The 46,623-nt window shown below is 71.9% G+C and carries 39 protein-coding genes; 29 read left to right on the plus strand and 10 right to left on the minus strand.

Annotated elements, in window-relative coordinates:
• Positions 1-57: 57 nt before the first annotated feature.
• The gene (locus tag ACWCXX_RS32435) at positions 58-789 is read right to left on the minus strand and encodes a MerR family transcriptional regulator (protein WP_451133527.1); all 732 of its coding nucleotides are present in this window, start codon (positions 787-789) and stop codon (positions 58-60) included.
• A 180-nt stretch (positions 790-969) separates the two neighbouring features.
• Here ACWCXX_RS32435 and ACWCXX_RS32440 point away from each other — a divergent pair, with 180 nt between their 5' ends.
• The gene (locus ACWCXX_RS32440; protein WP_451133529.1) at positions 970-1,446 is read left to right on the plus strand and encodes a macro domain-containing protein; all 477 of its coding nucleotides are present in this window, start codon (positions 970-972) and stop codon (positions 1,444-1,446) included.
• Positions 1,447-1,631: 185 nt separating this feature from the next.
• On the opposite strand, the gene ACWCXX_RS32445 is transcribed toward ACWCXX_RS32440, so the two are convergent.
• Positions 1,632-2,921: a phosphatase PAP2 family protein gene (locus ACWCXX_RS32445; protein ID WP_451133531.1), complete on the minus strand. Its 1,290-nt coding sequence runs from the start codon at positions 2,919-2,921 to the stop codon at positions 1,632-1,634.
• A gap of 628 nt (positions 2,922-3,549) precedes the next feature.
• Between ACWCXX_RS32445 and ACWCXX_RS32450 the strand changes: the two genes are divergently transcribed.
• The 4 genes from ACWCXX_RS32450 (at position 3,550) to ACWCXX_RS32465 (ending at position 8,224) form a co-directional block, all read left to right on the plus strand.
• Complete coding sequence (locus ACWCXX_RS32450; protein WP_451133533.1) at positions 3,550-3,975, plus strand: hypothetical protein; 426 nt, start codon at positions 3,550-3,552, stop codon at positions 3,973-3,975.
• Positions 3,972-4,238 (plus strand): hypothetical protein, encoded by a 267-nt coding sequence (locus ACWCXX_RS32455; RefSeq protein ID WP_451133535.1) that lies wholly within the window; start codon positions 3,972-3,974, stop codon positions 4,236-4,238. Before ACWCXX_RS32450 ends, ACWCXX_RS32455 begins: the two co-directional genes overlap by 4 nt.
• A gap of 157 nt (positions 4,239-4,395) precedes the next feature.
• Positions 4,396-7,071, plus strand: a complete 2,676-nt coding sequence (locus tag ACWCXX_RS32460; protein ID WP_451133537.1) for a M4 family metallopeptidase — start codon at positions 4,396-4,398, stop codon at positions 7,069-7,071.
• Between the two features lie 184 nt (positions 7,072-7,255).
• Positions 7,256-8,224: an oxygenase MpaB family protein gene (locus tag ACWCXX_RS32465; RefSeq protein WP_451133538.1), complete on the plus strand. Its 969-nt coding sequence runs from the start codon at positions 7,256-7,258 to the stop codon at positions 8,222-8,224.
• Here ACWCXX_RS32465 and ACWCXX_RS32470 read toward each other — a convergent pair.
• Together ACWCXX_RS32470 and ACWCXX_RS32475 are read right to left on the minus strand one after the other, a co-directional pair.
• Entirely contained in the window at positions 8,187-9,242 is a 1,056-nt protein-coding gene (locus ACWCXX_RS32470; protein ID WP_451133540.1) for a LacI family DNA-binding transcriptional regulator, read from the minus strand. The two genes, ACWCXX_RS32465 and ACWCXX_RS32470, sit on opposite strands and share 38 nt — an antisense overlap.
• 161 nt (positions 9,243-9,403) lie before the next feature.
• Entirely contained in the window at positions 9,404-10,888 is a 1,485-nt protein-coding gene (locus ACWCXX_RS32475; RefSeq protein WP_451133542.1) for a M1 family metallopeptidase, read from the minus strand.
• 375 nt (positions 10,889-11,263) lie between these two features.
• Between ACWCXX_RS32475 and ACWCXX_RS32480 the strand changes: the two genes are divergently transcribed.
• The 5 genes from ACWCXX_RS32480 to ACWCXX_RS32500 all read left to right on the plus strand — a co-directional run bounded on the left by ACWCXX_RS32480 (position 11,264) and on the right by ACWCXX_RS32500 (position 19,135).
• Positions 11,264-12,559, plus strand: coding sequence for a M14 family metallopeptidase (locus tag ACWCXX_RS32480; protein ID WP_451133544.1), 1,296 nt, complete (start codon positions 11,264-11,266; stop codon positions 12,557-12,559).
• Positions 12,560-12,633: 74 nt separating this feature from the next.
• Positions 12,634-14,403 carry a BCCT family transporter gene (locus ACWCXX_RS32485; RefSeq protein ID WP_451133545.1) on the plus strand — a complete coding sequence of 590 codons (1,770 nt, stop codon included), beginning with the start codon at positions 12,634-12,636 and terminating at the stop codon, positions 14,401-14,403.
• A gap of 48 nt (positions 14,404-14,451) precedes the next feature.
• Complete coding sequence (locus ACWCXX_RS32490; protein ID WP_451133547.1) at positions 14,452-16,089, plus strand: ABC-F family ATP-binding cassette domain-containing protein; 1,638 nt, start codon at positions 14,452-14,454, stop codon at positions 16,087-16,089.
• 273 nt (positions 16,090-16,362) lie between these two features.
• Positions 16,363-17,838: a chlorohydrolase family protein gene (locus ACWCXX_RS32495; protein ID WP_451133549.1), complete on the plus strand. Its 1,476-nt coding sequence runs from the start codon at positions 16,363-16,365 to the stop codon at positions 17,836-17,838.
• An 88-nt stretch (positions 17,839-17,926) separates the two neighbouring features.
• Positions 17,927-19,135, plus strand: a complete 1,209-nt coding sequence (locus ACWCXX_RS32500; protein ID WP_451133551.1) for an amidohydrolase family protein — start codon at positions 17,927-17,929, stop codon at positions 19,133-19,135.
• 50 nt (positions 19,136-19,185) lie between these two features.
• Here the strand turns inward: ACWCXX_RS32500 and ACWCXX_RS32505 are convergent, their stop codons facing one another.
• Both ACWCXX_RS32505 and ACWCXX_RS32510 read right to left on the minus strand, forming a co-directional pair.
• Positions 19,186-21,576: a Tex family protein gene (locus tag ACWCXX_RS32505; protein WP_451133553.1), complete on the minus strand. Its 2,391-nt coding sequence runs from the start codon at positions 21,574-21,576 to the stop codon at positions 19,186-19,188.
• A 160-nt stretch (positions 21,577-21,736) separates the two neighbouring features.
• Positions 21,737-22,600: an SCO6745 family protein gene (locus ACWCXX_RS32510; RefSeq protein ID WP_451133555.1), complete on the minus strand. Its 864-nt coding sequence runs from the start codon at positions 22,598-22,600 to the stop codon at positions 21,737-21,739.
• 130 nt (positions 22,601-22,730) lie between these two features.
• Here ACWCXX_RS32510 and ACWCXX_RS32515 point away from each other — a divergent pair, with 130 nt between their 5' ends.
• Together ACWCXX_RS32515 and ACWCXX_RS32520 are read left to right on the plus strand one after the other, a co-directional pair.
• Entirely contained in the window at positions 22,731-23,693 is a 963-nt protein-coding gene (locus ACWCXX_RS32515; RefSeq protein ID WP_451133557.1) for a GlxA family transcriptional regulator, read from the plus strand.
• A gap of 92 nt (positions 23,694-23,785) precedes the next feature.
• On the plus strand, positions 23,786-24,421 hold the full coding sequence (locus ACWCXX_RS32520) for a DJ-1/PfpI family protein (protein WP_451133559.1): 636 nt from the start codon (positions 23,786-23,788) through the stop codon (positions 24,419-24,421).
• 10 nt (positions 24,422-24,431) lie between these two features.
• On the opposite strand, the gene ACWCXX_RS32525 is transcribed toward ACWCXX_RS32520, so the two are convergent.
• Positions 24,432-25,190 carry an enoyl-CoA hydratase/isomerase family protein gene (locus ACWCXX_RS32525; RefSeq protein ID WP_451133561.1) on the minus strand — a complete coding sequence of 253 codons (759 nt, stop codon included), beginning with the start codon at positions 25,188-25,190 and terminating at the stop codon, positions 24,432-24,434.
• Between the two features lie 80 nt (positions 25,191-25,270).
• Here ACWCXX_RS32525 and ACWCXX_RS32530 point away from each other — a divergent pair, with 80 nt between their 5' ends.
• Entirely contained in the window at positions 25,271-25,894 is a 624-nt protein-coding gene (locus ACWCXX_RS32530; protein WP_451133563.1) for an HdeD family acid-resistance protein, read from the plus strand.
• 134 nt (positions 25,895-26,028) lie between these two features.
• Positions 26,029-26,484: an ATP-binding protein gene (locus ACWCXX_RS32535; RefSeq protein ID WP_451133565.1), complete on the plus strand. Its 456-nt coding sequence runs from the start codon at positions 26,029-26,031 to the stop codon at positions 26,482-26,484.
• A gap of 27 nt (positions 26,485-26,511) precedes the next feature.
• On the opposite strand, the gene idi is transcribed toward ACWCXX_RS32535, so the two are convergent.
• The 3 genes from idi to ACWCXX_RS32550 all read right to left on the minus strand — a co-directional run bounded on the left by idi (position 26,512) and on the right by ACWCXX_RS32550 (position 29,719).
• On the minus strand, positions 26,512-27,105 hold the full coding sequence (idi, locus tag ACWCXX_RS32540) for an isopentenyl-diphosphate Delta-isomerase (protein ID WP_451133567.1): 594 nt from the start codon (positions 27,103-27,105) through the stop codon (positions 26,512-26,514).
• Between the two features lie 150 nt (positions 27,106-27,255).
• On the minus strand, positions 27,256-28,524 hold the full coding sequence (locus tag ACWCXX_RS32545) for a GNAT family N-acetyltransferase (RefSeq protein WP_451133569.1): 1,269 nt from the start codon (positions 28,522-28,524) through the stop codon (positions 27,256-27,258).
• A 256-nt stretch (positions 28,525-28,780) separates the two neighbouring features.
• On the minus strand, positions 28,781-29,719 hold the full coding sequence (locus tag ACWCXX_RS32550) for a cation diffusion facilitator family transporter (RefSeq protein ID WP_451133571.1): 939 nt from the start codon (positions 29,717-29,719) through the stop codon (positions 28,781-28,783).
• A gap of 530 nt (positions 29,720-30,249) precedes the next feature.
• Here ACWCXX_RS32550 and ACWCXX_RS32555 point away from each other — a divergent pair.
• The 15 genes from ACWCXX_RS32555 to ACWCXX_RS32625 form a co-directional block, all read left to right on the plus strand.
• Complete coding sequence (locus ACWCXX_RS32555; protein WP_451133598.1) at positions 30,250-32,019, plus strand: DUF5941 domain-containing protein; 1,770 nt, start codon at positions 30,250-30,252, stop codon at positions 32,017-32,019.
• Entirely contained in the window at positions 32,016-32,753 is a 738-nt protein-coding gene (locus ACWCXX_RS32560) for a phosphocholine cytidylyltransferase family protein (RefSeq protein ID WP_451133573.1), read from the plus strand. The genes ACWCXX_RS32555 and ACWCXX_RS32560 overlap by 4 nt, the downstream gene beginning before the upstream one ends.
• On the plus strand, positions 32,741-33,802 hold the full coding sequence (locus ACWCXX_RS32565; protein ID WP_451133575.1) for an iron-containing alcohol dehydrogenase family protein: 1,062 nt from the start codon (positions 32,741-32,743) through the stop codon (positions 33,800-33,802). Before ACWCXX_RS32560 ends, ACWCXX_RS32565 begins: the two co-directional genes overlap by 13 nt.
• Positions 33,780-34,559, plus strand: coding sequence for a CDP-alcohol phosphatidyltransferase family protein (locus ACWCXX_RS32570; protein ID WP_451133577.1), 780 nt, complete (start codon positions 33,780-33,782; stop codon positions 34,557-34,559). Before ACWCXX_RS32565 ends, ACWCXX_RS32570 begins: the two co-directional genes overlap by 23 nt.
• 8 nt (positions 34,560-34,567) lie before the next feature.
• Positions 34,568-35,440 carry a glycosyltransferase family 2 protein gene (locus ACWCXX_RS32575; RefSeq protein ID WP_451133600.1) on the plus strand — a complete coding sequence of 291 codons (873 nt, stop codon included), beginning with the start codon at positions 34,568-34,570 and terminating at the stop codon, positions 35,438-35,440.
• A gap of 108 nt (positions 35,441-35,548) precedes the next feature.
• Entirely contained in the window at positions 35,549-36,478 is a 930-nt protein-coding gene (locus ACWCXX_RS32580; protein WP_451133579.1) for an ABC transporter permease, read from the plus strand.
• On the plus strand, positions 36,471-37,256 hold the full coding sequence (locus tag ACWCXX_RS32585) for an ABC transporter ATP-binding protein (RefSeq protein ID WP_148840905.1): 786 nt from the start codon (positions 36,471-36,473) through the stop codon (positions 37,254-37,256). The genes ACWCXX_RS32580 and ACWCXX_RS32585 overlap by 8 nt, the downstream gene beginning before the upstream one ends.
• A gap of 447 nt (positions 37,257-37,703) precedes the next feature.
• Positions 37,704-38,624 carry a squalene synthase HpnC gene (gene hpnC / locus ACWCXX_RS32590; RefSeq protein WP_451133582.1) on the plus strand — a complete coding sequence of 307 codons (921 nt, stop codon included), beginning with the start codon at positions 37,704-37,706 and terminating at the stop codon, positions 38,622-38,624.
• Positions 38,621-39,574 (plus strand): presqualene diphosphate synthase HpnD, encoded by a 954-nt coding sequence (gene hpnD, locus ACWCXX_RS32595; protein WP_451133584.1) that lies wholly within the window; start codon positions 38,621-38,623, stop codon positions 39,572-39,574. The genes hpnC and hpnD overlap by 4 nt, the downstream gene beginning before the upstream one ends.
• 115 nt (positions 39,575-39,689) lie before the next feature.
• Positions 39,690-41,078, plus strand: a complete 1,389-nt coding sequence (gene hpnE / locus ACWCXX_RS32600) for a hydroxysqualene dehydroxylase HpnE (RefSeq protein ID WP_451133586.1) — start codon at positions 39,690-39,692, stop codon at positions 41,076-41,078.
• A complete protein-coding gene (locus ACWCXX_RS32605; protein WP_451133588.1) occupies positions 41,075-42,178 on the plus strand; it encodes a polyprenyl synthetase family protein in 1,104 nt (367 codons plus the stop codon). The genes hpnE and ACWCXX_RS32605 overlap by 4 nt, the downstream gene beginning before the upstream one ends.
• Positions 42,179-42,283: 105 nt before the next feature.
• Positions 42,284-44,284 (plus strand): squalene--hopene cyclase, encoded by a 2,001-nt coding sequence (gene shc / locus ACWCXX_RS32610; RefSeq protein ID WP_451133590.1) that lies wholly within the window; start codon positions 42,284-42,286, stop codon positions 44,282-44,284.
• Positions 44,284-44,937: a phosphorylase family protein gene (locus ACWCXX_RS32615; protein WP_451133592.1), complete on the plus strand. Its 654-nt coding sequence runs from the start codon at positions 44,284-44,286 to the stop codon at positions 44,935-44,937. The genes shc and ACWCXX_RS32615 overlap by 1 nt, the downstream gene beginning before the upstream one ends.
• 5 nt (positions 44,938-44,942) lie before the next feature.
• Positions 44,943-45,962, plus strand: coding sequence for an adenosyl-hopene transferase HpnH (hpnH, locus tag ACWCXX_RS32620; RefSeq protein ID WP_451133594.1), 1,020 nt, complete (start codon positions 44,943-44,945; stop codon positions 45,960-45,962).
• Positions 45,963-45,966: 4 nt separating this feature from the next.
• A partial coding sequence (locus ACWCXX_RS32625; RefSeq protein ID WP_451133596.1) for a flavodoxin-dependent (E)-4-hydroxy-3-methylbut-2-enyl-diphosphate synthase occupies positions 45,967-46,623 on the plus strand: 657 nt, incomplete at its 3' end.

A 46,623-nucleotide genomic window follows, 5' to 3' on the forward strand; every position in this document is an offset into this window, starting at 1 on the left:
CGGGGGGCCGGGGGGGGGGCCCCCCCCCCCCGGGGGCCCCCCCCCCCCCGCCGCGGTTCACTCCGCGGTGAAAGCGGCCCGCAACTCCTCCTTCAGCGACCGCTGGAACGCGGTCACCAGCGCCTGGAGCACCATCGGCTGCATATGGGCCGACAGCGACTTCATCGCCGCCACGTGCTCCGGATCCGACTCCCGCTCCCGGTACGGATCCCACACCTCGTCCCGGAACAGCCGGGTCAGCTCCTGGGCGGCGGACCGGGAGTGCTCCAGCAGGACCGTGCGGGCGGCCAGGATCGTCTCGTGGGCGATCGGCACGCCGAGCAGCTCGACCCCGAGCCGCAGCAGCCCCGGGTCCACCCGGTAGCTGCCGTCGGTCGGCTCCGCCCGCTCCAGCACCCCCATCGCGGCCAGCCGCGCGATGTCCTGCCCGGTCAGCGCCCGGCCCGCGCGCCGCTCCAGCTCCGTCCGCGTCACGTCCTCCGCAGTGTCCGGCGCCCAGGACGCCACCAGCGCGCGATGGATCGCCAGATCGTGCGCGCTCAGGTCCGGCGGCAGCTGCTCCAGGTAGCGCTCGATCGCCGCCAGCGTCATGCCCTGGTGCTGGAGTTCCTCGATGAGCGCGAGCCGGGACAGGTGCTCGTGCCCGTAGTGCCCGACCCGCCGCGGCCCGATCACCGGGGGCGGCAGCAGCCCCCGGGTGCTGTAGAAGCGCACGGTGCGTACGGTGACACCGGCACGCGCCGCAAGCTCGTCGACGGTGAGCGTCGGCTCCTCGGTCCCGGTCGCCATGTCTGCTCCTCGCGTCCCGACCCGGCGGCGGACTGCCGCATCTGCGTCCATCAGGTGCAACAGTATTGCTGTCTCACCACTGTTGTGAAAGTGCCTTGTCCGCAGTGGTGGCCGCGTCGGCGTGCGGAGCGGCCACGGCCGTGATCTCCGGCTGTCAGTGGGGGCACCTACCCTGAAGTCATGCGGGAGATCACATACGTGCAAGGGGACGCCACCGCCCCGCAGGGCGGGGGCGTCAAGATCATCGTGCATGTCTGCAACGACCTGGGCGGCTGGGGGAAGGGCTTCGTCCTGGCCCTCTCGCGCCGCTGGCCCGGACCGGAGGCGGCCTACCGTCGGTGGCACCGGGAGCGCGCGGACAACGACTTCGGCCTCGGCGCGGTGCAGTTCGTCCAGGTGGGACCGTACGTGTGGGTGGCCAACATGGTGGGCCAGCACGGGATGCGCACCGGCAGCAAGGGGGCTCCGGTCCGCTACGGGGCGATCGACACGGCGCTGGGCGCGGTGGCCGACCGGGCGGTCGAGCTGGGCGCCTCGGTCCACATGCCGCGGATCGGATGCGGTCTGGCCGGTGGGAAGTGGTCCCGGATCGAGCCGCTGATAACGGACCGGCTGCTGAGCCGGGACATACCGGTCACGGTGTACGACTTCGAGTGAGGCGTGCCGACGGGCCGCCGTCGTGCGGGAGCGGTGTCGTGCCCGGGGCGATGCCGCGGCCGGGGATGTCGCGCTGCGGGTGGTGCTGCGCAACGGGTGAGGCTGCGTACGGAGCGGTCGGGGCCGGTCGCAGTGCGCGACCGGCCCCGACGGAGGGAATTCCGGCTGCCCCGAGGTGCCGTGGCTCAGACCGGCTCGGGCTGCGGTTCCGGTTGCCGTACCGGTACGGCCTTCGGGTCCCACTGCCTGGTGGTCCGTACGTAGCCGTAGATCACCGAGCACATCGCCAGAACGAGAAGCGGCCCGAACAGCCACGGAGCCCCGGCCATTTCCACCGACAGATAGCGGTACGACGTCAGCAGCGCGGTGAAGACCACCACACCGTAGGCGACCAGCTGGATTCCCGACCGGTCCCAGCCGCGGGCGTGCGAGCGCAGCGCCGCCTCGATGGTGAGGGTGAACACCACGCCGGCGATGAGGTCCGCGCCGTAGTGGTACCCGAATCCCAGCGTCGCGCCGAGCGTGGCGATCAGCCAGAACGTGCCCGCGATGCGCAGGACCCGTGGGCCCCTGCGGGTGTGGATGAAGATCGCGGTGGCCCACGCCGTGTGCAGACTGGGCATGCAGTTGCGAGGGGTGAAGTTGTTGAACGGCATGTGCTGCGGGGTGCCGACCGTCGTCAGCGTGTCCGGCCACAGGTCGGCCGTCGCCCAGTGCCCGCCGTCGACGCCGTAGGCGAAGATCGGCCCGACCACCGGGAAGATCATGTAGATGCCCGGTCCGAGGAGCCCGATCACCAGGAAGGTGCGCACCAGGTGGTGGTTCGGGAAGCGGCGCTCGGCCGCCACGTTGCGCAGCTGGTACAGCGAGGCGATGACCGCGGCCACCGCGAGCTGGACGTAGACGTAGTCGAGGACATGGGTGCTGATCGGGGCGGTGGCCTCGACGATCCGGCCCACCACCCACGACGGGTTGCCCAGCGCGTGATCGGCGGTCGCCACGTACTGGTCGAGCACCATCGGGCGGGTCTTCGACGTGATGAGCAGCCAGGTGTCGCCGGTCTTGCGGCCGGTCACCAGCAGCAGGCCCAGCCCCACGCCCTTCAGCAGCAGGACGCGTTCACGGCCCGTGCGGCGTGTGACGGCGATGACCGCACAGCCCAGGATCACCCACAGCGCGCCGCTGCCGAAGGGATGGCCTTCGTCGGCGGTCACCCTGGCGTCGATCGCCCACCGCACCAGGAAGATCGTGAGGTCGATGCCGAGCGCGACGCCGAGCGCGATGAACCGCTGCCGCCAGGGGAGCACCACCAGCATCAACGCCATGCTGGCGTACAGCAGGAAGCCTGATTTGGGGGCGAATATCACCTCCCGCGCCTGGTTGACGATCGGTCCCGGCAAGCCGTATTGACGCGCGGCTATCTCCAGCGCGATCAGGAATCCGAGGGCCGTCACACCCGCCGCGGCCCACAACATCACCCGTGGTCGACGCAACTCGGCGAACGGAATTGTGCGGTTTATTCGCGAAAACACCCGCGATGCTATAGGTATCAATTGTTTGGCCGATTTGTTAGATGGTGGTGGACTCGGTCACTTTTCGTGGCGGATGGCATGGTTTTCCGGCGAAGGGCGGGGGACGGGGGACGATCATCGTGAGTTCGAACATGCTAACGGAGGGGTAGGGGTGGGCTTCGCTGGTCACGGGTGGTGCGAGGACCGGCCGATGACGGCACGACCGGAATCCCGCAGCCGGCGGACGGAATCCCCCCTGGGCGCCTCGCCCCGGCAGGCACCAACACCCGCCGGATAATCTGACCGCCGTCGGTGGACGGCAGGCAGAAAAGGGGTGGGCCGGGTGCTGGGTGGCGAGACCGTGTGCGAAATCACCGACCGCCGTGGCGCGGTCGGCGGACGGGGCGTTCGCGGGGCCGTCGGCGACGCAGGAGCGGGCAGCGGTCCGTCGGAGTCGTACGACGTGTTCCGGGCCCGCCGGAACGGAGCCTGAACACTGCACCCCGCCCACCGGCCGCCGGACCCGATCGACGCGTCGCTGCTGACCCTGCTCGGCCTCGACGCGGAGGAGGACACGGTCTACCGCCTGTTCGTGGACCGTCCCGACAGCGAAGCGGGCGCGCTCGCAGGCCCGTTGGGCGGCCCCGCGGTCGCGCGCGCCCCCGACTCGCTCGTCGAGCGCGGACTCGCCGGCGCCGCACGGCCGGACGCCGACGGCACCGTCCGTTACCGGGCCGCCTCGCCCGTCCTCGCGCTCGGCCCCCTCCCGGAGTCCCGGCGGGCCGCGCTGCACCGGGTCGAGTCGCTCGTCGGCGACCTCACCGAACGTCACCGCTCCGCGCAGAGCCACGCGTCGGGCGCCCCGGTGGAGGTGCTGTCCGGTCCGGCGGCGATCCGGCGCCGCCTGCTGACGATGCAGCGGCAGGCCAGGGACGAGGTGTGCACCATGGTGCCGACCAGACGCGTGCCCCGGTGCTCTCCTTCGCGGACAACCACGCGGAGGTGGACTCCGAGATGACGCGCCGCGGAGTGACCGTGCGCAGCGTCGTCGAACGCGAATGGCTGGAACGGCCAAAGACCGCCGCCCTGCTGCACGTCGGTCTGACGGACGCCGCCATCGCCCGCCAACTGGGCCTGGGTCACCGCACCGTGCAGCGACGGCTGCACGCCCTGACGGACGAAGTGGGCGCCGTGACCCGCTTCCAGCTCGGCTGGTACGCGGCCCGCGCGGAATGGCTGGACGAGGAGAACGGCAACACGGTTCCCCCGCGGCGCCCCTGAGGCGTATTTACGCCACGGCATGTTCGCGCCAGCGCCATCCCTTGTTGGCGGAACCCGCGTACCGAAACATCGACCCCGTCAACCGAAAGGGACGCACGCGTTCCACGGGCAGCTGTGTGATGGGGAGGGCTCTGTGAGGAGAACGAGTATCCGGCGGATGCTGGCGACGAGTGTGGTCGCCGCCGCCACGGGATCGGCACTGCTGACCGCGCCGGCCCGGGCGGACGACGAACCCGCACCCGCCGCCACCGCGCCGGCGAGCACGGTGCCGGTGGCCCCCGCGATGACCCGCGGCCTGGACGACTCGGCCCGCGAAGGCACCCCCGCCCAGGCCGCCCGCGCCCACCTCAAGGCCCATCAGGACACGTACAAGGTCCCCGTCTCCGACCTGAGCACGGTGCGGACCACCGAGGACGGCAAGCAGTCCTCGGTGCGCTTCCGGCAGAAGCACGACGGCGTCCCGGTCTTCGGCGCCGAGTACGCGGTCCAGACCGAGGCCGTCGACGGCGGCCAGCGGATCACCTCCGCGACCGGCACGCTCTACACGGCCCTCACGGTCTCCACCACGCCGAAGGTGAGCGAAGCCACCGCGAAGCGGCGGATGTTCACGCTCGACCGCGGCCTGTCCGGGGTGCGCGGCGCGAAGACCGAGGCGCACGGCCTGTCCGTGCTGCCCGACGCCCGGGGCGGCAGGCTGGCCTGGCACTTCACCGTCACCGGCGGCAGGGCGAACGGCAGCCCGGTGCGCCAGGAGGTGTACGTCGACGCACGGGTGGGCGGCATCGCGCTCTCGTACAACAACATCGACGCGGCCGACGCGTCGCCCGCACAGGGGACGGGCGTACGCGTCGACGGCACCGAGGCGAAGCTGGACGTCAACAAGGAGGCGGACGGCTCGTACACGCTCGTCGACTCCACGCGCGCCATGTACCCGGCCACCGGCGGCCAGATCCGTACGTACGACGCCCAGCGCAAGCAGTACACGCTCGTCGCGGGCGGCCCGGTCACCGACGACATCCCGCTGAGCACCTCGGCGAGCGACCGCTTCGACGGCGCCAACACCTCCTCGGGCGCGGTCGACGCCCACCTGAACGCGGCGAAGGTCTACGAGTACTACAAGGAGCAGATCGGCCGGGACGGGATCGACGGCAAGGGCGGCACGGTCCACTCCGTCGTCAACGTCGCCTCCAACGGCAAGGACTACGCCAACGCGTTCTGGGACGGCTCCAAGATGGTCTACGGCCACATGGGCGGCGTACCGCTGTCCGTCGGCCTGGACGTCGTCGGCCACGAGATGACGCACGGGGTCACCGAGCACTCCGCCGGCCTCGTCTACCTCAACCAGTCGGGCGCGCTCAACGAGGCGATATCCGACTACTTCGGCAACGCCATGGAGACCGCCGACAAGGGCATCGCGATGAGCGACCCCACGTCCGGCCTCGTCGGGGAGTACCTCTGCAACGGCACCAAGCCGCTGGAGGAGTGCGCCCTGCGCGACCTGAACGACGGACGCAACGCGCAGAAGGACTACCAGCCCATCACGCTCGACATCGACAACGGCGGGGTGCACTACAACTCCACCATCGTCGGCGGCGCGCTGTGGGACATGCGCAAGAACCTCGACAGCAAGCTCGCCGACCGGATCGTCTACCGGTCCGCGCAGAACTACCTCACCCCGCTGTCCGGCTTCACCGACATGCGCAACGCGGTCACCCTCGCCGCCAAGTCCCTGCACGTCTCGGACGCCGACCTCGCCGTCATCGCCAAGGCCTTCGACGACCACGGCATCGAGACCGGCTGGGAGCAGAAGGGCGGCACGCACGACGGCACCACCATCGGCGCCGACGTCCTGCCCGCGTACGAGGTCTACAGCGGGACCGACGAGCAGGCCGCCCAGATCAACGGCGACGTCTACGCGATCAGCCACGGCGACGCCATCGCCTGGGACCGGGGCAGCGCCGCCTTCGGCATCACCGTGGGCCGCTTCGGCAACGAGTCGAAGCACGAGCTCGCCCAGAACGACGCCCACCTGCTCGACCCGTCCCTGGACGACGACCGCATCGTCTTCACCCGGATCACCGCCGACGGCATCGGCATCTACCGGACCGGCGCGAAGGGCCAGGGCGCGATCAAGAAGCTGGTCGACCGCCCGGACGCGGACGAGACCGAGCCGGTGACCGACAATGGCGCGCTCGCCTACATCAGCACCACCGCCGACGGCGAGCAGGACGTCATGCTCCGCAAGGCCGACGGCACCACGGTCGACGTGACCCCGGAGGAGGGCACCAGGGCCGCCCGCCTCGCGATGAAGAACGGCCGGATCGCCTGGGTGGGCGGCGACGGCACGTACGTACACGTCCACGACATCGCGACGGGCACCACACAGGTCAAGCGGATCACGGGCTTCCTCTTCGACTACGTCTCGGACATCCAGCTCACCTCGGACCGCGTCTTCTGGCGTGAGACGGGCGGCTTCCTGCTCCCGAGCTCGAAGCTCATGTCGGCCCCGCTCGACGACCTGTCCAAGGCCGCCAAGCTGCGCTACCCGTCGAGCGTGTACGGTGCCCAGTTCTCGGTCAACGACGAGTACTTCGCCTACTCCACGTACGACCTCTGGGGCGCCCTCGGCTCCTGGACCGGGCCGGGCAAGGTGAAGGTCTCCAGGACCGCCGACGTGCTCGCGGGCCTGAACGACTACACCCGCGTCTCCTGCTCCTCCGGCGCCCAGCTGGCCCCCTCGCTCGGTGACGGGCAGCGCATCGCCTGGCTGGACACCACCGCGGCGGCCACCGACGTGGTGACCCGCGCGACGTTCGCCGGAACCTGCGAGTAGTCCCGCACCGCACCGGCAGGAAAGGGCGCGCACCGGACTCCGGTGCGCGCCCCGCCGCCGTTTTTCCCCGCCCCCCTCCCCGGAGCACGACGCCCCCGTGCACACCCGGCCGGGACCCGATCGCATACTGGATCACAGGGGGCGAGGCGAAGCGCCACGCCCCGCCGTCCCTCGGGAGCACCGCATGAGCAGCGAAGCAGCACGGGGCACGCAGGGCACGCAGAGTCCGTGGGGCGTACGGGGTACGCGGGGCGGGCGGGGCGAAAACCCCGTCCCGCCCCCGCCCGGCGGCGTCCTGTGGAGCCTGTCCGGTGACGTCCGGGCGCTGCTGATGCTGCCCGCGGCACTCACCCTCCAGGTCGCCCACCCGGCGGTCGGCGCGGGTGTCGACGAGCACTCCGTCTTCCGCACCGACCCCTGGGGCCGCGGCGAGCGCTCCCTGCGTTCGCTCCAGCTCTGGGTGTACGGGGGCGAGGCGGCGGCCGAGGAGGGACGCAGGCTGCGCGCCCTGCACCGCACCATCCAGGGCACCGACGCCCGGGGCCGCCGCTACCACGCGCTGTCGCCCGCGAACTACGCGTGGGTGCACGCCACGGGCTTCCCCGTCTACCGGCACGGCGCCCGCTACCTGCTCCGCCCGCTCACCGACGCACAGGAACGGGCCCTCTACCGGGAGTGGCTCCAGGTCGGCAGGATCCTCGGCATCCACGACCGGGACATGCCGCAGACGATCGAGGAGTTCTGGCCCTACTACCGCACGATGCTCGCCGACGAGATCGGGACGAACGCCGTCGTCGAGGAACTGGTCGCCACCGACCGGCCGGTACCGCCGCCGGACCGCGGACCACTGCCGCTCAGGCTGCTGCTGAGGGCGCTGTGGCCGGTGTTGCTGCCACCGCTGGCCCGGTTCCGCCGCTTCGTCACCATCGGGCTGATGCCGCCGGACGCCCGGGAGGCGATCGGACTGGAGTGGACGGACGCGCAGGAACGGAGACTGCGCCGGTGGTGCGCGGTGGTGCGGCACATGGTGCCGGTGCTCCCCGAGCGGCTGCGCTATCTGCCGTACGCGCGCAGGGCACGGGCGGCGCACCGCGAGGCCGTCGGGCGCGGCGGACTCAGGCGGAACCCCGGCGCACCAGCTCGGTCGGCGTGATCACCGGCTCCTGCTCCCCGTCTCCTGCCCCGGCCCCCTCGTCGAGTCGCCGCATCAGCATCCGCACCATCAACCGCCCCATTTCCTCCACGTCCTGACGGACCGTCGTCAGCGGCGGATCGGTGGTCGTGGCTATCGGCGCCATGTCGTCGAAGCCGACCAGGGCCACGTCCTCGGGCACCTCGATCCCGCGCTCGCGCAGTACCCGCAGGGCGCCCGAGGCCATCAGGTCGTTGGCGGCGAAGACCGCGTCCGGAGCGGGGTGGCGGTCCAGCAGTTCCGCCATCGCCCGTGCGCCGCCCTCGACGGTGAAGTCGCCGTCCACGAGCAGTTCCGGTGCGCCGTCGGGCAGCGCGTCGCGGTAGCCGTCGATCCGGTCGAGGGCCGAGGTCTGGTCGCGCGGGCCGGCGATGTGCGCGATCCGCCGTCGGCCCAGGGAGACGAGATGGCGTACCGCCTCGGCGCCGCCGCCCCGGTTGTCGCAGTCGACGTACGGGACGGCCGCTTCACCGGGGGCGCCCGGCGGGCCGGGGCGGCCCCCGTAGACCGTGGGCACCCGGAACCGGCGGATGACCGCGGGGAGTTCGTCGTCCGTGTGCAGCGAGAAGGCCAGTACGCCGTCCACGTGACCTCCCGCCAGATAACGGGCGACCCGCTCGAAGTCCCCGCTGCCCTCCACCAGGAGCAGCACCAACTGGGAGTCGTGCAGGATCAGTTCACGGCTTATGCCACGGATCTGCCGGGAGAAGAACGGATCGGAGAAGATCCGGGACTCCGGCTCGTCGATGATCACGGCGACCGCCCCGTTGCGCCGGGTGACCAGGGTCCGGGCGGCGTGGTTCGGGACGTAGCCCAGCTCCTCGACCGCCTTGCGGACCCGCGCCACGAGCGGTTCGCGCACCCCCGCGCCGCCGTTCACCACCCGGGAGACCGTCGCCCGGGAGACCCCGGCACGGGCCGCCACGGCTTCCAGGGTGGGGCGGGCATCGCGAGGGGAATCGTGGGACGGGCCGGGCAAGGGACGCTCCTCGTACACGCGGGATCGGGCCGGGGACGGCCGCGGCCGGCTGGGCCGCACCGGCGCCGCCAGCCTATCCGGCGCCTCCGGCCCGCCACCGGGCGCCGTCGCCCCGCTCCGGAGAACGGGGCGACGGCGCCGGGACCCGGCCCGCGCGGCGGTCAGCGGTGGTCGTGGACCGTGTTCGTCGCCGCGATCTTCTTCCACGAGGCGGGCCGTTCCGGGGCGTTCAGCGCGTGCACGCCGGCCGCCGCCGGGGCCTGCGGGCGCGTCGGCTGGAACAGCCAGGTGTCGAACAAACCGGCGAGCGGCTTGCCCGAGACCCGCTCCGCGTACTTCACGAAGTCGTTCACGCTCGCGTTCCCGTACGCGTGCTCGGTCGGCCAGCCCTTCAGCAGCTCGAAGAACGTGTCGTCGCCCACCTCGTTGCGCAGCGCCTGGAGCGCCAGCGCACCCCGGTCGTAGACGGCCGCGTCGAACTGGTTGTCCGGGCCCGGATCGCCCGGCTTCACCGTCCAGAACGGGTCGTCGGCCGGGTGCTGGGCGTAGGTGTAGTCCGCGAGTTCCTGCGCGGTTCCCTCACCCTCCTTCTCCGACCACAGCCACTGGCTGTAGCGGGCGAAGCCCTCGTTGACCCAGATGTCCTTCCAGCCCTTGAGCGAGACGCTGTCGCCGTACCACTGGTGCGCCAGCTCATGGACGACGACCGAGACGTTCGACCCGTTCGCGAACTGCCTCGGGCTGTAGAACGGCCTGGTCTGCGTCTCCAGCGCGAACCCGCTCCTCACGTTCGGCACATAACCGCCGAGCGCGTCGAAGGGGTACGGCCCGAAGACCTCCGTCAGCCACTCGGCGACCTCGGCGGTCCGCTCGACGCTGGCGCGGGCCGCCCCGTCGTTGGCGCCGAGGTCCTTGCTGTACGCGTTGACGACCGGCAGCCCGTCCGCCGTGGTGTCCGTGGTGATGTCGAACTTCCCGACCGCCAGCGTCGTCAGATACGTGGCCTGCGGCTTGCTGGAGCGCCAGTTGAAACGGGTCCAGCCGAGCTTCGAACTCTGCGACTGGAGGGTGCCGTTGCTGATCGCCTGGACGCCGTCCGGCACCGACACCGAGATGTCGTACGTCGCCTTGTCCAGCGGATGGTCGTTGCCGGGGAACCACCACGCGGCCGACTCCGGCTCCTGGGCGGCCACCGCGCCGTCCGGGGTGCGCACCCAGGACGTCCAGCCGTTGATCTTCACCTCGGAGGGCTTCCCGGCGTACCGCACGACCACCGAGACGGCCCTGCCCTTCGCCAGCGGGGCCGCCGGGGTGATCTCCAGCTCCTGCTCGCCGTTCTTCACGTGGCCGGCCTTCTTCCCGTTCACCCGCACCTCGGAGACGTCCAGTCCGAAGTCCAGGTTGAAACGGGAGAGTTCCTGGGTGGTCGTGGCGAGGATCGTCGCCGTGCCCTCCAGCAGGTCGGTCGCGGGCTGGTACTTCAGCCGCAGGTCGTAGTGCGACACGTCGTAGCCGCCGTTGCCGCTCGCCGGATAGTAGGGGTCGCCGATGCCCGGGGCACCCACGGTGCCCTCGGCGGCCGAGGCCGGGATCGCCAGCAGGAGGGAGACCGCGAGGGCGCTCGGGACGATGAATCTGCGGTGCACGAATGCTCCAAGTCGTCGGGGCGAATGATCTTTCGAACCGTCATGCCGACACTATGCAGCGACTGCCGCGCCGGTCGTGTCCGCGGCGGTCGCTGTCACACGATCGCCATTTCGCCGACACGACGGCAAGGGACTTTCGCATCATGATCACGTCAGATTCATCGACGATCGCCTCGCCGGGGCCGGGGCAGAACGCACTCTGTCGCGCGGGGGCCGACCGGGGTACCTTCCGCCCATGCCGATGAGCGCGGGACGCCCGCTCCGGGTGCGTGGCGGCGGACACCGTCGCGCCGGCCCGGGGAGAGCCCCGCGCCGCAGCTCCCGGGACGCGGCGTCGCCGCGTCCCGCCCACCGCATCCCGGGAGGCAGCCGCTCGTGAACACCCCTACCCCCTCCGCCCGCCGCCGCGCGCTGTTGGCGTTCGCGGCCGCCGTGCTGGCCGTGCCCCTGTGCGCCGCACCGGCCGGGGCGGCGCACACCCCGCCCCGCACCGGCTTCGAGACCAGCGCCGGGGCCCGCTGGACCGGGCAGCCGGAGGAGCAGTCCTTCCTGGCCGCCGTCGACCGGGGCAGCGACCGGGTCCGCGTCGACCGGATCGGCACGACGGAACAGGGCCGCCCGCTCCAGTTGGTCCGGATCGGCAACCAGCGGACCGCCACCGGCACGGTGCTGCTGATCTGCAGTCAGCACGGCGACGAACCGGCCGGCCGCGAGGCGTGCCTGACGACCGTCCGCGACCTGGCGTACGCCAGGGACGCGGCGACCCGCGCGTTCCTCTCCCGCACGAACGTCCTCGTCGTCCCCACCGCCAACCCCGACGGACGCGCCGCCGACACCCGCGGCAACTCCGACGGGGTCGACATCAACCGCGACCACATCGCGCTGCGGACCGCCGAGGCCCGTGCCGTCGCTGCGGTGGTCCGGGACCGGAAACCCGATGTGATCTACGACCTGCACGAGTACGGCGCCACCCCGCCGTACTACGACAAGGACCTGTTCGTCCTGTGGCCCCGCAACCTCAACGTCTCCACCGGGGTGCACGGCGAATCGCAGACCCTGGCCGACCGCTACGTACGGCCCGCCGCCGCGGAGGCCGGATACGGCAGCGGCGTCTACGGCATCTGGACCGACCCGGTCACCGGGGACCCGATCAAGCAGACCGCGGGCGACGGACAGGAGCGCATCCTGCGCAACACCTCCGGCATCAAGCACGCCGTCGGCCTCCTCGTCGAATCCCGCGTCGACGCGCTGAGCGAGGCCGAGAAGGCCGACCCCGCGCTCAACGGCCGACGCCGCGTCGACTCCCAACTCGCCGCACTCGACGGGCTTTTCGCGTTCACCGACGAACACCGCGGAAGGATCGGGGCCGCCACCGCCGCGTCCCGGGCGGAGGGATTCCGGGACCGCGGACCGGTGTACCTCGGCGGCGCCGACAACCAGGCGCCCGAAGCGGACCGCGTCCTCCAGGACCCGCCGTGCGGATACCGGCTCACCCGGGAGCAGTTCGACGAGGTCGGGGACGAACTCGCGCTGCACGGCGTGGTCTCCCGGCACGACGGTGACGGAGCGTACGTACCGATGCGGCAGGCGGCCCGCGAGCTGATCCCCCTCCTCCTGGACAGGAGGGCGACATATCACCTCACAAACGGTCAAGCCGATACCGCTTGTTGATCCCATGAGATGAGCGCCGCGTGTGGTACTGCCTACGGAGAGCGAAAAAAGAGCTTCCGTGAAAGGTGCCATGCGTGTCGCAGGACGAACAGAGAACGGGCGGCCGGGGGGATCTGCCGGTGACGGCGGACCTCCTCGGTGACCCGGCCCAGGAACGGCACCCCATGACGGACCGGGCGGTGTTCGGCGTCACCGCCGGCCTCACCCTCGCCTTCGTGGTGTGGGGAGCCACCGCCACCGACTCGCTGGAGGACATCTCCAGCTCCATGCTCAACAGCCTGATCCACAACGGTGGCTGGGCCTTCATGCTGGCCGCGTCCGGCTTCGTCGTCTTCGCCCTCTGGCTCGCAGTCAGCCGCTACGGCAACATCTCCCTCGGCCAGGAGGGGGAGGAGCCCGAGTTCCGGACCGTGTCCTGGGTCGCCATGATGTTCAGCGCCGGCATGGGCATCGGCCTGATGTTCTACGGAGTCAGCGAGCCGCTCGCCCACTTCACCGCCCCGCCGCCCGGCACCCGTCCCGCCGACGCCGCCGAGGCGATGCAGACGGCGATGGCCACCACCCTCTTCCACTGGACGCTCCACCCCTGGGCGATCTACGCCGTCGTCGGCCTGGCCATCGCGTACAGCACCTTCCGGCGCCGCAGGCGACAGACGATCAGCGCCGTCTTCGAGCCGCTCATCGGCGCCCGGCACGCCCACGGCGGGATCGGCCGGCTGATCGACGTCCTCGCCATCTTCGCCACGCTCTTCGGCTCCGCCGCGTCGCTGGGCCTCGGCGCCCTCCAGATCGGCAGCGGCTTCCACGAACTGCACTGGAAGGAGAAGACCGGCACCGGACTCCTGGTCCTGATCATCGCGGTCCTGACCGTGGCCTTCGTCGCCTCGGCGGTCTCCGGCGTCGAGAAGGGCATCCAGTGGCTCTCCAACACCAACATGGTGCTGGCGCTGCTCCTGGCCGTCTTCGTCTTCGTCGCGGGCCCCACCGTCATCGTGCTCGACCTGCTGCCCACCTCGGTCGCCGCCTACTTCGGCAACCTGGCCCAGCTCGCCGGGCGCACCGAAGCCACCGGCAAGGGCGACGTGGCCGAATGGCTCGGCAGCTGGACCGTCTTCTACTGGGCCTGGTGGATCTCCTGGACGCCCTTCGTCGGCATGTTCATCGCCCGCATCAGCCGCGGCCGGACGATCCGGCAGTTCATCGGCGGGGTCATCCTGGTGCCCAGCGCCGTCAGCCTGTTCTGGTTCGCGATCTTCGGCGGTACGGCGATCGACCTCCGCGAGGCGGGCAGGCTCGGCGGGGCCGTGACCCAGGAGGCCCAGCTCTTCGGAGTGCTCCAGCAGTTCCCGATGGCCACGGTGACGAGCCTGGTGGTGATGGTCCTGGTCGGCATCTTCTTCGTCTCGGGCGCGGACGCCGCCTCCATCGTCATGGGCACCCTCTCCCAGAAGGGCGTCCTCGAACCGGCCAGGTGGGTCGTCGTCTTCTGGGGCGTGACCACCGGTGCGGTGGCCGCGATCATGCTGCTCATCGGCAACGGCGGGGGTGACGCCCTCGCCGGACTCCAGAACCTGACGATCCTGGTCGCCGCGCCGTTCACCCTCGTGATGATCGGCATGTGCGTGGCGCTGATGCGGGACCTGCGCCAGGACCCGCTGATCGTACGGCGCGAATTCGGCGTGGAGGCCGTGGAGTCCGCGGTCATCGAGGGGCACGCGAAGTACGCCGGCGACTTCGAGATCCGGATCGGTCCGGGCGGCAGCCGGATCACCACCGGACTCCACGAACCCGGCACGCCCCCGCCGGGCACTTCCTCCGGGCCCGCGAAGACACCGGGTGGCTGACGGCCGCACGGCGTCGGGCACGGGGCAGCCCTTAGGATCGGCACCCTGATGACTGCCACTCTTGTCGCCAAGGATCTCGCCGCCGGACACGGCGACCGCACGCTCTTCGCCGGGCTCGACCTCGTCGTCGCGCCCGGGGACGTGATCGGTCTCGTCGGAGTCAACGGCGCCGGGAAATCGTCCCTCCTCCGGCTGCTCGCCGGACTCGACCGGCCGGAGGAGGGGGAGCTGCGGCTCTCCCCGCCCACCGCCACCGTCGGCCACCTCCCGCAGGAGCCGGAGCGGCGGCCGGGCGAGACGGTGCGGGAGTTCCTGGCCCGCCGCACCGGTGTCGCCGAGGCGCAGGCCGCGATGGACGCCGCGACGCAGGGCCTGGTCGACGGGGCACCGGGCGCGGACGACGCGTACGCCGAGACCCTGGAGCGCTGGCTGTCCCTCGGCGGCGCCGACCTGGACGAGCGCGCCGCCGAGGTCGCGGACGACCTCGGACTGACCGTCGGGCTCGACCTGCCGATGACCGCGCTCTCCGGCGGCCAGGCCGCCCGCGCGGGCCTGGCCTCCCTCCTGCTCTCCCGCTACGACGTCTTCCTGCTGGACGAGCCCACCAACGACCTCGACCTGGACGGTCTGGAACGGCTGGAGCGCTATGTCTCCGGGCTGCGCTCGGGCACCGTGGTCATCAGCCACGACCGCGAATTCCTGATGCGCACGGTCACCAAGGTCCTCGAACTGGACCTGGCCCAGCAGCAGATCAACCTCTACGGCGGCGGCTACGCGGCCTATCTGGAGGAGCGCGAGCGGGCCCGCAGGCACGCCCGCGAGGAGTACGAGGAGTACGCCGACAAGCGCGCCGCCCTCGAAGGGCGCGCCCAGACCCAGCGGGCCTGGATGGAGAAGGGCGTCAAGAACGCCCGCCGCAAGGCCACCGACTCCGACAAGGTCGGCCGCAAGTTCCGCAGCGAGTCGAGCGAGAAGCAGGCCGCCAAGGCACGGCAGACCCAGCGCATGATCGAACGGCTCGACGTCGTCGAGGAACCGCGCAAGGAGTGGGAGCTGCGGATGGAGATCGCCGCCGCCCCCCGCTCGGGCTCGGTCGTCGCGACCCTGCGCGAGGCGCGGGCCGCACGCGGCGACTTCGTCTTCGGCCCGGCATCGCTGCAGATCGACTGGGCGGACCGGGTCGCCATCACCGGTGCCAACGGGGCGGGCAAGTCCACGCTCCTCGCCGCGCTGCTCGGCCGCCTCCCGCTGGACTCCGGGCACGCGTCGCTCGGTTCGGGCGTGGTGGTCGGCGAGGTCGACCAGGCGCGCAAGCTCTTCCACGGCACGGAATCGCTGCTGGAGGCGTTCTGCACGGCCGTGCCCGACACCGAACCGGCCGAAGTGCGCACGCTGCTCGCCAAGTTCGGCCTGCGCGCGGACCATGTGACGCGCTCCGCGACGACCCTCTCCCCGGGCGAACGCACCAGGGCCGCCCTCGCCCTGCTCCAGGGCCGGGGCGTCAACCTCCTCGTGCTCGACGAGCCGACGAACCACCTCGACCTGCCCGCGATCGAGCAGCTGGAATCGGCGCTGGAGTCGTACCCCGGGACCCTCCTGCTGGTCACGCACGACCGGCGGATGCTGGACGCGGTGCGGACGACGCGGCGCGTCGAGGTGGCGGCGGGGAAGGTGACGGAGGTCTGAAACCCCGGGCCGGGGCACCGGCCGCGGCCCGAAGGGCAGGAGCCCGGGGCGGCCGGGGCCGGAAGGCCGAAGAACACGGGCCCGTACGCCTGGTTGGTATGCCAAACGGGTGGCCGGTTCGGTGAGATTCACTCAGGGCGGCAGGGAACCCCTGGAGGCGTGTGTGCGCCGTCCAGGGGTTCCTGATTTTGGTATGCCAAGTGTTAATGTCGGTTCGGCCGTGGACCGCCCTCCGGCCGGAACGGTCCTGACACCGCATCCGCAGGAGACCCCGTGCGAACCCGCTGGCGCGCCGCCCACGTCCTCGCCCACCGCGACGGAGCCCACGCGCTGCTGCGCGACGGCGAGATCGTGTGGGACGGGGACACGATCGTGTACGTCGGAACGCGGTACGACGGCCCGGTGGACGAGGAACTGGACCTCGGCGAGGCACTGGTGATGCCCGGCCTCATCGACCTGGACGCCCTCACCGACATCGACCACCTCGTCCTGGACTCCTGGGCGACGCCGGAGCGCAGCGGCGGACTCCTCTGGTCGCGGGAGTACTTCACCGACCGGCGCCACGACGTCTTCACACCGGCGGAACGGGCCACCGTCCGCGAATACGCGCTCGTCCAGCTGGCACTGCACGGCATCACCACCTACATGCCCATCGCGTCGGAGGTCCACAGCGCCTGGGCCGAGCCGTACGACGAACTCGTCGCCATGGCGCGGACGTCCCGGCGGATCGGCCTGCGGGGCTACCTGGGGCCCGCCTACCGGTCCGGCGTCAACGTGACGCTGCCCGACGGCGGCCGGGGCGTCGAGTTCGACGAGGAACGCGGCCGTGCGGGGCTGCGGGACGCCGTGCGCTTCCTCGACCACACGGCCGCGCTGGCCGACCCGCTGGTCAACGGCGTGCTGCTGCCGTGCCGCATCGAGACGCTCACCGAGGAACTCATGCGGGAGACCGCCGAGGTCGCACGGCGCCGCGACGTCCTCGTACGACTGCACTGCCTGCAGGGCATGAGCGAACGCAACCTCGTACGGGAGCTGCACGGCACCACCCCGCTGCGCCTGCTGGAGCGCACCGGGCTGCTGGAAACCCGGCTCCTCGTACCGCACGGCATCGTGATCGACCGGCACCCCGACGTGCACGGCGAGGACCGCGGCGACCTGGCGACCCTCGCCGCCGCTGGTGTCTCGGTCGTCCACTGCCCGCAGACCTCGCTGCGCTACGGGCAGGTGCTGCACTCCTTCGACGCGTACCGGCGCGCGGGCGTCAACCTCTGCCTGGGCACCGACTCCTTCCCGCCGGACCTGATCCGGGGCATGGACCTCGGCGTCCACCTCGCGAAGGTCGTCGACGGACGCGCCGACGCGGCACCCGCCGAGCGCTACGTCGAGGCGGCCACCCTCGGCGGTGCCCGCGCGCTCGGCCGCACCGACCTCGGACGGCTGGAACCGGGAGCGCAGGCCGACCTCGTCGCGTTCCGGCTGGACGACATCCGCGACGGCGTCCAGGACGACCCCGTCCGCACCTTCCTGCTGAACGGCACCGCCCGGCAGGCCTGCCACTCCGTCGTGGCGGGACGCCCGGTCATGACCGACGGCCGGATTCCCGGGATCGACCTGGCGAACCTGCGCCGCCGCGCCCAGGACCTGTTCGACCGGATGCGCGCCGCGTACACCGAGCGCGACCTGCTCCGCCGCGACACCCCGGAGCTGTTCCCGCCGACGTTCCCGCCGTTCCGGGAGCCCACCGCGTGACGTGAACGCACCGCACGGTTCACCCGGTTCACCAGGGGCGGCCACCCCCGACCCCGCCTGCCGCGCCCGAGACAAGGAGAGGCACCCCATGCTGATCACGAACGTCCGTCCCTGGGGCGGCGAGCCGTGCGACATCGAGATCGAGAACGGCACGATCACCGCACTCGCCCCGCACGACCCGGACCGCGCCACGGCCGACGACACCGTGGCGGGACGGGGGCGGCTCGCCCTGCCGTCGTTCTCCGACGTCCACTGCCATCTGGACTCCACCCGGCTCGGCCTGCCCTTCCGCCCCCACACCGGAGGCCCCGGCGTCTGGGCCATGACCATGAACGACCGCGCCCACTGGCGCGAGGACGAGTGGAGCGTCGCCGAACGGGCCACGCACACCCTGGGCCGCATGATCGAGCGCGGCACGACCCGCGTCCGCAGCTACGCGCAGATCGACGCGGACTGCGGACTGGAGCGGTTCGAGGGCGTCCTCGCCGCCAAGGAGGCGCACGCCGGACGGTGCGAGGTCGAGATCATGGCCTTCCCGCAGGCCGGCCTGCTCAAGGAGAAGGGCGTGCCGGAACTGATGGACCGGGCCCTGTCCGCGGGCGCGGCCGTCGTCGGCGGCATCGACCCCTGCACCCTGGACCGGGACCCGGTGCGCCACCTGGACGTCCTCTTCGACCTCGCCGAACGCCACCGGGCACCGATCGACATCCACCTCCACGAACCCGGCGCACTGGGCGTGTTCAGCGTCGACCTCGTCCTGGAGCGGGTGCGCGCCCTCGACATGGCCGGCCGGGTGACGATCTCGCACGCGTACGACCTCGGCGGCGTGGACGAGGCGACGACGCGCCGGCTCGTCGAGGAGTTCGCGGAGCTGGACATCGCGATGACGACCGTGGCCCCCGCCCAGCACCGGGCCCTGCCGCTGGCCGAACTGACGGCCGCCGGTGTGCGGGTCGGCCTGGGCGAGGACGGCCAGCGCGACTTCTGGTCGCCCTACGGCAACGGGGACATGCTGGACCGGACTTGGCAGCTGGCCTTCACCAACCGCTACCGCGCCGACGAGCTGATCGAGCACTGCGTGGCCGTCGCCGGCCGCGGCGGCGCCTCGATCCTCCACGCGGGCCTGCCGCGTCTGGCCTCCGTCGCCGACCGCCCCGGCGTCGCCGTGGGCGACGCCGCCGATCTGCTGCTGGTCGAGGGCGAGACGGTGACCTCCGCCGTCATGGACCGCAGCGACGACCGCACGGTCCTGCACGCGGGCCGGGTCGTCGCCGACGGCCTGGAACTCGTCGGCTGACCGACCGGGCCGGGGGAGGGGCACGCCGCGGGCGCACCCCTCCCGCCCCGTCACCGCTTCCTTCCGCCCTGTTCCGGATCGGCCAGCCCGGCCCGCCGCAGGGCGTCCGCCATCGCGCTGTTCACAGGCGCCGGGGCCTGGCGGGCGGGGGCGCCACCACCGCGCCGGTCGCGCCCCTGACCGCCGCGCGGCCCGCCGCCGCCCTGCCCCTGGCGCTGGCGAGGCGGACGCCCGCCGCGCTCGCCGCCGCCCGGGGCCGCCGCGCCCGTCGCCCCGTCCTCCAGCCGCAGCGTCAGCGAGATCCGCTTCCGCGGGATGTCGACGTCCATGACCTTGACCTTCACGATGTCGCCCGGCTTCACGACGTCCCGCGGGTCCTTCACGAACGTCCGCGACATCGCCGACACGTGCACCAGACCGTCCTGGTGCACACCGACGTCCACGAACGCGCCGAACGCCGCGACATTGGTGACGACGCCCTCCAGCACCATCCCGGCCGCCAGGTCGCCGATCTTCTCGACGCCCTCCTTGAAGGTGGCCGTACGGAACGCCGGACGCGGGTCGCGCCCCGGCTTCTCCAGCTCCTTCAGGATGTCGGTGACCGTCGGCAGACCGAACTTCTCGTCCACGAAGTCGTCGGCCCGCAGCGACCGCAGCACACCCGTGTTGCCGATCAGCGAGGCGACGTCGCCGCCCGTCCGCTTCACCATCGCCCGCACCACCGGGTACGCCTCCGGGTGCACGCTGGAGGCGTCCAGCGGGTCGTCGCCCCGGATGCGCAGGAAGCCCGCGCACTGCTCGTACGCCTTCGGGCCCAGCCGCGCCACGTCCTTGAGCGCCTTGCGGGAGCGGAAGGGGCCGTTGGCGTCGCGGTGCGCGACGATGTTCTCCGCGAGCCCCGAGCTGATCCCCGACACCCGCGAGAGCAGCGGCGCGGAAGCGGTGTTGACGTCGACGCCGACACCGTTCACACAGTCCTCGACGACCGCGTCCAGAGAGCGCGACAGCTTCACCTCGGACAGGTCGTGCTGGTACTGGCCGACACCGATCGACTTCGGGTCGATCTTCACCAGCTCCGCGAGGGGGTCCTGCAGCCGCCGCGCGATCGAGACGGCGCCGCGCAACGACACGTCCATGTCGGGGAGTTCCTGCGAGGCGAAGGCCGATGCCGAGTACACGGACGCGCCCGCCTCCGACACCATCACCTTGGTGAGCTTCAACTCCGGGTGCTTGTCGATGAGTTCACCGGCGAGCTTGTCGGTCTCGCGGGACGCCGTGCCGTTGCCGATCGCGATCAGGTCGACGTCGTGGGCCTTCGCCAGCCGCGCCAGCGTGGCCAGCGACTGGTCCCACTTGTTCGCGGGCACGTGCGGGTGGACGACGTCCGTCGCGACGACCTTGCCGGTCGCGTCGACGACGGCGACCTTCACGCCCGTACGGAAACCGGGGTCGAGCCCGAGCGTGGCCCGCGTCCCGGCCGGCGCGGCCAGGAGCAGGTCGCGCAGGTTCGACGCGAAGACGCGCACCGCCTCGTCCTCCGCCGCCGTGCGCAGCCGCAGCCGCAGGTCGATGCCGAGGTGCACCAGGATGCGGGTCCGCCAGGCCCAGCGCACGGTGTCGCCGAGCCACTTGTCGGCGGGACGGCCCCGGTCGCTCACCCCGAAGCGCCGGGCGACCAGGTTCTCGTACGACGAGGGGCCGGGAGCGTCGGACGGCTCCTCCGGTTCCAGGACCAGATCGAGCACGTCCTCCTTCTCGCCCCGGAGCATCGCGAGCACCCGGTGCGAGGGCAGGTCGGTGAACGGCTCGGCGAAGTCGAAGTAGTCGGCGAACTTGGCCCCCGCCTCCTCCTTGCCGTCCCGCACCCGGGCGGTCAGCCGCCCGCGCGTCCACATGCGCTCGCGCAGCTCGCCGATCAGATCCGCGTCCTCGGAGAACCGCTCGGTGAGGATGGCGCGGGCCCCCTCCAGCGCCGCCGCGCCGTCAGCGACCCCCTTGTCGGCGTCGACGAAGGCGGCGGCAGCGGCGAGCGGCTCCACCGAGGGATCGCCGAGCAGGCCGTCGGCGAGCGGTTCGAGCCCCGCCTCCCGGGCGATCTGCGCCTTCGTGCGCCGCTTGGGCTTGAACGGCAGGTAGATGTCCTCAAGACGCGCCTTGGTCTCGGCAGCCCGGATCTGCGCCTCCAGCGCCGCGTCCAGCTTGCCCTGCTCGCGCACGGAATCGAGGATCGCCGTGCGGCGGTCCTCCAGCTCCCGCAGATACCGCAGCCGTTCCTCGAGCGTGCGCAGCTGCGCGTCGTCGAGCATCTCGGTGGCTTCCTTGCGGTAACGCGCGATGAACGGCACGGTCGACCCGCCGTCGAGCAGCTCGACGGCCGCCTTCACCTGCCGTTCGCGTACGCCGAGTTCCTCGGCGATCCTGCCTTCGATGGACGTCGTCACGGTTCTACCGACTCGCCTTCTCGTACGGGCTGTGCTTACCGGGGCGGGGCCCCTTCGCCTGCATTGTGCCGGGTGGCCGGGCGCCGTGTCGCCCGGCCACCCGGACCTCGCCCGCGACGGGCAGCGCCGTCGCGGCGCCCGTCGCGGGCGGGAGCGGCCGTCAGCCCTTGCCGATCAGATCGGCCGGGAACGCGCCCGCCGACGCCGCCGTGAGCAGGAAACCGCGCGCCAGCTCGGTGAGCCGCTCCACCCCTTGCGCGCCCAGGTGCTCGTACGGGGCCGCGTCCATCCGGTCCGTGGCCTCCTCCAGCTCCGCCCGGAGCGCCACGCCCTCCTGGGTCAACTCGCCCTCGGCGTCCAGGAGTCCGCGCCCGCGCAGCCGTTCGCGGGCCGCGTCCCAGTCGTCGCGGTGCCAGCCCCGGGTGGCGAGCACCCAGCGCGGGGACGTCCCCTTGCCGGTCGCCGTGTGACTGACCAGGGCCTCCAAGGGGTCGAGCCCGGCGGTCAGGAGCGCGGCGAGATGACCGTCCCCGCGGTGTTCGCGCAGCAGCGTCGTGGCGTGCCAGTACGCCAGATGAGGCTCCTCGGGCACCGGGAGATCGGCGTGGGCGGCGTAGAGCGGCCGGGCGTGTCGGGTGCACCCCTCGGCCGCGCGCAGCGCCAGCCCGGCCGCCTCGGCCAGCTCGGGGGAGGCGATGGTCTCCTCGCCCAACAGCCGCCGCAGCGTGGTGTCGACGGCTCGCAGCCGGGCGTCCAGGACCGCCTGCGGCGGGGCGACGGACCACACGGCGGGCAGGTGCCGGGCGACGAGGCGGTGGTCGAAGTTGTAGAAGGCGGCGGTGACCGCACCCGGACCGACGGGGCCCATCGCCGCCGAACGCGTGGCGAAGTAGACGGCGTTCGAGTCGTCGACGCCGAGCCCCGCGAGCTCCTTGCCGAGGTCCGGCGAGAAGTAGACCGTCGAGTGCAGCGGGTTGAGGGCGTTGTGGCAGCGGCGTCCGGCGCGCGGCGGAAGAGTACTCATGCCGGCACGCTACCGACTGGTCGGTACGTTCCGTAACCCCCGGACCGTCCCGCCCCGCGACCGGGCATGGCAGGAAAGGTGGGTTTCTCGTCATTGCGGACGCACCCCGGCGCCGCCCAGGATGGCGGACATGCCGCAGCGATCCGTGCTCGTCGTCCTGTACGACGGCGTCCAGAGCCTCGATGTGACCGGACCGATGGAGGTCTTCGCCGGGGCCTCCGGCTTTCCCGGGGCCGGGTACGAACTGCGCACCGCCTCGCTCGACGGCGCCCCGGTCCGCACCAGCAGCGGCCTGGTCCTCGTGCCGGACGGCGGTCTCGTCGGCGCGCGGCCGCCGCACACCCTGCTCGTCCCGGGCGGGGAGGGCACCCGTACCCCCGACCCGGCACTCGTCGACTGGCTGCGGGACAACGCCCCGCGGGCCGAACGCCTCGTCTCCGTCTGCACGGGCGCACTGCTGCTCGCCGCGGCCGGACTGCTGGACGGGCACCGGGTGACCACGCACTGGACGGTCTGCGACCACCTCGCCCGCACCCACCCGGCCGTCGAGGTCGACCCGGACCCGATCTTCGTACGGGACGGCCGGCTGGCCACCTCCGCCGGGGTCACCGCGGGCATCGACCTCGCCCTCGCGCTCGTCGAGGAGGACCGGGGCCGCGAGATCGCCCTCACCGTCGCCCGTCACCTCGTGGTCTTTCTGCGCAGGCCCGGGAACCAGGCGCAGTTCAGCGCCCAGCTCACCGCCCAGACCGCCCGGAGCGAACCGTTGCGCGAGGTCCAGCAGTGGATCAGCGAGCACCCGGACGAGGACCTCTCGGTCGGCGCTCTCGCCGCCCGCGCCCGGCTCTCGCCCCGGCACTTCGCCCGCGCCTTCCGGGCCGAGACGGGCCTGACCCCGGGCCGTTACGTCGAACGCGTACGGCTCGAACAGGCCCGCCGGCTGCTGGAGGACACCACCGACGGGGTCCTCGGCATCTCGCGCGCCTGCGGCTACGGCACCCCGGAGGCCATGCGCCGCGCCTTCGTCAAGGCCCTGGGCACGTCCCCCGCCGAATACCGCGGGCGCTTCCGCGCCCACCCCGCCGCCCCCTGACCACCGCCCCATCGACCACTGCCGATCACCGACCACTGCCGATCACCGACCAGCGGCATCCGGCCGGTGGCCGACCGGAGACGAGGAATGCCATGCAGATCGCGATCGTCCTCTACGACCGCTTCACCGCGCTCGACGCGGTGGGGCCCCACGAAATGCTCGCCCGCATCCCCGGCGGCGAGAGCGTGTTCGTCGCCGAACGGACCGGCCCCGTACGCAACGACACCGACAGCCTCGCGCTCGTCGCCGACAGGACCTTCGCCGACGTCCCGGCCCCGGACGTGGTGATCGTGCCCGGCGGCCCCGGCCAGCAGGACCAGATGGAGAACGAGGTGCTGCTCGACTGGCTGCGCACCGCCGACGCCACCAGCACCTGGACCACCTCGGTCTGCACCGGTTCGCTGCTGCTCGCCGCGGCCGGACTGCTGGAGGGGCACCGGGCCACCTCGCACTGGCTCCTGCTGGACGCGCTGAAGGGCTTCGGTGCCGAGCCGACCGGTGAGCGCGTCGTCGTCGACGGCAAGTACGTCACGGCGGCCGGGGTCTCCTCCGGCATCGACATGGGGCTCACCCTGCTCGGCCGGATCGAGGGCGACGAGCACGCCATGGCCGTACAGCTGCTGACCGAGTACGACCCGCAGCCGCCGTACGACGCGGGCTCACCGCACAAGGCCCCGGCGGCCGTGGTCGAGGAGTTCCGCGCCCAGCGCCACTACCTGCTCCGGTAGGGCCGGGCCGTCACGGCCCGGTCGTCCAGGTGAAACGGGGCGCGCGCCGCTCCAGGAAGGCGGCGACACCCTCCGCGGTGTCGCCGCTGCGGCGCGCCTGCTCCGCCCAGTACGCATCCCGGTCCGCACGCCCGGTGGCGAACTCCTTCGCCGCCGCCTGGGTCAGCTGCGAACGGGCCGCCAGGGTCCTCGTGTACGCCTCGACCCGCTCGTCCAGCCCGTCGGCCGGCAGCACCTCGTCCACCAGACCGGTCCGCAGCGCCCGCGCGGTGTCGATCAGCTCGCCGGAGAACAGCAGGTGCTTCGTCGCGGCCGGGCCGATCAGCGCCACCAGCCGCCGGGTCGACGACGCGGCGTACACGATGCCGAGCCTGGCCGGAGTGACCCCGAAGGACGCGCCCTCGGCCGCGAACCGCAGGTCGCAGGCGGCCGCGAGCTGACTGCCGCCGCCCACGCAGTAGCCCCGTACCACCGCGAGGGTCGGCCGGGGGAACGCGGCCAGCGCCTCCTCGGCCGCCACGGCGAGCGCCTGCGGATCGCCCGACCCGTCCCGGAGCGAGGAGATGTCCGCCCCGGCGCAGAAGGTGTCCCCGGCACCGGTCAGCACCAGCACCCGGACCGCGGGGTCTGCCGCCAGCCGCTCCAGCAGGACGGGCAGCGCGCTCCACATCGCGGCCGTCATCGCGTTGCGCTTCGCCGGGTTGGTGATGACGACGGTGGCGACGCCGTTCGCGACGGTGTGCTCCAGCCGGGGTTCCGTACGGTCCATGCGCCGGATGCTATCCGCACGGTTCGAACCTATGATCAAGAAGGGGTCGCCGATCAGGTACGCACCGTGAGGAGCTTTCCATGGCCGATCCCGTGACCGAGGGCAAGAGGCTGAGCCGCAGTTTCGGCCGGCTCGCCGTCCTGGGCGCACTGCTCGTCGTGGCCGGCCTGGTCGGTCTCGTGTACACCGGTCTCGCGACGCTGACCTCGATGCTCCTGTTCGGCTGGCTGCTGCTGATCGGCGGTTTCGTCGGGCTGCTGCACGCCATCGACTCCCGGGGCACCAACTACTTCTGGCTCGGCGTCGTGGTGGCCGCCCTGAACATCGCCGCCGGAGTCGTCGTCATCCGCCATCCGCAGGGCACGGCCGAGGCACTGACCATGTTCGCCGCGCTGCTCTTCCTGACCGGCGGGATGTTCCGCCTGGTGGGCAGCGTCGTGGTGCGCGGCCCGCAGTTCGGCTGGACGCTCCTGCAAGGGGTCTTCGGGCTGCTGCTGGGGCTGCTGGTGCTCTTCGACTGGCCGCACAGCAGTCTCTACGTCCTGGGGCTCTTCTTCTCGCTGGCGCTGCTCTTCGACGGGCTCGGCCTGCTCGCGACGGGACTGGGCGGCCGTCGCGTCGTCTCCTTGGTCTCGGAACAGAGGGTGAGCGGGGATCCGTCGGCCTCTCGCCCGGAAGAGCGAGACAAGTGGTCGAAAGGCTGACTCTTTAAGTCTTGCCCGGTCAAAAGTCGTCAATAGAAGTCAACTTATGTTCAGTAGCACAGTGCGCACCGACTACGCCCCGCACTCTGTACCCGACGTGCAGTCACCATCGAGTGGAGAGCGGGTACCGGACTATGGAGAGCCGCGGGAGTGTCCCCGCCCGGCCCGTGCCGTACGAGGGAGTCTGGCGGTTCACCGCCCCGGCCGTGGACGTCTCCGTACCGCAGGCCCGGCGCGCGGTGCGCGATCTGCTGAACCGCCAGGGCGTTCCGGTGGACCACGACATCGCCGAGGGGCTGCTGCTCATCGTCTCCGAACTGGTCACCAACGCGGTGAAGCACGCCGCGCTGCTCTCGCCGGAGCTCGCCGTCGAAGTGGCCGTCGGCGAGGAGTGGGTCAGGGTCTCCGTCGAGGACAACCACCCCTACCGCCCGACGGCCCTGGAGACGGACCACGGGCAGACCGGCGGGCGCGGCCTGCTGCTGGTCCGGGAGATCACCCGGGAGGCGGGCGGAGCCTGCGACGTGGAACACACCGCAGGCGGCGGGAAGATCATCTGGGCGGCCCTGCCGCTGAGCCCGCGACCCTGACCGCCCGCCCCCGGTGCCGTCCGCCCGTCACCAGCCGGCGGACGGCCCGGTCAGCTCCCTGATCGCCGGACGCGCGGCGTCCAGCACCGTCATGAACCAGGCGGAGAACGGCGACCGGGCGTGTCGCTCGACGAGCTCGTCGGCGGTGACGAACGCGGTCTCGCCGATCTCCTCCGGATCGGGCCGCAGCCGGTCCTGCACCATTCCCACGAAGAGGTGGTTGAACTCCTGCTCCACCAGCCCGGAGGCCGGGTCGGGATGGTTGTAGCGGACCGTGCCCGCCTCGGCCATCAGGGAGGGGGAGATCCCCAGCTCCTCGTACGTGCGCCGGGCGGCGGCGGCGAAGGGCGCCTCGCCGGGGTAGGGGTGGCCGCAGCAGGTGTTCGACCAGACACCGGGGGAGTGGTACTTGCCGAGCGCGCGGCGCTGCAGCAGCAGCCGGCCCCGCTCGTCGAAGAGGAACACGGAGAAGGCGCGGTGCAGTCGACCGGGCGGCTGGTGGGCGGCGAGCTTCTCCTCCGTGCCGATGGTGGTGCCGTTCTCGTCGACCAGTTCGAGCATGATCGCTTCTGCTGTGCCGTTCGACGAGCTGTTCGCCGCGGTGGCTGGTGTGGTCGGCATACCCATCCTTCGCTGTGGTCCCGGCCCCGTGCGCCGGTCCCGTCGAGTCCGGCCCAGTCTGCCGTACAAAAGCCCCCGGCCCGCACTTCGGGTTCTGGCATGTCCGGCCCCTGCCGCACCGGCGGGGTGCGGCAGGGGCCGGACACCGCCTCAGACGCCGAAGGCGGCCGGGTAGCGGATCGTGCCCTGCGGCACCGGCACGGACTCGTCGAGCACCAGGGCCGTCATCGCTGCGTCGGGGACCTCGAAGCCCGGCCGGATCCCGTACCGCGACGCCGGTACGAAGCCGAACGCCGGGTAGTACTCGGGATGCCCGAGCACCAGGACGAGCGACTCGCCGCGCAGCCTGGCCGCGTCCAGCGCCGCCCGCACCGCGGCCCGCCCCGCCCCGCGCCGCTGACGGTCCGGGGCCGTAGCCACGGGGGCCAGCGCCAGGGCCGGTACGTCACCGACCCGGCACCGGGTCAGCAGCGCGTACGCCACCACGTCCCCGTCCGGGCCGTCCGTCACGACGTGGCCGAGCCCCGGCAGCCAGGCCGCCGGATCGGCGCGCAGCGCGTCCACGAGAGCGGCCTCGTGCGACGTCGGGAACGCGGCGGCGTTGACCGCGAACACGGCGGCCCGGTCCGCCGCCGTCTCCGGCCTGGCCGGCCACCGGGGGTCGACGGGACGCAGCACGTGGCCGGCGTAGCCGTACTCCGTGCCGTGGTCGCGCCGCACCGCCAGCTCCTCACGGGTGGCCGCGAGCGCCCGCGCCATGCCGGGAGCCGACGGGTCCGCGGCCGCCACCCGTGCGGCGAGCGGGACGTAGTACTCGTCCCAGTCGCTGTCGGGCTGCACCAGCGTCCCGAGGACGTGATAGCCGGCCGCCACCGCCGCCGCGGTGTTGGCCGCCAGGGGGCGCAGCGGGGCCTGCCGGTCCCAGAAGGCGCGCGCCCCGGCCGACGGCGCGTCGGTCGTCCAGACGCAGTCGGTGACGACGAGGGAGCCGCCCGGGGCGAGCAGCCGCTTCCAGTCCCGCAGCGCGGTGTCGAAACCGATGAGGTACGCGGACCCCTCCGCCCAGACGAGGTCGAACGACCCGTTTGGGAAGTCGGGGCCGGACAGCTCGGCCATGTCGGCCCGCACGGTGCGGACGCGGTCGCCGAGCCCCCGGGCGTCGGCCGCCGCGCGCAGCTCGTCGAGGAACGGCCGGTGGAGGTCGACGGCGGTCACCTCGGCGCCGGCCTCCGCGGCCAGCAGCAGCGCGGCGCGACCGGGGCCGCAGCCCAGGTCGAGCACGCGCGGACGGCGCGGCAGCGGACCGGCGAACTCCAGCAGACGCCGGGTGGTGGCATCGGAGCCGGGGCTCTGCCGGGGCAGGTCGTGGTGCAGGGAGAAAAACGCCTCGGTGAGGACGGCGTGATCGTTGTCGTTCAACGCGGGAACCCTTGTGTACGAGGGCTCCGGCCAACGGGGTCGACCCGGTGCGAGTCGGGGCGCTAGCCGAGAACCCGGGAGATGAGGAAGGACCGGATGCTGCGCCGGGAAGGCGCCGTCGCGACGGTCATCGACCTCAGCTCCTCTCTTCGCGGGCTCTCCGCACGGATTCCCCGGGCGGACCCTCTTCGTGGTCCTCGTGCAAGGGAAGGCTCGAACGCCTCTGCGGGCACCTTACACGGGTCCCGGCCGGGGGTCAGTGGCAGAACCCGGCCTCGTGCTCGGCGTGGCCGCTCGGCTCCAGCTGGAACGTGCAGTGCTCCACGTCGAAGTGGTCCCCGATGCAGCCCTGCAGCTCGTGGAGGAGCTTCTCGTGCCCGATCGAGTCGAGCACGTCCTGGCTCACCACCACATGGGCGGAGAGCACCGGCATTCCCGAAGTGATCGTCCAGGCGTGCAGGTCGTGGACGTCCAGCACCCCGGGCAGGGCGGTGATGTGGGCCCGCACCTCGGCCATGTCCACGCCCTTGGGCGCCGACTCCAGCAGGACGTCGAGCGTCTCCCGGAACAGCTTCACGGTACGGGGGACGATCATCAGGCCGATCACCAGCGAGGCGATCGGGTCGGCGGCCTGCCAGCCGGTGGCCAGGACGATGCCCGCCGAGACCAGCACGGCGAACGAGCCGAGCGTGTCCGCGAGCACCTCCAGATAGGCGCCGCGCACATTGAGGCTCTCCTGCTGCCCGCGCATCAGCAGCGACAGCGAGACGATGTTGGCGACCATGCCGACGAGGGCGAAGGCGATGGTCAGCCCGCCCCTGGTCTCGGCCGGGGTGATGAAACGCTCCACGGCCTCGAAGAGCAGGAAGCCTCCCACCCCGAGCAGCAGCAGACAGTTGGCCAGGGCGGCGAGGATCTCGGCGCGGGCGTAGCCGAAGGTGCGGTTGAGCCCGGCCGGCCGGTTGGCGAAGTGGATCGCCAGCAGCGCCATGCCCAGGCCCAGGGCGTCGGTCGCCATGTGGGCCGCGTCGGCGATCAGGGCGAGGGAGTCGGCGAGCACCCCGCCGACGATCTCCACGGCCATCACGCCGAGTGTGATGCAGAGCGCGATCCGCAGCCGCCCGCGGTGGGCGGCGGCCGCCGTGCCGGTCGGCGGCCCGCCGTGCGTGTGTCCGTGGTCGTGCCCTGCCCCCATGGGGAACGCCTCCCGGTCGTCTCGCGGATCCGGCCCCGATCGGGGTCCGGGCACTGCCAGTGAACTACGGGTGGGGGGTATGTGGCAACACGGTACTGAACACCGTTGTCATATGCTCTGACCTGCGAAAATGCTTGCAGGTCAGAGAGGTGGGAAGAGTGTCGCAGGCCCGCTGCCGGGCGCCGGGAGGCCTCGCCCGGGAGCTGCGGCGGGGGCTGCGCCGCGCTGCCGGGCCGGCCCGCGCCCGGCCCGTCGGCGGTCCCTCGCGAGGACGTTTTTTGTCAGGCGGGGCGGGGATCGACGATGATGATCGCGGGCGGTGCCGCAGGATGCCGGTCAGCCCCGAACGGAGCACAAACGGCCGGTGAACTCGTGCTTCCGTTCATCCGATAGCCTCTGCCGACGTGCCGCCGGCCCGTACCGGGGCCGCACTGTCGCGCGCCGCCCCCGTCAGCACCAAGGAGTGAGTTCGTCTGTCGACCGCCATCCTCACCGGTGCACCGGTACCCGGGTCGTCGCTCGCGGACGACCTGCGGTCACTGGGCTTCGACGTACAGGTCGCCGCCGACGTGGCCGAGGCCGCACGGCTGATCTCGGCCGCCCCCGCCGACCACCGAGTCGCACTGGTCGACCCCCGTTTCGTCGGCCACGTCCACGCCCTCCGGCTCGGACTGACCGACCCGCGCTTCCCCGCCGCCACCGTGCCCGGCGCGCTCACCGCCCAGCCGGAGGCACGCCCCGCGCTCGTCCGGGCCCTGGACACCACGACCGCCGCCGTCGGCGCGGGCGCCCCCGCGGACCCGTCCGGCACATCGGTCGCCGACCGCACCGTGCCGGACCGCCTCGCCGTCACCATGGACGCCGGGGGCACCACCGTGCAGCGCCCCGAACTGGGCTCGCTGGTCGCCGCCGTACCGACGGACGCACCCGCGCGCACCGAGGCGGAGCGCGCCCTGGCCTCGGTCGACGACGAGGCGGTGCGGCTGCGCAGCGCGGTGAAGGCGCACGACGGCTTCTTCACCACGTTCTTCATCAGCCCGTACTCCCGCTACATCGCCCGCTGGTGCGCCCGCCGCGGCCTCACGCCGAACCAGGTCACCACCGCCTCCCTGCTGACCGCGCTGATCGCGGCCGGCAGCGCGGCGACCGGCACCCGGGGCGGCTACGTCGCCGCCGGGGTGCTGCTGCTCCTGTCCTTCGTCCTGGACTGCACCGACGGGCAGCTCGCCCGCTACTCGCTCCAGTACTCGACGATGGGCGCCTGGCTCGACGCCACCTTCGACCGGGCCAAGGAGTACGCCTACTACGCCGGTCTCGCCCTCGGCGCCGCCCGCGGCGGCGACGACGTCTGGGCGCTCGCCCTCGGCGCGATGGTGCTCCAGGCATGCCGGCACGTCATCGACTTCTCGTTCAACGAGGCCAACCACGACGCGGTGGCCAATTCGAGCCCCACGGCGGCGTTGTCCAGCAGACTCGACAGCGTCGGCTGGACGGTCTGGCTGCGCCGGATGATAGTGCTGCCGATCGGCGAACGCTGGGCGATGATCGCGGTCCTCACCGCGGTGACCACCCCCCGGATCGTCTTCTACGCCCTGCTCGTCGGCTGCTCCTTCGCCGCCTGCTACACCACCGCGGGCCGGCTGCTGCGCTCGTTGACCCGCAGGGCCGAACGCACCGACCGCGCCGCACGGGCCCTCGCGGACCTCGCCGACTCCGGACCGCTGGCCGAGGCCGTCGCCGCGGTCGGGCCCCGGCTCGGCGGCAGCTGGAGCGCGCCGATCACGGCCCTGCTCGCCGGGGCGCTCATGATCGCCTCCGCGCTCTCCCAGCCCTTCGGCAGCTGGCACACCATCCTGGCCGCGGTGGTCTACGCGATGTTCTCCGGCATGGCCGTCTCCCAGCCCCTCAAGGGCGCCCTCGACTGGCTCGTGCCCCCGGTGTTCAGGGCGGCGGAGTACTGCACCGTCCTGATCCTCGCCGCCCGCAGCGAGGTCCCGGGGGCGCTTCCCGCGGCCTTCGGGCTGGTCTCGGCCGTCGCCTACCATCACTACGACACGGTGTACCGCATCCGCGGCGGCACCGGTGCGCCGCCCCGGTGGCTGGTCCGCACGATCGGCGGGCACGAGGGCCGCACCCTGGCGGTGACCGTGTTCGCCGCCGTGTTCACCCGGCACTCGGCCTTCACCGCAGCCCTCACCGTGCTCGCCGTGGCCGTGGCCCTGGTGGTGCTCGTGGAGTCCATCCGCTTCTGGGTGTCCTCAGGAGCACCCGCCGTTCACGACGAAGGAGAACCCGCATGATCGGCCTCGTACTGGCAGCCGGTGCAGGACGGCGTCTGCGCCCCTACACCGACACGCTCCCGAAGGCGCTCGTGCCTGTGGACGGCGAGAGGACGGTCCTGGACCTGACGCTGGCCAACTTCGCGGAGATCGGCCTCACCGAGGTCGCCGTCGTGGTCGGCTACCGCAAGGAGGCGGTGTACGCCCGCAAGGCCGAGTTCGAGGCGAAGTACGGCGTGACCCTCACCCTGATCGACAACGACAAGGCGGAGGAGTGGAACAACGCCTACTCCCTGTGGTGCGCCCGCGAGGTCCTGGGCCGCGGCGTCATCCTGGCCAACGGCGACACCGTCCACCCCGCCTCCGTCGAGAAGACCCTGCTCGCCGCCCGCGGCGACGGCCGCCGGATCATCCTCGCCCTCGACACGCTGAAGCAGCTGGCGGACGAGGAGATGAAGGTCGTCACCGAGGACGGCAAGGGTGTGCGGCGCATCACCAAGCTGATGGACCCGGCCACCGCGACCGGCGAGTACATCGGCGTCACCCTGATCGAGCCCGAGGCCGCCGCGGAACTCGCCGACGCCCTGAAGGCGACGTTCGAACGCGACCCCGACCTCTACTACGAGGACGGCTACCAGGAGCTCGTGAACCGCGGCTTCACCGTCGACGTGGCCCCCATCGGCGAAGTGGCGTGGGTGGAGATCGACAACCACGACGACCTCGCGAAGGGCCGTGAGATCGCGTGCCAGTACTGACCCGGCTCATTCCGTCCCCGGTCGTCGTCGACATCCGTCGCGGCGCCCTGGACGACCTGGCCGGTCTCCTCGCGGACCAGCGGATCTCCGCCTCCGGCAAGCTCGCCGTGGCGATCAGCGACGGTTCGGGGCGCGCACTGCGCGAGCGGCTGGCCCCCGCGCTGCCCGGCGCCCACTGGTACCCGGTCACCGACGGCACCCTCGACTCCGCCGTGAAGCTCGCCGACGACATCAAGGGCAACCGGTACGACGCGGTGGTCGGCCTCGGCGGCGGCAAGATCGTCGACGTGGCCAAGTACGCCGCGGCGCGGGTCGGCCTGCCCATGGTCGCGGTGGCGACGAACCTCGCCCACGACGGCCTCTGCTCGCCGGTCGCGACCCTGGACAACGACAACGGCCGGGGCTCCTACGGAGTACCCACCCCGATCGCCGTCGTCATCGACCTCGACACCGTCCGCCGGGCCCCGGCCCGCTTCGTGCGCTCCGGGATCGGCGACGCGGTCTCCAACATCTCCTGCGTGGCCGACTGGGAACTCGCCCACGAGGTCAGGGGCGAGGAGATGGACGGACTCGCCGCGGCCATGGCCCGGCAGGCGGGCGAGGCGGTCCTGCGCCACCCCGGCGGCATCGGCGACGACGGCTTCCTCAAGGTGCTGGCCGAGGGCCTGGTGCTGACCGGCATCTCGATGTCCGTCGCCGGGGACTCCCGGCCCGCGTCGGGCGCCTGCCACGAGATCAACCACGCCTTCGACCTGCTGTACCCCAGGCGCGCGGCCAGCCACGGCGAGCAGGTCGGCCTCGGGGCCTGCTTCGCGATGCGGCTGCGGGGCGCCCACGAGGAGTCGCTCCTCATGGCGGACACCCTGCGCCGGCACGGGCTGCCGGTCCTGCCCGAGGAGATCGGGTTCACCGCCGAAGAGTTCGTCCGGGCCGTCGAATACGCCCCGCAGACCCGCCCCGGACGCTTCACGATCCTGGAACACCTCAACCTGTCCACCGACCAGATCAGGGACGCGTACGCCGACTATGCAAAAGCCATCCATAGCTGAACTCCGCCCGGTCGTGCACCCGCCGGGTGTGAAGGACCGGCGCAGCGGCGAGCACTGGGCTGGTCGGCTCTACATGCGCGAGATCTCGCTGCGCATCGACCGGCACCTGGTGAACACCCGGGTCACCCCCAACCAGCTGACCTACCTGATGACCGTCGCGGGTGTGCTCGCCGCCCCCGCCCTGCTCGTCCCGGGCATTCCCGGCGCGCTGCTCGGGGTCCTCATGGTCCAGCTCTACCTGCTGCTCGACTGCGTCGACGGCGAGGTGGCCCGCTGGAAGAAGCAGTTCTCGCTGGGCGGGGTCTACCTGGACCGGGTCGGCGCGTACCTCTGCGACGCGGCCGTGCTGGTCGGCTTCGGCCTGCGCGCCGCCGACCTGTGGGGCTCCGGGCGGATCGACTGGCTGTGGGCCTTCCTGGGCACGCTCGCGGCCCTCGGCGCGATCCTGATCAAGGCCGAGACCGACCTCGTCGGGGTCGCCCGCCACCAGGGCGGCCTGCCGCCCGTCAAGGAGTCCGCCTCCGAGCCGCGCTCGTCCGGCATGGCGCTCGCCCGCCGGGCCGCAGGCGCGCTCAAGTTCCACCGGCTGATCCTCGGGGTCGAGGCGTCGCTGGTGATCCTGGCGGCGGCCGTCCTCGACGCGGTCAGGGACGACCTGTTCTTCAGCCGGCTCATGGTCGCGGTACTGGCCGGCATCGCGCTGTTGCAGACCCTCCTGCACCTCGTGTCGATCCTGGCGTCGAGCAGGCTGAAGTGAGCACTCCGATGAAGCTCGGCGCGGTCGTCATCACGATGGGCAACCGCCCCGACGAGCTCCGCGCCCTCCTCGATTCGGTCGCCCGGCAGGAGGGCGACCGGATCGAGGTGGTGGTCGTCGGCAACGGCGCCCCCGTCCCGGACGTCCCCGCGGGGGTGCGCACCGTCGAGCTGCCGGAGAACCTCGGCATCCCCGGCGGCCGCAACGTCGGGATCGAGGCCTTCGGCCCGTCCGGCAGCGATGTGGACGTCCTGCTCTTCCTCGACGACGACGGGCTGCTGCCGCTCACCGACACCGCCGAGCTGTGCCGCCGGGCCTTCGAGTCGGACCCGGAGCTGGGCATCATCAGCTTCCGCATCGCCGACCCGGACACCGGTGCCACCCAGCGCCGCCACGTACCGCGGCTGCGCGCCTCCGACCCCCTGCGCTCCTCCCGCGTGACGACCTTCCTGGGCGGCGCCAACGCCGTGCGCACCAAGGTCGTCGCCGAGGTCGGACCGCTGCCCGGCCGGTTCTTCTACGCGCACGAGGAGACCGATCTCGCCTGGCGGGCGCTGGACGCCGGCTGGATGATCGACTACCGCGCGGACATGGTCCTCAACCACCCGACGACCGCCCCGTCGCGGCACGCGGTGTACCACCGCATGGTGGCCCGCAACCGGGTCTGGCTGGCCCGCCGCAACCTGCCCGTCCCCCTGATCCCCGTCTACCTCGGGGTGTGGCTGCTGCTGACCCTGCTGCGCAGGCCGTCGGTCCCGGCGCTGAAGGCGTGGTTCGGCGGCTTCCGGGAGGGCTGGTCCACCCCGTGCGGCACCCGCCGTCCGATGAAGTGGCGCACGGTGTGGCGGCTGACCAGGCTCGGCCGACCTCCCGTGATCTGAGAAGCTCTCCTTCTGAGAGCATGAGTCGTACGTTTTCCCTACGGGACCTGTCCGCTCCGAGCCGCGCCCGCCACTGGCTGCGCATCTTGAATACGAGAGTTTCATCTGGTGAGTGACACAACCCCTGATGGTGCGGTCGCACTGAGCACCCCACCATCCGCCGACGACGGTCTGAGCCCGGCAGAGCTGGCCGCCAAGTACGGCCTCACGGTGAGCGGCGCCCGGCCGGGGCTCTTCGAGTACATCCGGCAGCTCTGGGGCCGGCGCCACTTCATCATGGCGTTCTCCAGGGCGAAGCTGACCGCCCAGTACAGCCAGGCGAAGCTGGGCCAGCTGTGGCAGGTGGCGACTCCGCTGCTCAACGCCCTGGTCTACTACTTGATCTTCGGGCTGATCCTGGGCACCAGGAAGGGAATGACCCAGGAGGTCTTCATCCCGTTCCTGGTGACCGGCGTCTTCGTCTTCACCTTCACGCAGAGCTCGGTGATGGCGGGCGTGCGGGCGATCTCCGGCAACCTGGGCCTGGTCCGGGCGCTGCATTTCCCGCGTGCCTCGCTGCCCGTCTCGTTCTCGTTGCAGCAGCTCCAGCAGCTGCTGTTCTCGATGATCGTGCTCGCGGTCGTGGCCGTGGCCTTCGGGAGCTATCCGGGCCTCTCCTGGCTGCTGGTCGTTCCGGCGCTGGCCATGCAGCTCGTCTTCAACACCGGCCTGGCGCTGATCATGGCCCGGCTCGGCAGCAAGACCCCCGACCTCGCCCAGCTGATGCCGTTCGTCATGCGGACCTGGATGTACGCCTCGGGCGTCATGTTCTCCATCCCGGTGATGCTCAAGGACAAGCCGGCCTGGATCGCCGACGTCCTCCAGTACAACCCGGCGGCCGTCTACATGGACCTGATCCGCTTCGCGCTGATCGACGGGTACGGCGCGCAGAACCTGCCGGCGCACGTCTGGATGGTGGCGCTGGCCTGGGCGCTCGTCGTCGGCCTGATGGGCTTCGTGTACTTCTGGAAGGCAGAGGAACGGTACGGCCGTGGCTGACGACAAGACCCAGGGGCGCGTCCCCACCGTCATCGCCGACGATGTGCACATCGTGTACCGGGTGAACGGCGCGGGCGGCGGCAGGGGCAGTGCCACCGCGGCACTGAGCCGGATACTGCGCCGCGGCAAGGGCGAGGCGCGCGGGGTGCGCAAGGTGCACGCCGTGCGCGGCGTCACCTTCACCGCCTACCGGGGCGAGGCGATCGGTCTCATCGGGACCAACGGTTCCGGCAAGTCGACGCTGCTGCGGGCCATCGCCGGTCTGCTGCCGACCGAGAAGGGCAAGGTCTACACCGACGGCCAGCCCTCGCTGCTCGGCGTGAACGCGGCGCTGATGAGCGACCTGACCGGTGAGCGCAACGTGGTGCTCGGCGGCCTCGCGATGGGCATGTCCCGCGAGGAGATCCGCGAGCGCTACCAGGGGATCGTCGACTTCTCCGGCATCAACGAGAAGGGCGACTTCATCACCCTGCCGATGCGCACGTACTCCTCCGGCATGGCGGCCCGGCTGCGCTTCTCCATCGCCGCCGCGAAGAACCACGACGTCCTCATGATCGACGAGGCGCTGGCGACCGGTGACCGCAAGTTCCAGATCCGCTCCGAGAAGCGCATCAGGGAGCTCCGCAAGGAGGCGGGCACCGTCTTCCTGGTCAGCCACAGCAACAAGTCCATCAGGGACACCTGCGACCGGGTCCTGTGGCTGGAGAAGGGCGAGCTGCTGATGGACGGCCCCACGGACGAGGTGCTCAAGGCGTACGAGCGGGAGACCGGGAAGTAGTCGTTCCCACGGTCCCGCGACGGCGCGGCGGCCTCTGCCGGAGGGTTCCGGCGGGGGCCGCCCTGTTGTCCGGATCCTGGACAACCACCGTCGTTCTCCACACCCGGCGGTACGTCCGGGGCAAGATCTCCTACCGGCGGATGACGTCAATCCCCTTGGGGGCGGGGAAGGTTGGCAGGGCGGGCGGCATTCGCGCGGCGTGCCCCGCACCCCGCCGTACAGGTGGGCGTTGTACAACGTAAGCTGTACCGGTGCTGATTCGAGGCAAGTGGGGCGATACCGCCTGGCCGTACGGCTCGTAGGCAGTGTTCCGCACTCGACAGAGCGGGCGGCGTGTCCGGAATGGGATGTTTTGGGTCAGCAGTGTAGAACGGGGGATGTGACGGCAATGACGGAAGATCTCCAGCTCCGAGGTGCTCACGCCGTCCCCGCGCCGGGCGGCCGCCGGTGACCCTCACCCCGCAGGCGCACCCCGATGCCACGGTGCCCGGCACCCTCGACAAGGCCGCCGACGAGAACTTCCCCGTGGCCCCCTTCTTCCTGCCCCGGGCCTGGCGGGACGACCTGATGGCCCTGTACGGCTTCGCCCGCCTCGTCGACGACATCGGCGACGGCGACCTCGCCGAGGGCGGAGCGGACGCCCGCCACCTCGGCCTGGACCCGGCGGCGGCCGACGACCGGCTCGCCGTGCTCGACGCCTTCGAGGCCGATCTCCGCCGGGTCTTCGACACCGCGGGCGACGGCCCCCGCCATCCCCTGCTGCGCGGACTGCGCCCCACGGTGCGGCGCTGCGGGCTCACCCCCGAACCGTTCCTCGGCCTGGTCGGGGCGAACCGGCAGGACCAGCGGGTCCGCCGCTACGGGACGTACGACGATCTCCTCGCCTACTGCGAGCTGTCCGCCAACCCCGTCGGCCGACTGGTCCTGCAGGTCACCGGGACCGCCAGTCCCGAACGCGTGCGCCGTTCCGACGCCGTCTGCACGGCCCTGCAGATCGTCGAGCACCTCCAGGACGTCACCGAGGACCTCGGCCGCGACCGGATCTACCTGCCCGCCGAGGACATGGCGCGGTTCCACGTCGACGAGACCGACCTGGCGGCCCCCTCGGGGAACGCGTCGGTGCGTTCACTGATCGCGTACGAGGCCGAACGCGCCCGGGAACTGCTGGACGAGGGCATCCCCCTGGTGGCCAGTGTGCACGGCAGGCTCAGGCTGCTCCTCGCCGGATTCGTGGGCGGGGGGCGCGCGGCCCTCGCCGCGATCGCGGCCGCCGGGTTCGACGTACTGCCCGGACCGCCCAAGCCCACCAGGCCCGGCCTGCTGCGCGAGGTGGGAGTTGTCCTGCGAAGAGCGCGTAGAGAGGGGTGAGCCGGACCGTGGAGGGCCAGACGACGTACATGTCGGCACCGGTGCAGGCCGCATACAGTTACTGCGAGGCGGTCACCGGACAGCAGGCGCGCAACTTCGCGTACGGCATCAGACTGCTGCCGACCGCGAAGCGGCACGCCATGTCGGCGCTGTACGCCTTCTCCCGCCGTGTCGACGACATCGGTGACGGCGAACTCGACCCGGAGACCAAGCGGGCCCGGCTGGAGAGCACCCGCACCGTGCTGGACCGGATCCGGGCCGGCGCGGTGGACGAGGACGACACCGACCCGGTGGCCGTCGCGCTCGCCGACGCCGCGCGCAGATTCCCGCTCCCGCTCGGCGGGCTCGACGAACTGATCGACGGCGTGCTGATGGACGTGCGCGGCGCGACCTACGAGACCTGGGACGACCTCAAGGTCTACTGCCGCTGCGTCGCGGGCGCCATCGGACGCCTCAGCCTCGGCATCTTCGGCACCGAACCCGGCGTGCCGGGCGCCGACCGGGCCGCGGAGTACGCCGACACGCTCGGCCTCGCGCTCCAGCTCACCAACATCCTGCGCGACGTCCGCGAGGACGCGGGCAACGGGCGTACCTACCTGCCCTCCGACGACCTCGCCAAGTTCGGCTGCTCGGCGGGCTTCCACCGGGCCACCCCGCCGCAGGGCGCCGACTTCGCGGGGCTGGTCCACTTCGAGGTGCGGCGGGCCCGCACGCTGTTCGCCGAGGGCTATCGGCTGCTGCCCATGCTCGACCGGCGCAGCGGCGCGTGCGTCGCGGCCATGGCAGGCATCTACCGGAGGCTGCTCGACCGGATCGAGCGCGACCCCGCGGCGGTGCTGCGCGGCCGGGTCTCGCTGCCGGGCCACGAGAAGGCGTACGTGGCGATGCGCGGACTGTCGGGTTTCGACACCCGGTACGTCTCCCGGCGTACGGGCAGGGGGCGTGTCTGATGCGCCGCACGAAGATCTCGCGCACCATGTGCAGCACGGACACACTCGTTGAGTGGTCAACCCTTTACGGTTCCGACGCGTCCCTGACTGAAGTGACCCGGTGAAAGGAGGGCGCATGACGGACGACACCCCGCGTTCCTCCCGCGCGGTCGTGATCGGGGGCGGGCTCGCCGGAATCACCGCGGCGCTGCGCCTCGCCGACGCCGGGCTGGAGGTGACCCTCCTCGAAGGGCGGCCCCGCCTCGGCGGCCTCGTCTTCTCCTTCCGGCGCGGCGAACTGACAATCGACAACGGTCAGCACGTCTACCTGCGCTGCTGCACCGCCTACCGCTGGTTCCTCGACCGGGTCGGCGGCGCCGGGCTGGCACCTCTGCAAAACCGTTTGGACGTGCCCGTTCTCGACGTCGGACGCCCCTCGGGACCCCGACTGGGACGGCTGCGCCGCAACGCTCTGCCGGTGCCGTTCCACCTCGCCGCCGGACTTGCCGGCTACCCGCACCTCTCGCTCGCCGAGCGGGCGGGCGTCGGGCGCGCCGCCCTGGCCCTGGGCCGCCTGGACCCGGACGACCCGGCACTGGACACCATGGACTTCGGCAGCTGGCTCGCCCGGCACGGCCAGTCGCCGCGCACCGTCGAGGCCCTCTGGGACCTGGTCGGCGTCGCCACCCTGAACGCCACCGCCCCCGACTCCTCGCTGGCCCTCGCCGCGAAGGTGTTCAAGACCGGGCTGCTCTCCGATCCCGGCGCCGCCGACATCGGCTGGGCGGGCGTGCCCCTGGGCGAGATCCACGACACGCTGGCCCGCAAGGCCCTCGACGCCGCCTTCGTGCGCACCGAACTGCGCACGAAGGCCACGGCCATCACCCGTACGGAAGACGGCGGTTGGACCGTCGACGTCAACGGCGAACGCATCGGGGCCGACATCGTCGTCCTCGCCGTCCCGCAGCGCGAGGCCCACGGCCTGCTGCCCGAGGGCGCGCTCGACGAACCGGAGAAGCTCCTGGAGATCGGCACCTCCCCGATCCTCAACGTGCACGTCGTCTACGACCGCAAGGTGCTGCGCCGCCCCTTCTTCGCCGCGCTCGGCTCCCCGGTCCAGTGGGTCTTCGACCGCACCGACGCCTCGGGACTCACCGGCCCCGGCCAGTACCTCGCGCTGTCCCAGTCCGCCGCCCACGAGGAGATCGACCTCCCCGTCGCCGAACTGCGCAGCCGCTACCTGCCCGAGCTGGAGCGGCTCCTTCCGGCCGCCCGCGGGGCCGGTGTCAGGGACTTCTTCATCACCCGGGAGCGCGCGGCGACCTTCGCCCCCGCCCCCGGAGTCGGCCGGCTGAGGCCCGGCGCCCACACGCGCGCACCCGGCCTCTGCCTGGCCGGAGCATGGACGGCCACCGGCTGGCCCGCGACGATGGAGGGCGCCGTGCGCAGTGGGTTCAGCGCGGCGTCCGCCGCGTTGAGGGCGCTCGGCCGCTCCCATGAACATCCGCTGCAGGAGGCGGCATGAGCAGTACCACCGGAACAAGAGGAGAGTCAGTGACCCCGGCGAATCCGGCTTTCGACACCGTGGCCGACACCACGGACGTCACCGCGCTTCTGGAGCGCGGGCGGGCCCTTTCCACGCCGGTGCTCCGGGCCGCCGTCGACCGGCTCGCACCGCCCATGGACACCGTCGCCGCTTACCACTTCGGCTGGATCGACGCCCAGGGACGGGTGGCCGAGGGGGACGGCGGCAAGGCCGTCCGCCCGGCTCTCGCCCTGCTGTCCGCGGAGGCGGCCGGCGCCGCGGCCGAGGCCGGGATCCCCGGCGCCGTGGCCGTCGAACTCGTGCACAACTTCTCGCTGTTGCACGACGACCTGATGGACGGCGACGAGCAGCGCCGGCACCGCGACACGGTCTGGAAGGTGCACGGCCCCGCCCAGGCGATCCTCGTCGGCGACGCGCTCTTCGCGCTCGCCAACGAGATCCTGCTGGAGCTCGGCACCGTCGAGGCGGGCCGCGCCACGCGCCGCCTGACCGCCGCCAGCCGCAAGCTCATCGACGGACAGGCCCAGGACATCTCCTACGAGCACCGCGAGCGGGTCACCGTCGAGGAGTGCCTGGAGATGGAGGGCAACAAGACCGGCGCCCTGCTCGCCTGCGCCTGCTCCATCGGCGCGGTGCTCGGCGGCGCCGACGACCGTACCGCCGACACCCTGGAGGCGTACGGATACCACCTCGGCCTCGCCTTCCAGGCCGTCGACGACCTGCTCGGCATCTGGGGCGACCCCGGGTCCACCGGCAAGCAGACCTGGAGCGACCTGCGCCAGCGCAAGAAGTCGCTGCCGGTGGTGGCCGCGCTCGCCGCGGGCGGTCCGGCCTCGGAACGCCTGGGCGAACTGCTCGCGGCCGACGCCAAGAGCAGCGATTTCGACAGCTTCTCCGAAGAGGAGTTCGCCGCCCGCGCGGCGCTCATCGAGGAGGCGGGCGGCCGCGAATGGACCGCCCAGGAGGCCCGTCGACAGCATGCGGTGGCCATCGAGGCGCTGCACCGGGTCGACATGCCGCAGACCGTGCGGGCGCAGCTCACGGCGCTCGCGGACTTCGTCGTCGTACGAAAGAGATGATCACCATCTGGTCCATATGAATCGCAGTCGCCGGCCGGTGCCCCACGGGCGCCGGCCGACGGAGACCCCAGCACAGCAGAGGACCGACTGCACGAAGGGGAAGCCATGACAGCGACGACCGACGGAAGCGCCGGGGCCGTGAACCCCCGCGCGGCCTCGGCCAGTGAACCGACCGACACAACCACCGCCGCGGACGACGTGCTCGCCGCCGCGCGGCGGGCCGCGGAACGCTCGGTGGAGCACCTCCTCGGCAGGCAGGACGAGCAGGGCTGGTGGAAGGGCGACCTCGCCACCAACGTCACCATGGACGCCGAGGACCTGCTCCTGCGTCAATTCCTCGGCATCCAGGACCCGGAGACCGTCCGGGCGGCCGGCCGCTTCATCCGCGGCGAACAGCTGGGCGACGGCACCTGGGCCACCTTCCACGGCGGGCCCGGCGAACTCTCCACCACCATCGAGGCGTACGTGGCCCTGCGGCTGGCCGGGGACCGGCCGGACGAACCGCACATGGCCCGCGCCTCGGCATGGATCAGGGAACAGGGCGGAATCGCGGCCGGCCGCGTCTTCACCCGGATCTGGCTCGCCCTGTTCGGCTGGTGGAAATGGGACGACCTGCCGGAACTCCCGCCCGAGCTGATGTTCTTCCCCAAGTGGGCCCCGCTCAACATCTACGACTTCGGCTGCTGGGCCCGCCAGACCATCGTGCCGCTCACCATCGTCTCGGCGAAGCGGCCGGTGCGCCCCGCCCCGTTCGCGCTCGACGAACTGCACACCGACCCGGCCAACCCGAACCCGCCCCGGCGCCCGGCCCCGGCGGCGAGCTGGGACGGCGTCTTCCAGCGCCTCGACAGGGCGCTGCACGTCTACCACCGGTTCGCCCCGCGCAGGCTGCGCCGGATCGCCATGAACGCGGCGGCCCGCTGGATCATCGAGCGCCAGGAGAACGACGGCTGCTGGGGCGGCATCCAGCCCCCCGCCGTGTACTCCGTCATCGCCCTGCACCTGCTCGGCTACGACCTGGACCACCCGGTGATGCGGGCCGGGCTCGAATCGCTCGACCGGTTCGCCGTCTGGCGCGAGGACGGCGCCCGCATGATCGAGGCCTGTCAGTCCCCGGTGTGGGACACCTGCCTCGCCACCATCGCGCTCGCCGACGCCGGGGTCAGCCCCGACCACCCGGCCCTCGTCAAGGCCGCGGACTGGATGCTCGGCGAGGAGATCGTCCGGCCCGGCGACTGGTCCGTGCGCCGTCCCCGGCTCAACCCGGGCGGCTGGGCGTTCGAGTTCCACAACGACAACTACCCGGACATCGACGACACCGCGGAAGTGATCCTCGCGCTGCGCCGGGTCCGCCACCCCGACCGGGCCCGTGTCGAGGCCGCCATCAGGCGGGGAGTGCGCTGGAACGTCGGGATGCAGTCCCGCAACGGGGCCTGGGGCGCGTTCGACGCGGACAACACCAGCGCCTTCCCCAACCGGCTGCCCTTCTGCGACTTCGGCGAGGTCATCGACCCGCCGTCCGCCGACGTCACCGGGCACGTGGTGGAGATGCTCGCCTTCGAGGGGAAGGCCGGACACCCCGCGACCCGGCGCGGCGTCGAGTGGCTGCTCGCCGAACAGGAGGCGAACGGTGCCTGGTTCGGCCGGTGGGGCGTCAACTACGTCTACGGGACGGGGTCGGTCGTGCCCGCGCTGGTCGCCGCCGGACTGCCCGTGACGCATCCGGCGATCCGGCGCGCGGTCCACTGGCTGGAGTCCGTGCAGAACGACGACGGCGGCTGGGGCGAGGACCTGCGCTCCTACCACGAGGACAAGTGGATCGGGCACGGCGCCTCGACCGCCTCCCAGACCGCGTGGGCCCTGCTCGCGCTGCTCGCCGCCGGACGGCGCGACAGCGGGGCCGTGCTGCGCGGGGTGTCCTGGCTGACCGACACCCAACGGGCCGACGGCTCCTGGGACGAGCCGTACTTCACCGGCACCGGCTTCCCCTGGGACTTCTCCATCAACTACCACCTGTACCGGCAGGTCTTCCCGCTCACCGCACTCGGGAGGTACGTGTACGGCGAACCGTTCGCCGCCCGCCAGGCCGTCCGCAAGGGGGCCTGATGGGCGACGGTCCGGGGCCGTCAGGTCCCGCGGCACCGCTGCTGATCGCCTGCGCGCTCGGCATCGAGCGGTTCGCCCTGCGCAGCGGCCGGGGCAGGGCCGGCGCCGCTCCCGGCCCCGTGACCGTCCTGCGCACGGGCATGGGGCCCAGGGCCGCCGAGGAGGCCGTGGGCCGAGCGCTCGGCCGCATGTCCGGTGCGGCGGTCCTGGCCTCCGGGTTCTGCGCCGGACTGGCCCCCGGGATGCACCCCGGGGACCTGGTGGTCGCCGACGAGACCCGGGAGGCCGGGGAGCCGACGGCCTGCACCGCCCCGGGCCTGCTCGCCGAGGCCCTGGCCAGGGCGCTGCCCGGCCACACCGTCCACACCGGCCCGCTGGCCGGCTCCGCCCATGTCGTACGCGGACACGAGCGGGCCGAACTGCGGGCCACCGGAGCGATCGCGGCGGACATGGAGTCGGCCGCCACTCTGCGCACCGCCCTGCGGTCCGGGCCACGCCCGGTTGCCGCCGTACGGGTGATCGTGGACGCTCCGGAGCACGAGCTCGTCCGCATCGGCACGGTGCGCGGTGGAATATCGGCTTTCCGTGTTCTCCGTGCCGTCCTGCCTGCTTTCTACGAATGGCACCGATCTTTGCTGCTCCCCAGGAGGTGAGCCAGATGGCCATGCCGCTCCGTCAGTCCATCAAGGTTGCGACGTACCTCGCCGAACAGAAGCTCCGCAGGCGGGACAAATTCCCGCTCATCGTGGAACTCGAGCCACTGTTCGCCTGTAATCTCGCGTGCGAGGGCTGCGGGAAGATCCAGCACCCCGCCGGAGTGCTCAAGCAGCGCATGCCGGTCGCCCAGGCCGTGGGCGCCGTACTCGAATCGGGCGCCCCGATGGTTTCCATCGCGGGCGGCGAACCGCTGATGCACCCGCAGATCGACGAAATCGTCCGGCAGCTGGTGGCGAAGAGGAAGTACGTCTTCCTCTGCACCAACGCGATGCTGCTGCGGAAGAAGATCGACAAATTCACGCCCTCCCCGTATTTCGCCTTCGCCGTGCACATCGACGGCCTGCGCGAACGGCACGACGAATCGGTCGCCAAGGAAGGTGTTTTCGACGAGGCGGTGGCGGCGATCAAGGAGGCCAAGCGACGCGGCTTCCGGGTCACCACGAATTCCACCTTTTTCAACACCGACACCCCGCAGACCGTCATCGAGGTCCTCAATTACCTCAACGACGACCTGAAGGTCGACGAGATGATGATCTCGCCCGCCTACGCCTACGAGAAGGCACCCGACCAGGAACACTTCCTGGGCGTCGATCAGACCCGCGAACTCTTCAAGAAGTCGTTCGCCGGGGGGAACCGCGCCCGCTGGCGGCTGAACCACTCGCCGCTCTTCCTGGACTTCCTGGAGGGCAAGGCGGACTTCCCCTGCACGGCCTGGGCCATCCCGAACTATTCCCTGTTCGGCTGGCAGCGGCCCTGCTACCTGATGAGCGACGGCTACGTACCCACGTACCGCGAACTCATCGAGGAGACCGACTGGGACAAGTACGGCCGCGGCAAGGACCCGCGGTGCGCCAACTGCATGGCGCACTGCGGCTACGAGCCCACCGCCGTGCTCGCCACCATGGGCTCGCTGAAGGAGTCCCTGCGCGCGGCGCGCGAGACGATCTCCGGGAACCGGTGACGCCGTGACCGCCGGAGAACCGGTCGCACCGGGTCTCCCCGGCCTGCCGGCCCGACCGCTCGCGGTGCGCCGCCCCTCGCGGCGCATCCAGGTCGGGTCGGTTGCGGTGGGCGGGGACGCGCCGGTGTCGGTGCAGTCGATGACCACGACGCGTACGTCGGACGTGGGGGCGACGCTGCAGCAGATCGCGGAGCTGACGGCGTCGGGCTGCCAGATCGTGCGGGTGGCGTGTCCGACGCAGGACGACGCGGACGCGCTGGCGACGATCGCGAGGAAGTCGCAGATCCCGGTGATCGCGGACATCCACTTCCAGCCGAAGTACGTGTTCGCGGCGATCGACGCGGGCTGCGCGGCGGTGCGGGTGAATCCGGGGAACATCAAGCAGTTCGACGACAAGGTCAAGGAGATCGCGCGGGCGGCGGGGGAGGCGGGCACCCCGATCCGGATCGGGGTGAACGCGGGTTCGCTGGACGCGCGGCTGCTGGCGAAGTACGGCAGGGCGACGCCGGAGGCGCTGGTGGAGTCGGCGCTGTGGGAGGCGTCGCTGTTCGAGGAGCACGGCTTTTGCGACATCAAGATCTCCGTGAAGCACAACGACCCGGTCGTGATGGTCAACGCCTACCGGCAGCTGGCCGAGCGGTGCGACTACCCGCTGCACCTG

It is taken from the genome of Streptomyces sp. NPDC001732 (genome assembly GCF_053596315.1).

Coding starts and splice junctions, on each gene's coding strand:
- idi (WP_451133567.1), bottom strand. CDS start 27,105: ATGCCGACCACACCAGCCACCGCGGCGAACAGCTCGTCGAACGGCACA.
- ACWCXX_RS32500 (WP_451133551.1), top strand. CDS start 17,927: ATGCTGATCACGAACGTCCGTCCCTGGGGCGGCGAGCCGTGCGACATC.
- ACWCXX_RS32615 (WP_451133592.1), top strand. CDS start 44,284: ATGGGCGACGGTCCGGGGCCGTCAGGTCCCGCGGCACCGCTGCTGATC.
- hpnH (WP_451133594.1), top strand. CDS start 44,943: ATGGCCATGCCGCTCCGTCAGTCCATCAAGGTTGCGACGTACCTCGCC.
- ACWCXX_RS32490 (WP_451133547.1), top strand. CDS start 14,452: ATGACTGCCACTCTTGTCGCCAAGGATCTCGCCGCCGGACACGGCGAC.
- shc (WP_451133590.1), top strand. CDS start 42,284: ATGACAGCGACGACCGACGGAAGCGCCGGGGCCGTGAACCCCCGCGCG.
- ACWCXX_RS32570 (WP_451133577.1), top strand. CDS start 33,780: ATGCAAAAGCCATCCATAGCTGAACTCCGCCCGGTCGTGCACCCGCCG.
- ACWCXX_RS32605 (WP_451133588.1), top strand. CDS start 41,075: ATGAGCAGTACCACCGGAACAAGAGGAGAGTCAGTGACCCCGGCGAAT.
- ACWCXX_RS32455 (WP_451133535.1), top strand. CDS start 3,972: ATGACGCGCCGCGGAGTGACCGTGCGCAGCGTCGTCGAACGCGAATGG.
- ACWCXX_RS32465 (WP_451133538.1), top strand. CDS start 7,256: ATGAGCAGCGAAGCAGCACGGGGCACGCAGGGCACGCAGAGTCCGTGG.
- ACWCXX_RS32445 (WP_451133531.1), bottom strand. CDS start 2,921: ATGTTGTGGGCCGCGGCGGGTGTGACGGCCCTCGGATTCCTGATCGCG.
- ACWCXX_RS32530 (WP_451133563.1), top strand. CDS start 25,271: ATGGCCGATCCCGTGACCGAGGGCAAGAGGCTGAGCCGCAGTTTCGGC.
- ACWCXX_RS32510 (WP_451133555.1), bottom strand. CDS start 22,600: ATGAGTACTCTTCCGCCGCGCGCCGGACGCCGCTGCCACAACGCCCTC.
- ACWCXX_RS32520 (WP_451133559.1), top strand. CDS start 23,786: ATGCAGATCGCGATCGTCCTCTACGACCGCTTCACCGCGCTCGACGCG.
- hpnE (WP_451133586.1), top strand. CDS start 39,690: ATGACGGACGACACCCCGCGTTCCTCCCGCGCGGTCGTGATCGGGGGC.
- ACWCXX_RS32515 (WP_451133557.1), top strand. CDS start 22,731: ATGCCGCAGCGATCCGTGCTCGTCGTCCTGTACGACGGCGTCCAGAGC.
- ACWCXX_RS32440 (WP_451133529.1), top strand. CDS start 970: ATGCGGGAGATCACATACGTGCAAGGGGACGCCACCGCCCCGCAGGGC.
- ACWCXX_RS32535 (WP_451133565.1), top strand. CDS start 26,029: ATGGAGAGCCGCGGGAGTGTCCCCGCCCGGCCCGTGCCGTACGAGGGA.
- ACWCXX_RS32560 (WP_451133573.1), top strand. CDS start 32,016: ATGATCGGCCTCGTACTGGCAGCCGGTGCAGGACGGCGTCTGCGCCCC.
- ACWCXX_RS32575 (WP_451133600.1), top strand. CDS start 34,568: ATGAAGCTCGGCGCGGTCGTCATCACGATGGGCAACCGCCCCGACGAG.
- ACWCXX_RS32435 (WP_451133527.1), bottom strand. CDS start 789: ATGGCGACCGGGACCGAGGAGCCGACGCTCACCGTCGACGAGCTTGCG.
- ACWCXX_RS32550 (WP_451133571.1), bottom strand. CDS start 29,719: ATGGGGGCAGGGCACGACCACGGACACACGCACGGCGGGCCGCCGACC.
- ACWCXX_RS32460 (WP_451133537.1), top strand. CDS start 4,396: ATGCTGGCGACGAGTGTGGTCGCCGCCGCCACGGGATCGGCACTGCTG.
- ACWCXX_RS32525 (WP_451133561.1), bottom strand. CDS start 25,190: ATGGACCGTACGGAACCCCGGCTGGAGCACACCGTCGCGAACGGCGTC.